Source organism: Niallia sp. 01092 (assembly GCF_052318935.1).
Taxonomy (GTDB): Bacteria; Bacillota; Bacilli; order Bacillales; family Cytobacillaceae; genus Niallia.
Genome location: NZ_JBQRKO010000007.1, coordinates 57,672 through 115,342 on the forward strand (window position 1 = coordinate 57,672; position 57,671 = coordinate 115,342).

Consider the following 57,671-nt stretch of genomic DNA (forward strand, 5'->3'; position numbering starts at 1 on the left):
TGCAAGAGAAATTAAAATCTATATGCGGCGTTGTAGAAACCTCTTTATTTACAAAAGAAGTCACAAAAGTACTGATAGCAAAAGAAACTGGTTTTCAAGTAATCTCCAAAAATAATGATGGGGTGATAGCATGACAAAATTGAATTGGGCTATTTTAGGACCTGGAACGATTGCAGCAGAATTTGCACAGGCGATTAATGAACTGAACAGCAGCGTTTATGCAGTTGGATCACGAACGTTGGAAAAAGCAGAACAATTTGCGAAAACATATCAAGTACAAAAAGCTTACGGCGACTACAAAGAAATGCTCCAAGATGAAAAAATAGATGTTGTCTATATTTCTACTCCTCACTCGAACCACTATGAATATATTATACAAAGCTTAAAAAATAATAAACACGTACTTTGTGAAAAAGCGATTACAGTAAACAGCCAGCAGCTGGACGAAATTGTACGATTAGCGGATGAAAAACAGTTAATTGTAGCAGAAGCGATGACTATCTATCATATGCCATTATTTAAAAAGCTGCGAGAAGTAGTGCAATCAGGAAAAATTGGCCACTTAAAGATGGTTACTGTTTCATTCGGCAGCTGTAAAGAAAACGATGCAACAAACCGATTTTTTAATAAGAATTTAGCAGGTGGGGCACTTTTAGATATTGGTACATACGCACTTTCTTTCACAAGATTTTTCCTTTCGAGCCAACCTGATGAGATTATCACAACGGTAAAAGAATTTGAAACAGGCGTAGATGAACAATCGGGTATTGTATTAAAAAATGGAGATAATGAAATGGCTGTCATAACATTAACGATGCGAGCAAAAATGCCAAAACTAGGCGTAGTTGCAGGTGATGAAGGCTATATAACTGTTGAGAATTTCCCTAGAGCAGCAAAAGCAACCATTACTTATCTTGACGGTTCACAAGAAATCATAGAAGCTGGCGATACTGCAAAAGCATTGCAGTATGAAATCGAAGATATGGAACAATATATCATAAACAAAAGCAGCAAAGAAACATTGGAATTATCTTTAGATGTGATGGATATCATGACAGAAGTAAGAAATCAATGGGGCATTAAGTATCCGTTTGAATAAACAATTACTCTATTTAGATGGTGAAAAAACGCTTGTCTTTCTAGAAAATAATTCCATCAAGATAATAATAGCAAGCGTTTTCAACCATCCCCCTTTTTAAAAAACCGCATAAAATTTTGATAAATTCTCCTCCTCCACAAAACCACTAATTTTTACTTGTATTTGCAATAAATGTATGTTAAATTATTATATTAGTCTTAAACTATTAATCTATTATTCTATTGTCATCTTTGTCCTAATTAAACTACGCAGCATGACCCCTGGCTTTAGGGAGGTAAAAATCAAATGAAAAAGAATATTCTTACTCGACTACGTGAATACCCTATTGCATTTGCTTGCATTATTGCCATTTCCTTATTATTAATCTGGTTCCTTGTGTATTCTACAAATGGAGCTAGCAATGTTTATGTGCATTTATTTTATTTTTCGATTATTTTAACTGCTTATGGTTTCGGAAGATTTGGTGGTTTATTTGTTGGGATTTTAGCTGGGCTATTAATGGGACCATACATGCCCTTTGATGTGATAAAAAACATTCAGCAAGCTGCTTCCAATTGGGAGATCCGCCTATTATTTTTTGCTTCTATTGGTTTTCTAGCAGGATTATTATTCGAACGCTTTCAGAAACAAAAAGAATATTTAGATGAGGTTGGTACTTCTATTATTTCTTCATTGGCAAATACAGTAGAAGCGAGAGATAAATATACGAATGGACATTGTATCAATGTAATGACGCTGGCTGTTGCCCTTAGTAGAGAACTAAAGCTGTCTCGTACAGAAGAAACTAATATTAAATGGGCAAGCTTGATACATGATATTGGAAAAATAGCCATTCCCGAAGATATATTAAATAAACCTGGAAAATTAACAAAAGAAGAATTTGAAATTATACAAAAACATCCTGAAATTGGAGCGAAGATTATCGAGCCGCTTGAAAACTTGTCTGTTTTACTTCCTGGGATAAAGCATCATCATGAATCACTTGATGGGACCGGCTACCCTGATGGCTTAAAAGGAGATGAAATACCGCTGCAGGCAAAAATCATTGCAGTTGCTGATGTATGGGATGCACTGACATCTGATCGTCCTTACCGAAAAGGAATGCCCGCAGATAAAGCAGCTCAAATTTTAATGGACATGGCAGGAAAGAAATTAGATCCAAACCTCGTTTCTATCTTTTTGAAAAAGGTAGTCAAAATAGAAGCAACTTAATTTTTGCTGTTTTTAATTTTAAATTATTTAATGGAAAAAAGTGTTATATAGACTTCTCTTGTAACACTTTTTTAGTATATACCGATTAGGAAATAACTTTAATGCTTCCCTCTTCAACGATCACTTTTTCATTTGCTCGTAAATTGGTAAATACAACAGATGTAATAATGGAAGGTACTTTCGTTTTGATTAAATCAAAATCAATTTCCATTAGCTTTTGTCCTCGTTTTATTTTTTCGCCCTCTTTAACGAATGCCTTAAAGCCTTCTCCTTTTAAATTAACTGTGTCCATGCCAACATAAATCAGTAATTCTTTTCCATTTTGTCCTGATAAACAAATCGCATGCTTTGTTGGCAACACACTCATCACTACCCCATCAATCGGAGCAACTAACGTCCCATTTATAGGATCAACCGCAAATCCTTCCCCCATCTTTTTTTGTGAAAATATCGAATCTGGAACTTCTTCAATAGCTAGCAATTTTCCTTTCAAAGGCTGTATAATTTCTAACTTGTTTTCAGCTTTTCTTTTAAAAAAGTTTTTAAACATGGTCAGAACCTCCAGTCGTTTATTTTCTATTGTAATTTCGTTCTATCCGTATGGCTTTTTTCCTCCTTATAAAAGAAAAAACTCTTCTTTTACCTATATAGGATAAAATCGCTTTATTTGTGATAGCCCCTTCCATCTTTATGCTTAATACAGGCTTTTGAAGCCTGACTTAAATCCATTTTTCCATAAAAATTAATTCATCCTTTTTAAATCCCTGTTTTTTATAAAATTCTTGTACTTTCTCATTCTCCAATTCAATTAAAAGGTTAAGCTTTTCACAACCAATTTGCTTAAAACGAGATTCTAGCTCCTTCATTATTTGATGACCTATATTTTTCCCTTGATAATCTGGATCAACGGCTAAATGATTAATCCAGCCTCTCCTGCCATCATAGCTGCCCATTACTGCACCAACGACTTTATTATCATTCTCTACTACAAAAAATAATTCTGAATCTCTTTTTAATTTTTTCTTCATTCCTTCATATGTATCTGAACGAGATAAGGTTAAGCCAGCTTTTAACCACAATTCAATGACAGAATCAAAATCATTTAATGTAAATTCACGAAAATTCATATCATTCTCCTTTAAAAAATAATCCCATCAACGCAGTTTCACACTATAATACCGCATTGCTCGTGGCACCCCTTGAATGGCTAACGCTCCATCTATTATTAACTGTCTCAGTCTATATTCCAAGTACATATCACCAATATCTTGATTTAAATGCCCTATTACATCGCCGATAACTCTAGCAGACTTTATAAAATCGTTATTGCCCCGTTTATTATGCAGTTTTTTTACTGTTTCCATTATATAGTCATCATAATAATCTTCCGCAACGCTTTGAATATGACCGTTGTTCCATATTCTTAGTACTTCTTTTGATTGAGATAGCTTTTCCCATTCAGTCTCCAGCTTTTTACGTTCCTCTTGTGTTATAGGTGCAGCCGTTTTATTTTTTGTATAAATGATTTTTAAGTTATCGTAACCAATTGCTCCGGTACATATAGGAGATTCTGTATTTTTTGATTGGGGAATTTGTGTTTTAAAACAGGAAGTAGCATTAATAATCTGAATATCATTTCGTTTATCTTTTAATAAGTATAAAACAAATCGTAAACCAGTTTGTTCATGGGCATTATCTCCCGTCCAAATCACGATCGGAATATTACTCGGAATATCCTTTAATTTCAAAATTTCATTTTTATAAAACGTTTCATAAATATCGATGTCTTCCTCATAATTAAGATGATTCACCATCCAGTTGCTTCTGTCTATTATGCCAGCTTCCTCATTCAAGCTAGAAATTGGACCAATAGAAAATGTATCTGAAAAAGAGACAACTTGTTCCTCTTCGTTTAAATTCAACTCTTTTAATGTTATTTTTAAACTGCCGGCAGGAGAATCACCGAACACAATATGAATCTTTTTACCATACTCACTTATTTCATTCTTTTTTTGCTTGATTTTATACTGTAGAAAATCTGTATACATCTTTTTCAAATCATTCGTAAACTTTTCTTCAGGATACTCATTGTCCTCTAACATTTTAATGCGAAAAAAGAAAAAATATAATAGTGATTTTGCTTCTTCTTCACTTGTATCTTGAACGAATTTCTTTAACTCTTCTAACGATGAAATCAATATAGAAATCCCCCTTATCGATTCTTCCAAAATGCGCTCGATTGGATGCGAAGACTCTAACTTACAACTTCTTCAATAATGGAATTTCCTTCTGTCTCTTCATCATCCATCCATTTCCAGCTTTCATGCAGCCTAATGCGACCATCTGGCAAGATTTCAGGAGTTGAGATACATTTGCCGCCCCTGATTTCATTTTTATTATTCACGTGATTATAGCGAAACTCTAGACAGCCATCTTCTTTTACAATTCCAATCAGTGTTCCTTGGATAATTTCACCTCCACTGTATGTTGCAGATAGAATATTCCCCGTTTGTTTGTATATAAAAAATGTTTTGGAAGAAACTTCTCCATTCGCAGTATTTTCAATGGAAACAAATTTCCGGCCATCATAATGTATCATTTTTGCTGCCCCCTTTTTCTACTTATTACCATACTCAGCAAATTCTTTTTCACTTCCGTAAAATACATTTAAATCGATAAACTTTTCTTTCCCGCTATATCCATTTAATCGCCCTCTGTCGGCATACTGCCAAAACGTCCAGTCCCTATCATCTGGCAAAGAAGGCTTCGTATAAACGTTTCGTATCCAAAGGTCGCAAGTATTAAAATGATCTTTTATATACAAATTATAAGCTTTTTGTGTAGCGTAAAGAATAACATGTTTGTCATAATGCTCTTCCAACATTTTTACCATTATAGTAAGCTCTTTTTCTACTTTCCTACGATCGGGAGGATTTTTATCTTTATCCCCGTAAAACTCGACATCAATTACTGGAGGCAATGCATCGTTTTCTGCGGGAACCGTTTTTATATAATTCTCCGCTTGTGTCTTGCCTTTGCTGTCATAGCTGAAAAAGTGGTAGGCTCCTATCCGTAAATTAGTCTTATTTACATTTTTCCAATTAGTTAAGAAATGATTATCAACAAAAGCGCTCCCCTCCGTAGCTTTTATAAAGGCAAAACGTACATCTTGTTCCTCTAATTTTGACCAATTCACTTCTCCTTGATAAGCTGCAACATCTACCCCTTTTACGGAATAGTGTTTTGCATTCGTACTATTAAGTAAAATGATTCCTTGATTCCACAATAAGAACGTTACGAATAGTACAATTAAAATAGGAGTAATAATAAAAAGCATTAATTTAGTTTTTTTCTTTTTTGAGTTCATTTTATCATGCTCCACCTATATACCATTATCATCCATAACCTAATTTTACCATACTATTAAACAATGAACATCATTTCCTCTTTGCACGCTCTTTGATCCCTCATCACACAACAGTTGCCACAAGCTATTATAATCCCAGTACCGTTCTTGGGCCCATAAAAGTCATCTTAAATAACATTAAGGCAATTTCTTCTGGAGTTTGCTTCATCCCACTGAGCAGCCATTGTTGTATCACGCCGATATGTGCTGACATGATATAAGCAGAAAAAATTTCTACTGGCACCATCATATCTTCTTCCTTTGCTTTATCAAAAATATGAAGCAGCAGATTGTTTTTCATTAACTCTTTTAATTTTTCCTGAAAAGAAGGATCTCCTTTTGGTCCTAGTACAACTTTCATAAATGCTGCGTTTTCTTGTAAATATTCAAATACTTTCACTACAAATGGAAGTGGTTTATTTTTAGCGTGAAACGCATATATATCCTCTATACTCAGCTCTTTCATTTGACTTTGTTTCTGTTTTAATACTTGTAATATTTCTTCTTCGCTTTGCTCCAGCAAATCGTATTTATCGCGGTAATGTAAATAAAAGGTACCACGGTTAATATCGGCTTTTTCCGTTAAATCACGTACGGTAATGCCATCGAAACCTTTTTGCTCCATTAGCTCCGTTAAAGCATCTCTAATCATTCGTTTCGTCCGGAGAACTCTTCTATCAATTGATGGTTCTGACAATGTATTTATCTCCTTTTCTTTATTCTTTTGGCTGTTTTCTCAAGGTTTGTTGTTTTTCACGTAAAAAAATGGGAGAAGAAGTACTCAGCAGACTGAATACACGTAGACTCCTGTGGGAATGCGAGAAAGACGAGACCCCACAGGAGCGTATGCGACGAGGAGGCTCGACGCTCGCTAAACGAACGAAGTGTATTCAGGCTGCACGTTTAAAAGCAACAATCTATACGAAAACAGCCTTTCTTTTTATAATTAATCAACAAAATAATAAGAATTGTTGAATATTAAACAACGCACTAATTATTGTTCATTGTGTTTCTATCTAAACTAATTATAATTAACATTGTGATGATTAATCAACAACTTGTTCATTTTTGAAAGGAGGAAATCATTTTGAAAATTTTCAAACAAAAAATAATTGCCTTTTCACCAATTCTTGTTCTTGTAGTTACATTCTTATTTAGTCTTACTTTTGTTCCATCCATTCATCCCACTCCAAAAAATTTGCCGATAGCTATTGTTAATGCTGATAAAGGAGTTGTTCTTCCAAATCAAACGAAGTTAAAAATGGGAGAAACAATCATGAACAATATAAAAAATAACAGCAACGCAAAGTCAAATGAGGAACCAGCGATACATTGGATTGAAGTAGCAAATGAAAAGCTTGTAGAATCAGGACTTGATAATCAGGAATATTATGCAGCGTTTATCATTCCAAGTGATTTCAGTCAAAAACAAGCAACATTGCAAACGAATCATCCTTCTTCCCCTACTATTGAAATAATGTTGAATCAAGGGATGAATTATACAGCAGCAAATCTTGCTGGACAAATGCTTAATGGAGTAGCAGAAAATATTAATCAAAATGTTCGTGATGAAGTGTTAAGAGGATACGAAAAAGCAGGTATTTCGCTTACACCACAACAAGTATCCAGCTTGATTACACCAATAAAAACAAAAGTAATCAACGTTAATAAAACAGGTACTCACAGTGCAAATGGTAATGCTCCAGTGTCCTTGTTTCAACCTGTATGGATGGCTAGTTTAATTGGGGCGGTTTTAATCTTTACAGCTTGGAATAAAACCTCATTTTCAAACCGCAAAGAGAAGTTTTATGCAAGAATAATGCAAGTTATAATTGGAATCTTGCTTTCGATTATTGTTGGATTTGGATTAACATGGTTTGCAGATGGAATGCTGGGACTTGATATTCCACTAAAAACAGATACAGCTTTATTTATAACGATCACGTATTTTAGCTTTTTCTGTATGATTTCTGCCCTTCTAGCTTGGATCGGTTTTGCTGGTGTACCAATCACTGCCTTGACTCTTTTCTTTGGTGCTCCACTGTTAGCAATGGCTCCAGAATTTATGCCAGCCTTTTATAAAGATTGGATTTATCCATGGATTCCAATGAGATTTATGGTAGATGGCCTCCGTGAATTATTCTTCTTCGATAAAGGATTAAATTGGAATCACGCAGTAGCAGTATTAACGGGAATTGGATCTGTTAGTTTAATTGTTATGTTAGCATCCGTAATAAAACCTACCCGTAAGAAAAAAGAAGAAAAAGTTAGCGTGGCAGATGTGGAAATGACTTAATGTTCATCTGTACGCAAGGAGAAGAAAAAACGCTTATTCATTTGCTGAATAAGCGTTTTTTATACTTCATTTAGACTTCATCACTGTCCCCTGGTGAAAAAACATTTGCCATCTTCCGTCTATCCATTTCCAAATGGAGCTTCTTAACGTATGATGATTTCTCGTGTCGTCTTTCACCTTATATGTCACGAGTACAGCCTCCTCTGATAAAGGATGGATTTCAAAATCATAAAGGGACATTTTCCTTGCACCAACGCCACCCTCTCCTAAACAATCTTCCCTATACCATACATTTCCCGAACTGCCGAATTCAAAAAAATCGTTTGCGAGCAGCTTCTCTAGTTCAGATGGTTGCAATCGAATTTCAGGTTTTAACAAGCTTTCTTCTAACCTACACAAATGTTCTTTTAAAGATAATTGGCTGTTTGAACGATTCATTAGAACTAACCACCTTGACTATTTTTTCATAGCTTAACCTAGAGAAAGAGGCAAAGGCATAATATTTTCAATCAAAGTCATTACTCTTCATTATTTTCGTATGTACCTCAAGCTCCTCTTTAATAAAACAAGCAATCATCGTGCGATATACTTCCTCGATTAGATCTGGGCTTACATTTTTTTTCTCTGCTAAATTTCGGACTTTTTCAATAACCGCTTCCACTCTTTTTGGTGCTTTTACATCGTCTGTGTCTTTTTTAAAGCGAGCAGCTTGAGCAACAAAGTCACTTCTTTCCTTAATTAATCCGACAATTTGGCTGTCTAAACGATCAATATTCTCTCTCACTTCTTCTAAGCTGTGGACATTGTTTATATGAACAATGTACTCATAAAATATGTCATCAATTGCAACTTTCGGAAAAGACTCAGGCAACTCTTCAGCAGCTATTCGTTTAAAGCCATTTTTTTCATAAAAGCGCTGAGCAGCTTTAAAGTTAGATGTTGTTCCTAAATGAATCGTTTTAATTGACTTGTCCTTTGCCCATTTGATGGCATTATTCAACAATAACTTTGCCGTTTTATATGCAGATCCACGGTATTCTTTCTGAACAAACATTCTCCTTAATGCTGCTTGGTTATTGCCAATATCAAACAGACTGATCGTTCCGATTACTTTATCATCATGAAGAGCCACCCAAAAGTTCCCTATTCCAGTTTGATAGAAATATTCGATGGCGGATAAATCTGGCTGTCTTTGAACCGTAATGGAAATATTATATTCCTGCTGTTGGATCGAAAGGATCAAGTCAACAACCTGACTCTGATATTCACTGCTATATTCTTTTACAATAATATTTTTGTTCATAATGGACTCCTCAATCATGTTATTTTCACCTATATCCCTTTAAAACTTATTTAATTCTTCTTGTAAAAATTCGATAAATGCACTTGCTTCCTTTGTTTTTATTTTTGTCAACAAATAAGTAAAGGAAGTCGGAAGCGAAATTTTATCCGCTTTTAATTGGACCAATTTATTCCTTGCCAACTCTTCCTGCACCATCGTCCATGGCAAAAAGGAAATGCCTAGTCCAGATTCGATAAAGCGTTTTGTCACTTCCATTTGATTCACTTTCAAGAATCGGGCAGTTGGATAATACCTTTTAATTTCGTTTAGAAGACTGTCCCAATAAGCGGGATGATTATGGGTAATTAATCTGTATGTTTGCAGAACACTCTTTTCATCATACTTGCATTCTTTCTCTTTAGCAGGTCCTACTAATATAACAGGATCTTGATGAATAATCTGGCAATCCAAATTTATTTGTAAAGGTTCGACTCTTGTTAACCCGATATCTGCCCTGCCTGCATCTATTTCCTCTCCTATTTCAAATGAACTCAAGACATTGACTAAAACTTCTATATCTGAATTTTCATCTATAAAACTTCTTAATATAGACGGTAAAATAGAAGAAGCAATTTGCGGGGCAGCTGCAATAATTAATTTACGTTTATAGCCTTGTTTCCACGATTCAAAATCGTCTAGTCCTTGCTCATATTTTTTGACAATTTCCTTTGCATATGGAAGAAATCTATAGCCAGCTTCTGTAAGAAGAATTGTTTTTCCGGTTCTTTCAAACAGAGGAACATTCAAATTTTCTTCCAGCTTTTGTATATGTTTTGTAATTGCTGGCTGCGTTAAAAAAAGCTCATCAGAAGTTCTGCGGAAGTTTTCATATTTAGCTGCAACAATAAACGTTTTTAATAATTTAATATCCACATTAAGCACCTTGTAATAACCATTCGTTATTAATTTCCACTTTTTTTGTTAATGTTCATTATGTATTTCTTCTATTATAATCGAATTAGAAAAAATATACAGCTTAAAAGAAAAGCGAAGGCGTCAATTGTCTTTCATTCGTGCTATGAAGGACAAAATCGGTTCAAAATCGAAAAAAATGTCTTTCATTCGTGCTATGAAGGACAAAATCAATTCAAAATCGAAAAAAATGTCTTTCATTCGTGCTATGAAAGACAAAATCGGTTCAAAATCGAAAAAAATGTCTTTCATTCGTACTATGAAAGACAAAATCGGTTCAAAATCGAAAAAAATGTCTTTCATCCGTGCTATGAAAGACAAAATCGGTTCAAAATCGAAAAAAATGTCTTTCATTCGTGCTATGAAAGACAAAATCGGTTCAAAATCGAAAAAAATGTCTTTCATTCGTGCTATGAAGGACAAAATCGGTTCAAAATCGAAAAAAATGTTTTTCATTCGTGCTATGAAAGACAAAATCGGTTCAAAATCGAAAAAAATGTTTTTCATTCGTGCTATGAAGGACAAAATCGACTTAAAGGATTATCTTTCACAGGGGATAGGCGCTGGCCTGCTAAATACGCAAAAGAGGAAAATCGACTAAGTACGCCACGTCCTTATTTCTTCGTCGATTGATTCGCATCCTGCGAGCCTGTGGCAACGCCGGCACTTGTACGTCCTGTACGCCTACGCTAGACACTCGTCTAAGTTGAAACAAATTTTAAAATTAAATAAAAGGAGAATTATCATGGGAGAAATCAAAAGTAATCAAGATAATTGGAATGCAAATTTATACGATTCAAACCATCGTTTTGTTTCAAAATATGGAAATGATGTCGTAGAATTATTAGCTCCAAAAAAAGGGGAAAGAATACTTGACCTTGGCTGTGGAACAGGAGATTTAGCCAAAAAATTAGCTGATTTCGATGTGGATATTGTCGGAGTAGATAAATCGGAGAGTATGATTTCACAGGCTATCAGCAAATATCCAACTATTCCTTTCTTTGTTCAAGATGCAACTGAGCTGGAATATGACCATGAATTTGATGCAGTATTTTCAAATGCTGCCCTTCATTGGATGAAAAAACCTCAAGAAGTACTTGCTTGCATCTATAAAAGCTTAAAAAAAGGTGGACGATTTGTTGCAGAGTTCGGCGGCAAAGGGAATGTTCAATCAATAACAGATGGAACGATGCAATCTATGAAAAAAGCTGGATTACAATTAACACCAGATCAATTCCCTTGGTACTTTCCAAGCATTGGAGAATATACGACTCTTATGGAAAAGGAAGGATTTAGAGTGACGTATGCCCACCATTTTGATCGTCCAACCAAATTAGATGGAGAAGATGGTTTAAAGACTTGGATCAGGATGTTTGGACATGATTTTTTTAGTGGAGTGGAGGAAGATTTGCAGCAACGTATTATAGCAACGACTGTCCATGATTTAAAAGATACTTTATATAAAGACGGCAATTGGATTGCAGATTATAAAAGAATTAGGGTTATTGGGGTGAAAGAGTAACAATTTCCGGTTCATTTTGATTTGAATGGTTGAGTTTTATTTTGTCTATCCATTTTCTCCCTCTTTCACTATCTATGATAATATGGAAGAAAAAACGTTTAAAAAGGAGAAAAGAATGTCTGATACACTTCGAGAGGAAATTAAACAAAAGCTGATAAATGGAGATTTTCATTGTGAAAAAGAACTAACATTGTCTATTATCAGTGGGAAATGGAAAGTGGTTATTTTATGGCATTTAGGGGTGGAAGGAACTCATCGATTCAGTGATTTACAAAGACTTTTCCCTAAAATATCTCATAAAGTATTAACAAATCAACTGCGGGAATTAATGGAAGATGGCATTATTCATCGGGAAGTAATACCCGAGATTCCTCCAAAAGTAGAATATTCGATGACTGAATTAGGGATGAGCATATTGCCGATTGTCGAAATGATGTTTGAATGGGGAAAAAGGAGAATTCAACAAATACAGAAGGAATTAAATTAGTAGAACCCGACAGCCATTCATTAGTAACCTGTTAGTAACCTTCTTACAAAAAAGTGCATTCTTCACAGGCTATTTTGTTGATTATAAAATAGATATTGTAAAGAAATGATAATTTTTATAGGGGGAACTACAAATGAGTAAAAAAGCATTACTAATCATACCACCAGAACGGTTTAATGAAGTGGAATTATTTGCACCAAAAGCAGAGTTAGAAAATAACGGAATTGATGTAACAATTGCTAGCACAAAAACTGGTATCATCACCGGTGACTATAATGGAAAAGTTGAAGCAGCTGCTGTATTCTCTGACGTTTCTGCAAGCGACTATGATGTGATTGCAGTTATTGGCGGTTCCGGAACGATTGACCACTTATGGGGAGACAACACCTTACTTACCTATTTAAAAGATGCCTATGCACAAAAAATTCTTATTGCAGGCATATGTGCAGGCTCTGTATCTGTCGTAAAAACAGGTTTACTTTCTGGCCGAAAAGCAACTTGCTATCCAGTTGATGTAATGATAAATGAATTAAAAGCAAATACAGTTGATTATGTTGCCGAACATGTAGTAGTACATAAAGATATCATTACAAGCAATGGTCCAGATGGTGCGGAACAATTTGGAAAAAGTTTAGTTGCTGCATTTAGTTTATAACTTTAGCTGAATACTTACAAAAATTGATCTTTAAATTTCATTTTTTAAACACAAAAAGATTGTCTCCTAACTTTTCCCTTCCAACTAATTTGGGAGGATGATGGAGACAATCTTTTTCCTTTATATAGTTAAAGATTAAACATCTTCTGTTCTAAAATTGCCTTTTTCCACTATATCCGTCTTATTCATTCGCTGTTTTTTCGATTTTCTAAAATAAAGCAGCTCATAAATTACTGGAATAATGATTAATGTTAAGATTGTTGCGACTGCCAACCCGCCGATAACGACGATTGCTAAGCTGCTTGAAACTAAATTCATGCTTTCCGCTTGTTTAAACAGCAACGGAAGCATCGCAGAAATTGTTGCGATAGCCGTCATTAAAATCGGTCTCATTCTAACAAGCACTGCTTCTACAACCGCATCTCTTATCGTCATTGTCTGTTCATTATGTTTCACACGGTCTAAAAGTACAATCGCGTTCGTTACAACGATTCCGATAAGCATTAATGCTCCAAGTAATGCTGTTACATCTACAGAAATTCTGCTGATGATAATTCCAGCTATTGCTCCGATTGCAGCGAGCGGCAAGGATGCTAGTATCGCAATTGGTGCTTTTATCGATTTAAAGGTAATGACCATAATGATAAACACAATTCCAATCGAAACAAGCATTGTCATAAATAAATCATTAAAGTCACTTGACTGGTCTGCACTTGCTCCTCCAATCAATACTTTTACATCAGATGGTATTTTTAACCCTTTGCTTTTACCATCTCCATTTATTTTTTTGTTAATTTCATCTGAGATAACCGATACTTTTTCTGGATCAATGACCGCTGTTAAGCGTATATAAGGATCGCCGTCTTTATGATAAAGCTTAACAGGTTCCTCTTGTTTACTAATATCAACTAAATCAGATAAAGTTTTCGGACCAGCTTCTGTTGTAATCGGAAGCTTCTTTAAGTCTTCTTCTGAATTAATTTTATACATTGGCTCGAGTTGAACAGCTGTTGATTCACCATCAATGTTAACCGCTCCAATTGGTGTGCTGTTGATTAACATAGATGTTGACTTTGCAATTTGATCGACTTTTCCTAGTCCAGGTTTTACTTCAAATGAGTAAACTTGTTTCTTATCTTCCTGATTGCTTGTAAGCTTTTCAATTCCACTAATATCCGCTATTTCTTTTTCTACCATTTCTGCCGTATCTTCTCGTTTTTTGCTGTCTTCACCAACGATGTCAATCGTGATGCTTGTTTGGCTTCCTCCCATTAAAGTCGACTCGCTGGCTTCTAGGCTTGCATTAGGATAGTTTTTCTTCTGCTTTTGCATATCTTTTACAAATTTGCTAATATCCTTTTCATCTTTAAATGTTACTAACAGCTGAGACTGTGTAGAGGAATTAACCTGGCCAAATTGTGCTGCATCTTCTGCATTTCCAAGCTGTAAATAAACATCTTTTATACCTTCTTGCTCTAGAATATATTTTTCTAATTTTATTGATTCAGATTTTACTGTTTCTATCGGTGTTTCATTTGAATAGGTCAATAATACAGATGCAAATTCTGGTTTTGAATTATCCACTGTTCCTTTCGGCAGAAGCATATAAGAAGCAACACTTCCTCCAAATACAACAAACGCTGTAATTAACACGATTGCTTTGTGATTTAAGGACCAGTTTACAATTTTCTCTAACCGTTTAGACGGTTTATGTTCATGCAGCTTCGCATTTTTTAATAAGCTTGCACTCATTAACGGTACGACCGTTAATGCAACGATAAGGGATGCTAATAGTGAATAAGTAATCGTCAAGGCAAATGGCAAAATAAAATCTTGTAAGCTTCCTCCTAATAATCCCATTGGCAAAAATACTGCAACCGTCGTTAAGGTAGAGGATGTAATAGCTGCGCCTACTTCTTTTGTAGCCTCTATTACCATCGAGACAGAAAATTTTTCTTGCTGCATTTTTCTAAAAATATTTTCAATGACAACGATGCTATCGTCAACAAGCCTTCCGACTGCTACCGCTACACCGCCTAATGTTAATATATTTAAAGTAACACCAGACATTTTTAATAAAAATAAGGTGATTGCTAGTGACAACGGAATGGAGACAATCGTTATTAAAGTAGAGCGGATGTTTCTTAAAAATAGCATAATAACAATGGTCGCAAATGCTGCACCTAATAATACTTCCCTCATCATGCTGTTAACAGAGGATTTTACTGTATCTGCAAAAGTGATCATCACCCTTGCATCCACATCATTATATTTTTTACTGATTGATTTTGCTGTTTTTTCAGCATTATCGCTGACCGCTACTGCATTGGAATTTCCGTCTTTTGAGATGACTAAAAGAAGCGAGTCTTTCCCATTTACTCTTGTTAAAATATTTTCTTGCTTTTTTAATTGAATGTTTGCAATGTCAGCAAATGAAGTGGATTCATTTATTTTTACATCTTTTAGTTTTTCTAAACTGTCAACTGTACCGACTATTTTCATATTGATCGATTTATTATCAATTACTTTTTCTCCAATCGAATAAGAAGCATTTTGCCCTTGAAGAATAGAGATGACTTGTTCAAATGAAACGTGGTTTTTCATTAATTTTGTCTGATCTAATTGAACAGATACATGAGAAGGTACTGTCCCATATGTTTGCACACTAGATACACCGTCTATATCTTTAAATTCTGGAATAATTTTCTCTTTTGCAAATTCTATATTCTTTTGTGTTACTTCGTTATCGAAGCTGACAGACACATAAGATACTGGAATCATCGATGTGTTTAAAAGAACAACATGTGGTTTTGAAACTGTATTTGGCAGTGTTAAAGCTGCTAATGCCTCTTCTATTTCTCTTTTTGCTTCTTTTTTATCTTTTTTCGAATCTAAGTGAATTTCCGTACTTGAATAACCATCACCCGTAGTTGAAAAAATATTGACTTTTCCATCAATCGAATCCAAAGCATTTTCAACAGGTTTGGTTACCTGGTCTTCCATACTTTTTGTATCCATCCCTTCTCCTAGCACAACAACAGATAAAAATGGCTGATCAGCAGAAGGCAATAATTCCATCGGCAATCTAAAATAGCTTACTGCACCGGTAATTAAAAGAATTATTGCAATTAATCCGACAGCAGCTTTATTTCCAAAAGCCCACCTTGTAAACCAAGACAATGTTCATTTCCCCTTTACATTTTAAATTTTTATAGCTTTTGCTTTACCTCATTTATTGTAGTTATTATTTGGAAAACAATGGACTGTCTGACGCTGTATTTAGGTCTAGGTCTCTAGACTGAATTTATAAGGGTTAGAATGAGGCTAGAAGTTTATAGCCACAAAAAAAGCACTGAGAGACAATTTTTTCAGTGCATTATGTGTGTTAATTTAGTCAATACTACTGCAGTTTTACTGATGTACAATTTCTACCGAAGTTTTCTTCAGATTTTTTCGCTGTTGCACTCACCACCATCATTTTCCGTCATCAATCCTTCATAAACCGTCATACACTTCATCACTATTCGTTGCTAGCATCTTATATTCTTCTTAATTACTTGCAATCCTATTGGACTGTTTAACTTTCATAAATTTTTAACATTTACTTTACATGAATTTTGATTTTAAAAATTAAAAGCATTCATTAAAAGCTTCTTTTAATAAATGTTTTTTCTAATCGATTTACAGATGCCTCTATTAAAAGCATTTGTTTCACCTGTTTAGATCCCTTCTTTATTTTGGACTACTAACCAAACAAAGTCAGAAGCAAAAGCCATAAGTTTTTATGTCCGTCTAATAAACAAAAAAAATTCTCCATCTAATTTTTGTATTACTTATTTCCCTGCATTAACTTGACTGTTTCGTCCACCCCAACTGCATATTCAGCAAATTTTCCGTTTTTCACGTGAATCATCGTTGGTGTTCCTGTTATCTCTATTACATCTGCATTGGCTGGGGTTTTATTTCCGTACGGTGTGTTATGCCTTGCGATCATTTTCTTATCTTTTGTTGCTTCAAAACTCCAGGAAACGTCCTTACTATTTTTATAATCATCTATATTTACCCCTGCATTTAACACTTCTTTTCCGGCTTCTATTTTTCCAATCACTTTATCGTACTTTTTATGATGCGCTTCCCAGTCATACCATCTGCTTGTATTCAATGAATCTTGCATATCCACTATATAAATAGGGATCTTTGCATTATTGCTGAAGCGAAGCACGTCTTTTTCGATTTGTTTACAATACGAACAAGTTGCTTGCCAATAGTACACGATATACTCGTCCTCTTTTTGTGCAAATGTATTTTGCACACTTATCTTTTTTATATCATCAATCGAAGTATTTTCTCTATTAAACGTCAAAAACTTTATGCCAATAAAACAAACAATAAGGATAAAAACTAGTAAAATGATTACAACACGCCGAATATTTTTCATGCTTCGCCTCCTCGTTTTCATACTGTAATTGTACCGATAAAAACCAATTATTTTTTTGTGCATTTTTTGGATTTTTTATCAAGAAAGTGACTTTTTGCATAATTGCAAACGAGAAATATAATTGTATTTCATGGTAAAATTTACTTAGTTTAAAAAAGGAGGCAAAAATGATGCAGAGCAGTATAATGGACCGATTTATTTCCTACGCAGCTGTGGATACACAATCAAATGCAGATTCACAAACTTGTCCATCTACATCTGGCCAGCTTACATTGGCCAACATGTTAGTGGAAGAATTAAAAGAAATTGGGATGAAGGAAGTAACCATCGATGAAAATGGTTATGTAATGGCTACACTCCCTGCAAATACCGATAAAAATGTACCAACCATTGGATTTCTTGCCCATTTAGATACTGCTACCGACTTCACAGGAAAAAATGTCCGCCCGCAAATAGTAGAAAACTATACTGGCGGCGAGATTATGTTAAATAAAGCGTTATCGATTATTTTATCACCAAAGGAATTTCCAGAGCTAAAAAACTATGTCGGACATACTTTACTTACTACTGACGGAACTACACTTCTTGGTGCAGATAATAAAGCAGGAATTGCCGAGATTATGGCGGCTCTTATTTATTTAATGGATCATCCTGAAATAAAACATGGAAAAATCCGCGTCGCTTTCACACCAGATGAAGAAATAGGAAGGGGACCTCATAAATTCGATGTAGATGCCTTTTCTGCTGATTTTGCCTATACAGTAGATGGCGGTCCACTTGGCGAGCTGCAATACGAAAGCTTTAATGCAGCTGGAGCAAAAATTACCGTAAATGGTACAAATGTTCATCCAGGTACTGCCAAAGGAAAAATGGTAAATTCCATTAAAATCGCCATGGAATTGCAAGCTAGCTTGCCAAGCCTAGAAGCTCCTGAGTTTACAGAAGGATATGAAGGTTTTTACCATCTATTATCGTTTGAGGGAGATGTGGAACAAACAAAGCTTTATTATATTATCCGAGATTTTGACCGCTCTGAATTTGAAAAGAAGAAAAGCTTCTTGGAGCAAATCGTCAATGAACTAAATAAAAAGTATGGCGAAAATACCGTTATACTTGCCCTTGAAGATCAATACTTTAATATGCGGGAAAAAATTGAACCTGTAAAAGAAATTGTGGATGTTGCGTATGAAGCGATGAAAAATTTAGGAATTGAACCAATTGTTCAGCCAATTCGCGGAGGTACAGACGGATCACAGCTTTCTTATATGGGATTGCCAACCCCAAATATATTTACTGGAGGAGAAAATTTTCACGGTAAATTTGAATATATTTCGGTTGAAAATATGCAGAAGTCTGTTGAGGTAATCGTAGAAATTGTCCGGTTATTTGAACAAAAAGCAGTTTAAGAACAAAAGCGGAAGCGCCTTGCTCATCGCCGTACGGACTGAAGTGGCTTGACTTATCTTAGGGAGAAGACCTGAAGTACGATAGGCGATAGACACTGCAGCTGGACGCAGACTAATCCCCTTTAGTTATCAACAACCAAGTTTCGTTTATAAATTCCTAGAGAACACGAAAGTCATTAATCTATTCACAGCACTACATATTTCTCTAATGGAGCTGTCTTAAAGCGGCAGTTCCACACTTTTCCGCCTATTCTTCTTCCATTTTTATACAAGGTTTTGTACTTTTGCTAGTTTAGTATATAATAGTTTTCGTGCAAATATCCAGATCGATGTAGATCATGCAGCTTAAAATACGTGTTCAAAAAGGCAACAAATTAGAAGCAAGCCAACGAAAAGATTAGCCGCTTGAGTTTGGTGACTTTTTGAACATCCTCTTAAAGATAAAGGAGTTAAAAAATGAACACAATTTACAAAACAAAAGAAGACGTTGTCCAAAACAGAGAACTTCATCATTTTATTTTTAATATGTTTGGACTTCACTCAAAAAAGAAAAGGGTTCAAAAGAAACTTTTCAAACAAGTTTTAGAACAAGAAACATTATTAAACAAAGTAGTAGAAGAATTCCACCAAAACGAAGAAAATGCGCAGGCGGAAGTTTCATCTTCCACTATTAACTTCTCAACACTTCCGGTTACCACTTTACTAAAAGTCGGAAAAGAGTTTTTTAAAGAAGAAGAGTCCGTACGATTTTATTACAATAAAAATAAACCGGAGCAATATAAAAACAAAGAGCTTTTAATACAATGTATTTCTTCTAACTTTCAATCTTGTTCCGCAGAAACGAAACAAAAAGTGGAACGCTTTATATAAAAATTTTCTCCCCGTCTTCGTTCAGCTTAGAAGAAGGGAAGGCTGCCTGTTCTTCCCTTCTATCATTTGATATAATTTTAGGTACAAGATTTTCACCTGAATAACATAATAGGAAATAACCACAAAAACAGAATTAATACATATAATTGGAGGTATTTTTTATGATTAAAATTGCACCCTCTATTCTATCTGCAAACTTTGCCGCTTTAGGTGAAGATATAAAAGATGTCGAACGAGGCGGAGCGGATTATATCCATGTTGATGTCATGGATGGTCATTTTGTTCCTAATATTACGATTGGACCGCTAGTTGTCGAAGCAATTCGCCCTATTACAAAATTGCCGTTGGATGTTCACTTAATGATTGAAAATCCTGATCACTATATTCCTGCTTTTGCAAAAGCAGGTGCTGATATTATTACGGTACATGTAGAGGCATGCCGCCATCTGCATCGCACTATTCAATTAATTAAAGAACAAGGAATCAAAGCTGGTGTCGTCTTAAACCCAAGCACTCCTGTTGATACGATTCAGCATATAATAGAAGATATTGATATGGTTTTATTGATGACTGTTAACCCTGGCTTTGGCGGTCAAAAATTTATTTCTAATGTTGTACCAAAAATTTCAGCAGTACGTCAACTTGCTGATCACTTTAATCCTGAATTGGAAATTGAAGTGGATGGCGGTATTAATGCAGAGACAGCAAAAATTTGCGTCGAAGCAGGTGCCAATGTTTTAGTGGCAGGTTCGTTTATTTATGGAAATTCAAACCGCGAAGAGGCTATTAATGCTATAAGAGGATAATTATCCTCTTATTGATTAAATATATAAAAACCAATTTGTTTATTATCCACACACTTAAAGCTTTTCTCTTTAGAAAAGCTTTTTTTATTTTTAGGCTATTAATTAAGACTATTAATATCCAAAAAATTATGAACGTGCATTCTATAATAATTACAAGAATGTATGTTATTAGTCGATTTGAATGAAGGTGTTCAATATTATTCGTATAACCTCAAAACAAAATCATACTGAATAAAGGTTTATGGTAATATTTGTAGAATCAATAATAAAAGAGAAAACATATAATCTGTCCGTTATTGAACATAAAGGGCAAAATAGAAAGGGGATTGAAAATGGAACGAAATATAATTGCCATTTCAGGTGGGGGTTTTTCTGAAGAAGTAGATGCTTATATTGATGAATATATAATAAAACAAATCAGTGATTCTTCTTCGATAAATATTTGTTTTATTTCAACAGCAAGTAATGATGCAGAAGAATATATACATAAGTTTCATCATTCTTTTTCTAAATATAATACAACTCATATCACAATTAAGGATATGCTGAATCCAAACATACAAGAGATAATTAATTCTCAACATATTTTGTATGTTGGAGGTGGAAATACACAATACATGCTTTATAAATGGAACGAAACGAACTTTAACGGTGTTTTAAAAAAAGCATACAATAACGGCATAATACTTGCGGGAATAAGTGCAGGAGCAATGTGTTGGTTTGAAAAATGTTATAGTGAACGAGATAATGATACATATGAAGAATTTGATGGTTTAGGTATTTTAAAAGGCACATTATGTCCGCATTATAATGACACTATTCGAAAGAAAGCATTTGATTCATGGGCGTCAAAGCAAAATTATTTTCGTATTTATAAGTTAGAAGATAATCAAAACCTGCACTTTAGAAATGAAGAGTTAATTGCACGAATTGATACATAAAGCGAAGCGTTTTTTTAACATTCGACTCTCGAATATCACAAGAAAAATAGAGTTGATATTACACGTTTCGTAGAGCTATAACTCTATTTATTTATATTAAATCAACAATGAAATTTAACATTTCCTATTTTAATATTGGGAATAGATTCTATTTCTTTCTCATAATGATTACCATATATGCAATAAAAATATATGGTGGTGGAACAAATGAGAACTCATCATGCACAATCCCCCTCTTTTTCAGATCCTGCATGGTTAAAACAGCAAATAGAAGCAATTCTTCGTTTTTATTATCCGCGATGTATAGATACAAAAAATGGCGGATATTATCAATGTTTTCTTGATGATGGAACGATTTGTGATTTTCAGACGAAAAGTTTAATTGGAACAGCTCGCTTTATTTATATATTCAGCACTGGAGCGATGATAGGTCATGCTTCTTGGTGTATACCTGTAATTGAACATGGATTAGCTTTTTTGCAAAAATATCATTTAGACAAAGAGTATGGCGGCTTTTTTTGGTTATTAAACGGCAAAAAAGCAAGTGATCCATCCAAGCGTACATATGGTCATGCATTTGCCCTTTTAGCGGCTGCAAAGGCGTATCAAGCAGGAGTGAAATCTGCTTATCCTCTTTTGGATTTTATTTATGATGTCGCAGAAACATATTTTTTGAACCTAAATATCAGTTGTATTTAGATGAATTTGACAGAGACTGGAGCAATCCTTCCCCATACAGAGGGCAAAATGCCAATATGCATATGTGTGAAGCAATGATTGCTGCATATGAAGCAACTTCTGAAGAAAAGTATTTAAAAAAGGCTTATATACTCGCTAAAAACGTAACTCGATTAACTTCGCAGTCTAGCGGCATGATCTGGGAGCATTATGATTCAACATGGACTATTGATTGGTCCTACAACGAAACAAATCCTTCTTTAAAAGAATTTCGCCCAGAAGGTTTCATATTCGGCCACTCGATTGAATGGAGCAAGTTGCTTTTAATGTTGGAAAGACATCATTCCGAACAATGGATGGTAACAAAATCAGTTGAATTATATAATCTAGCATTCAAAAAAGGGTCTGATCCATTGTATGGCGGCATCTATTACTCTCTATCAATAGATGGAAAAATTCTTGATGCTGATAAACATTACTGGGTGATGGCAGAAAGTTTTGGAGCGTCTGCTCTCTTGGCAAAAAAATTACAATCCCCAGATTACCAGCATAATTACGACACTCTTTTTTCTTATGCCTGGATGCATTTTGTCGATAAAAAGCATGGCGGCTGGTTTCAGTTATTAAATCGGGAAAATCAAAAATACAGCAATATAAAAAGCCCTGTTAATAAAACAGATTATCATCCGATTGCGAATTATTATGAAGCAATGCGGACATTTATTTAAGTTTAATGCCTAGGTGCAAACAATATAACAGAAGCGCCAATGATACAAATCACTGCTCCAATCCAGTCATACAAATCTGGTGTTTTTTTGTCAATTCCCCAGCCCCACAAAACGGATAATACAATAAACACGCCTCCGTATGCAGCGTAGACTCTACCAAACGAAGGGAATGATTGGAAGGTAGCAATAATTCCATACAATACTAATATCATTCCGCCGATTACACCAAAAAAGCCTGATTTTCCTTCACGCAGCCATAACCAAATTAAATAGCCTCCCCCGATTTCAGCTAATCCTGCCAGTAAAAATAAAATAAAAGTCATCATAATGAACCTTTCTTTCTCGTTCAAGGAAAAACACTCGGCTTTTATTCATGACATCACCAAGTGTTTTCCTCTTGTTTTTATTATTGATAGTGTTGTTCCTTTTAATAGCACTGATTTTTCTTTTAACTCTTTTCGTATAGATTGTTGTTGTTTAACCCGCAGCCTGAATACACTTCGCTTTCCGTGGACGAGCGCCGAGCCTCCTCGTCGCTATGCTCCTGTGGGGTCTCGTCTTTCTCGCTTTTCCCGCAGGAGTCTACGTGTATTCAGGCTGCTCCGTGCTTCAACCATGTTTATTGTTTTATTCAAAAACAACAAACTTTTAGAAAACAGCCTTCTTTTTACCTTGTGAATTATATCATATCTTACCCTATACAGCGTTTGCTAGTAGTAACAAGCTTTCCCAAATAATATATACTTCTAATGCCAAAAATGAATGCTGCTATACTATATCGGCATGTGAGAGGTGAGCAGCATGTTGACTTGCTGTCAGCTTGCTGATAATCGTTGCCAACATGAACGTTCTTTCCACAAACGTATCTAAATCAAGATATTCTTCCTTACTGTGGGCAAAACCGCCTACTGGTCCTAATCCATCCATTGTTGGAATACCTAATGCACTTGTGAAGGCACCATCTGATCCCCCTCCAGTGTATGTATCTTTTATATTAATCCCTGCTTCAGCACCCGCTTCTTGAACAATTTTTAATAGTTTAATAGAACCTTTCGTTTTTTCCATTGGCGGACGGTTGATTTTACCTTTTACTTCAATTTCTGTTCCTTCTATATCTGAAACAGAACAAATCTCCCGAATTTTTTTATCAAGAAGAGGAGCTTGTTCCATCTTCGCTATTCTAACATCTACTCCTGCAATCGCTGTTGACGCTACGGTGTTAACGGATGTTCCACCTTCTATCATACCAACATTTACAGTGATTCCTTCTTGATATTTTGTCAATTCATGCAACTTTATTGTTTTATATGCTAGTTCCGCAATAGCACTTCTTCCTTTTTCGTGTTCTACCCCTGCATGAGCAGCTACTCCTTTCACTTTTAACGTATATCTTCCACCTCCCTTACGTGCCGAAACAATCGAGCCATCTCTTCTTCCAGGTTCAACTATAAGGGAATATTCCTTATTGTTTGCAGTCTGTTCAATTAATTTTCTAGAAGAAGTAGAACCAATTTCTTCATCACTGTTTAAAATGATTTCTACGTTTTTATACCCTTCATTTCCAGCATGATGCAATGCTTTTATCGCATAAAGGACCGACACAAGACTCCCTTTCATATCAACTACTCCAGGTCCATATGCAAAATGGCCCTCCATGCGGAACGGTCTGCTTTTTACTGTCCCTTTTGGAAAAACAGTATCCATATGAGCAACTATCATAATCTTTGGATTATCAGCTTCTTGATGACGAAGAATAATGTGATTGCCTCTTTCTTGTTCTTCGATAATTTCTGTTCGAAATCCTAATTCTTTGTATTCAGAAACTAGCATCTTTCCAATCTTATCAATCCCTTTTTTTACATAACTTCCGCTATCAATATTGACAAGAGTCTCTAGTAAATCTATCATTTCTTTTTCTTTGCTTTTAATATAGTGTTCCATCCCCTCAAAACCCCTTTTTATATTATTATGAAAAGAAACACAGACGGCTAAGCCGAGCCAATAACTCTACTTTCCCCATTATTCTTTCTAACTAATCAGAATATACTGACTATTAAAGGTATATATATACCCAACCCACTATTATTCATAAGTATAGGGACCCGAAATATTATTGTCAATTAGCAAAACAGGGATTAAAAAATGTTTATTGCTGCCGTCGCTTGTTTTTCTGCTGTTGCACTAAAATGTTTTGCTTAGTTATCAGCCTCTCTGAAAAAAAATAAAAAAACTCCCAAAGGAAGTTTTCTACTCGAACTTATTTAAAGAATGTTTCCCTTTCTATACAAGCGAAACATGATATAAACCTTTGGTTTTTTCATCCTTCTCCATCGTTTTTCTTAATACTTTTAATGCACGATGCTGTGTAATTTTCACTTTGCTTTCCGTCCACCCTAAATAGGCTGCTGTTTCTACAATTGACATTTCATACAGATAACGGTTAATAATAACCATTCGTTGATCAACTGTACAAACTTGAAGACAATCGTTAATCCAGTTGAATACTTCTTTTTGGAGAGTAACGTCTTCTGGCAGTACGCTATCATCTTTCATTTCCGTAAAAAAAGAGATATTCGCATAAAAGTTATGTAAATTAATTCCTTTTTGTTTTCGAAAATGGTCAAAAGCAATATTCCTTGCAATTGTATATAACCATGTTTTTTCACTACTGTTCCCTTTAAAACCACTTTTCGTTTTTAGAACTCGCATAAATACTTCCTGGACTAAATCTTCTGCTTGTTCTTGATTTACACCCATATACACTAAAAAATGAAAAACATCGTGGTTATATTTTACAAATAACTCTTCTATAGAAGACACTCTCTCCACCCCTATAAAAAATCTAGCCATTTTCGAAACAAACTTTTAGCCGCTTCTCTATTTCTTAAATACAAAAGATATGTCATTAACTTGAATTATATACCATATTTTCCTATTATAGAATAAAAGGATACTACAATTAATTTTCGGAAATATCCATATTATTTAAAGCCGTTTCATTTTTTACTGTATGAAACTCATATAAGGAACCGTTTTCTTTTATAATAGATATTTCTTGTAACACAAAGATAATTAAATAAAAAAGCATACTTGCAAACAACAAAAACATTAACATAGTGGAGATAACACTGCGATTTACATTGGATTCCATCTGCAATTCCCCCTCAATCAAGTTATTCATTACAATCATAAAACGCTTTTTCGTAAAAAACAGTTACATAAAAGTAATATTTTCTTATTATTTTTGTAATCTTATTGTAACATAAATAAAAGGAAAAAATATACTTTCTTTGTGTTTTTTTTCAAATTTTTCTGCTTATTTAAATAAAGAATCTGTTAAACTTGCCTGTTGATTTCCGCTCCAGGCGTTCGCTTTCCGCGGGCGGTCCGGGAGCCTCCTCGGCGCTGTGCGCCTGTGGGGTCTCCCTCTGACTCGCTTTTCCCGCAGGAGTCTCACGCCTTCCACTCCAATCAACATAGTGCCTAAATCAACAATGAGCTTTAACATAGCCTAAATAAAAAAGGTATAACTTCCTTCATTTAAGAAGGTGTTATACCTTTTTCCGTATAATAATAGTGTGAACAAACCATTTTTTTGGAAAATGAGCACTATTTAACATACTAAGCCTGTTTACCTTTTTAAACCAGCTTGGAGACGATTCACTTCGGCAATCACTTTCTCTTCATCTATCGTTAAGCATTGGCGATCTTTTACAATCAGCTTGCCATCAATGTATACATCGCATACGTCACGTCCATTTGCTGCATAAAGCAAATGCGAATATGCCTCGCTTATCGGCTGCAGATGCTCTTTGTCATACGGATAGATGGTAATGAAATCAGCTTTTTTCCCTTTTTCTAAAGAGCCTGTAAAGCCCATGCCAATAGCTTCTGCTCCTACTCTTGTAGCTAAAGATAATGCAGTTTCAGCAGGAAGCTTCGTTGCATCCTTATACATTCCTTTTTGCAGCAGTGCTGCGGTTCTCATTTCTTCAAACATATCAAAATTATTATTAGAAGCTACTCCATCTGTTGCTATTCCTACTTTTATCCCCTTATCTAAAAGACGAACAACATCTGCTACTCCTGAACCCAGTTTCAAATTACTGATTGGATTATGAGCAACTCGTACATCATATTGCTTTAATATTTCCCGTTCTTCATCGTTCAGCACCACACCATGGGCCATCACAGTTGGCCGATCAAATATGCCTAAACGACGAAGATATTCAACAGGACGATTTCCGTATCGCTTTTGGATGTCTTCAATTTCATAATCCGTCTCAGAAACATGCATATGCATCATTAAATCATTTTCCTTTGCAATCCTTATACTTTCAATAAGGGCTTCCGTTGTACAAGCATATGGACTATGTGGTGCTACCATCGTTGTTAAACGGCCATCTGCAGCAGTCTTATAATTCTTGGCAAAACACTCGGCCCCTTTTAAGTTTTCCTGCTGCTCTTTCTCTGTCCCTAAGCTGAAAATAGTATACGAAAAGGCTCCCCGAATCCCGGTTTCACCAATTTTTTGCATAACAGCATCAACATCAATGCCGTTGGGATTAAACATATCTGAAAATGTAGTTGTTCCAGATTTCAACATCTCTAAAATACCAAGCTCTGTACTAACTGTCGCAATTTCCGTCGTAAATTGCGATTCTAGTGGCCATATTTTCGTTTCCAGCCAGGGCTTTAATAACATATCATCTCCAATGCCGCGCAAAAGCGTCATAACGATATGTGAATGTGCATTTACCAACCCTGGCAGCAACCATTTTCCGCCTAAGTCTACAACCTCATCTGCCTCTTCCATCTTTTCCTTACAAGGAGAACCAATATAGGTAATTGATTGATTCTCCACCAACATCATGCCATTTTTAAAAATTTGATTTTCCTTATCCATCGTAAAAAAAGTAGCGTTCACATAAGCTGTATTCAAACCTATCCCCTCCAAAATCAATTTGTATCATTTTTTTAATGGACGATATGCTCGTCTAAGTTAAACGATTTTATTCTTTTGTCAGCATTATAAAACCTTTTATCAGAAATACTTCAACAGCATCCTTCCTCAGAGGTCTGACAACTAAAATTTGTCTTATTATATCATTTATTGAACAAATTTGTGTATATTCATCTTATTTCATTTTCTTTTTTAACAGATAATGCATCTTGATCAGCAATTATCGTTACATTTGGATGTGTTTTCAGAATGGAGGCGGGAAGCTGTTCATTTACCTCTTCTGTTAATAGCTTATAAAGAATGTCTGCTTTTTTTATGCCTGATACTAATAATAAAATTTGTTTGCTTTTCATAATGGTCGATATTCCCATGGAAATTGCGTGAGTAGGCACTTCTTCTAGACTAGTAAAATAACGTGCATTCGCTGCTCTTGTAGATGCTGTTAGTTCTACCACTCTTGTTTTAGAAGAAAAAGAAGTGCCCGGCTCGTTAAATCCGATATGGCCATTTTCTCCAATCCCTAACACTTGCAGATCAATGCCGCCGAGTGATGCGATTAATTGGTCGTATTTATCTCCTGGTAAACTAGCTGAAGGGAAAAATGTTTGTTCTTTTTCTATATTAATAGGATCAAATAAATGCATGTCCATATAATACGCATAACTTTGGCGACTATCTATCGGTATGCCGATATATTCATCTAAATTTACCGTATGAACTTTTTGATAGGAAGTTTGATTTTTTTTATAATCTTCCACTAACAATCGATACATTCCAGTTGGAGTCCCACCCGTTGCAAGCCCCAATACGGCATCTGGCTTTTTGTTCACTTGTTCAATTACGGCTTCAGCTGCTTTTTTGCTCATTGTTTCATAATTTGCTACTTCGATTAGTTTCAAATCCATCTCCTCCCTTAACTATTAATATGATTTCCTTGTTATTGATTATTATCATTATAAAACAAAGATATTAAAGCTTGAATTTTGTACAAATTATTTATTCATTTTTTTATGTCAACAAAAAAGAAAGCGCTTTCATTAATAAGCACAAAGAATCATTTAAAAAAATATTCGAAACTCTTGACTAATCGTAAGAAGGGGCTGTCTACATGGATCATTCCATCCATAATAAACACCCCCAGAAGCTTCATCCCTTTTTAACTGCTCATTCTTTTCGTATTATTTATAAATTCAAGTATCGTTTTTTTATCAGGAATTGATGAAATCGCACCTTTTCCTGTTGTTGTTAATGCACCGCTTGCATTCGCATACGCTAAAATTTCTTCATGATGCGTCAACAGAATATTTTCTACATTTACCTGATCGGCCTTCTTTTCTAAAAGTTGAAATAAAAAACCACCAATAAAAGCATCTCCTGCACCTGTTGTATCTTGTACTGTTACAGTATATCCGTTTGAATGAAACTTGTTCCCTTTCACATAAAGATCCGCTCCATCAGCACCTTTTGTGTAAATAACAGCTTTTACTTCCCCAACAAAAAGAGACTGTATCGCTTGCTCTTCATCAGTAATTCCAGTAATAAATGCCAATTCTTCATCAGAAATTTTTACAACATGACTTTCTGGTATAAATTGCAATATTGTTTGTCGACAATCTTCTGGATTATTCCATAATGGCAGACGAACATTTGGATCAAAACTGATTAAAGCACCGTTTGCTTTCGCTGCTTTAATTGCAGCAATATGCGCTTTTTTCATTGGGCTTTCCACAAGATCAACGGAACAATAATGGAGAATGTCTCCTTCTTCAAACCAGTTTTCATCAATTTCATCCGCGGACAGCAACAAATCGGCAGATGGATTTCGATAAAAGGAAAAATCCCTTTCGCCGTCATGACGAAGTGAAACAAATGCTAATCCTGTATTTGCTTGTGATGTTCTCGTGATTTTATCGGTATGAACACCCGCTTCTGCCAGCTTTTCTATTAAAAAATCACCGAACGGATCATTTCCTAATTTTGTAATCATTGATGCGTCCGCTCCATATTTTGCTGCTGCAGCAGCAACATTTGCTGGTGCCCCACCGGGAGCGCGCTCAAATGAAACCACATCTTTTAAAGCTTTTCCTTTTTCTAAAGGAATAAAATCAACTAATACTTCCCCGATTGAATATAAATGAGGCATTATTTACACTCCTTACTCCCTTATACTTGCCATATCGTTGCTTTAAGAGCCACACTTCCTTCTTCTGCAAAAAAGAGAATATCTTCGCTTGTTTCTTTCGGAAATATTCTGCTTGTAAACACTTCTTCTCCATCATTGATAAAGATTTCAACAGAAGAAACATCGACAAAAAGGTGGAATTTAATCGCTTCTGCTTCAAGGTTGCATTTTCTTGTCGTTCCATAATCCTTAGCCACTTCTTTACCAGAAGCTGTTCGATCTAAGATCACTTTTTTTTCTTTTCTATTATACATAATAATCGTTTCTTCTGTTACCCCTGCACGAAATTTAATGCCGAATTTATCTGCATCAACAGATTGAAATTCTGCCATCAATTCATATGTTGTGCCTTTAAATCCAGGATAGGATTTCTCTTCGTTTTGAACAATATCATTTGCTGAGCATTCACTTTTACGCAATAAATGCAGCTCTTCAGCTGGCTGCTGAATTAATTTATTATTTTTTACAGACAATACTCTTGGCAATGTTAAACAGTGGGCCCAACCATTTGCATCTGTTGGGTAGTCTATATCCGGCAATCCCATCCAGCCGACTAAAAGGCGGCGTTCTTTTTCATCCAGCGTTGTTTGCGGAGCATAAAAATCAAAGCCGCGATCTAGTTCGATAAAACCGTTATGCTTTAATTCTTTTGTTTGCAAATCTAACGGATCTCCTAAACAATAGCCTGATTGATAAATATTTTGATAGTTATCTCCTTCAGCTGCAAGACCTTGTGGAGAGAAAATCAGCACCCCCTGTCCTTGTAATGAAAAATAATCTGGACACTCCCACATATAGCCAAAATCAGGCAAGTTTGTTTTTAATTCCCCTAAAAAACTCCAATCTAATAAATCAGGAGAACGATATAAGACAATCGCTCCTGTTTGGTCGCTTCTTTGAATACCGATTACTGCATAAAACATATCATTTTCTTTCCAAACCTTAGGGTCGCGAAAATGGTCGGTATAGCCATTTGGCACTTCTGATATAACCGGTTTTTCTGCTTTTTTTATCGATCCGTCTTTATCCATTACAGCGATGCATTGATATGGATGTCTCACCCACTCTTCATCTCTTGTATTCCCCGTATAAAATAAATACAGTTTATCATGATGGACAATGCCGCTTCCCGAAAAGGCACCGTGGCTTTCATAAGGTGTATCTGGTTTTATCCCAATACCGGCATCTTCCCAATGAACTAGATCCGTCGATTTTACATGGTACCAATATTTTAGTCCATGAACTGGGCCGAGAGGAAACCATTGATAAAACAAATGGTATTCCCCATTAAAAAAAGCAAATCCGTTCGGATCGTTTAAAAGTCCTGTATTTGGCTGAATATGATATTTTTGTCGCCATGAACAGTTATTAACCGTTTCTGTTAATACTGCCATCTCTTTTTCGCTTGCATCTTCCAAGCTGCGGTAGCGTTGTTCTTTTGTCCACTCCATCTGTTGCCCTCCTTCTTGCCAAAACGTTTACTTTATTCGTCACCCTCCTTGTTCGGATGCCCATGATCCGATAAAGGAGAATGAACGAATAATTTTGCATTAATGAAAATCGACTAAAATTCCCACTTCCTTATGTTTTCGTCGATTTCCTCATATCCTGTGAACCTATTGCTGTTTGTTTTATGCTACATTTCCATTAACACCTTTTGCTGCTTTTTTAGCATCTCTTTTTGCTAAAATAATTGTTGTTGCATATGCAACGGTAAATGAAATTACCATACCAATAATGTAAAAAATGATAGAGTCAGGTTTAATAGAAATAATTCCAGGCACTCCGGCAGCACCTAACGCAATCGCTTTCACTTTAAACATAGAGATAAATAAACATCCTGCTGCTGAACCAATAATTGCGCCAATAAATGGATAACGAAGCTTTAAGTTAACTCCAAACATTGCCGGTTCTGTAATCCCTAATAGTGCAGAAATGCCGGCAGCAGATGCCACCCCTTTTACTTTTGCATCTTTTGTTAGCAGCAATACCGCAAGTGTCGCTGCTCCTTGTGCAACATTAGACATTGCTGCAGTTGGAAAAATAAAAGAACCGCCCGTTTTCGCAATATCCGCTAATAATTGTGTTTCCACTGCAATAAAACTATGATGCATTCCTGTAATAACGATTGGTGCGTAAAATAATCCAAAAATAGCACCGCCAATAAATCCAGTAGAATCATAGAGCCATACTAAACCATCTGTTAACAAATTACCTGCAGATCGAGTAATTGGTCCAATCGCTGTAAAGGTTAAAACACCTGTAATAAATAAAGCAAATAATGGCGTTAATAAATTATCTAATGATGATGGCGTTATTTTCCGTATATTTGTTTCTAATTTTGCTAAAATATAAGATGATACTAAAACAGGAAGGACTGTTCCTTGATAACCAACTTTTTCTATTTCAAAACCCAATATATTCCAAACAGGGACTTCACCTTTAAGAACTGCTGCTCCGTAGTTGTAGCCATTTAATAAATCCGGATGCACCAACAACATTCCTAATGCAGCTCCTAAATACGGATTGCCTCCAAATCTTTTAGTAGCAGAAAATCCTATTAATATAGGTAAAAACACGAATGCTGCATTTGCAAATGTATTAATAAGTGCTGCTAAATCTGCTAAGCCAGGATTTGCATCTACTAATGATTTGCCTTCTATAAATAAATCCTGTGCAGTAAGAACATTATTTAATCCCATTAATAAACCGCCTGCAACAATGGCAGGAATAATCGGTACAAAGATATCTGACAGCATTTTTACAAATCGTTGAATTGGATTTAGCTTTTTGCTGCTGGCGCTTTTTACATCACTTGTGGACATTTCCGAAATCCCAGTAAGCTTCGTTAATTCTTTATAGACCTCATTAACAATTCCAGCTCCTAATATAATCTGAAATTGTCCTCCAGTAGAAAAAGTTCCTTTTACTGCAGCGATACTCTCTAATTTTTGTTGATCTACTTTACTTTCATCCTCTAACACTAACCGCAATCTTGTAGAACAATGTGCTGCAGCAGAAACATTTTCTTTTTCCCCAATACTTTGTAAAATCTGCTTTGCAATTTCTTGATAACTCATAACAATCCTCCTCAATGAAATGTATATTTGGAACCGGTTACATTAAAGTTTAAAAATATTTGAAACCGGTTCCAAATCATTTTAACAAATTAAAGGAACCGCTTTCAAAATGAATTATAAAATAATCACCCCTTATTGTCAACGCTTTCTCGAAAAATAATTCGAAAATTCGAAACTGTTAATTTAGGAATTGATTCCCCTCTTACTAGCTGGATCATATTCTTTGCTGCTAATTGGCCAGCCTCTTGATAAAAAAACTTTGCCGTTGTTAAGCCAGGATGAATCATCCCTGTGATGTCATATCCGCCAAACCCGGTGATGGATATATCTTTCGGGATGGATAATCCTTTCATGTATGCTGCCTTCATGACACCAATGGCAATGTTATCCGTTGCACACACAAAAATAGATGGTTGAAAAGAATCTATTATTTCCGGTACTATTTTAATCGTATCATTTGTCAAAAAGCTTGTTTCATAGTATCTTGCTTCTATATCAGAAGCAGTAAAAATACTATCTTTAAATCCTTTTTTTCTATTTATTCCAACCGCAATATCCTTTTCCGTTACACCTAAATAGGCAATTTTTTTATGCCCTTTTTCCAGCACAAACTTCCCTATTTGAAATGCAGCATCGTAGTCATTATGTATAAGACTATAAACCTTAGGATGCTGTTGCCCTACTAGCAGCACAGGGATATTTATTTTTTGAAAAGCGTCTAAATGCATTGATGTAATTTCTGCAGCAAGCAAAATAATGCCGGCAACCTTTTGATGTGCCAATGTATAGATATTTTCTATTTCTCTTTCTAAATTTTGATTAGAATTAGAGACTAGCATTTGATAGTGATGCTCTTTTAATCGTTCATCAATGCCGATCAGCGTTCTTGAAGTTGCATAAGAGTCAAGCCTAGGAACAATAGTGCCGATGATATTTGTATTTTTCGCTTTTAAGCTTTGAGCAAATGCATTAGGAGAGTAGCCTGTTTGTTTCATAATATATTCAATTTTTCTTTTTGTTTCATCGCTTACAGAGCCGTTATTAAGATAACGGGAAACTGTACTCTTGGATACTCCTGCAAGTTTTGCAATATCAGCAATTGTTTTCATATTTACCACCTCAACCGTAATACAGAATATTGTTTTCCTACTTATAGAGGATGTTCAAAAAGGCACCCTCTTCGTTGGCTTGCTTCTAATTTGTTACTTTTTGAGCTTACACTTATACTATATTTTATAACATAAAGAATGTATACCTTTTCATATAATGATAAATAATGGATGAATAGAAGTTGTTCAAAAAGTATGGGAATATAAGCTTGCGAATCTCTATATACCTTCCATGCCTCGACCTTATCCGCTGTGATTGTCCTCCTTTTTGAACAAGCATTCATACTATTAATTTTTTCAAGAAAGGAAGGATGCACGATGAAAATGATTCCTTTTCCAACATTTCGAAGTAAAGAACCCATAAATGATTACGATTATAACCTAATAAAACATCCTGTTCCTTCTAAAAAACCGGCCGTTACCGTGATAACACCCATCTATAATAATGAAAAAACGATTCGCAACTGTATCGATTCCGTTTTGACGCAAACTCTCGGCCATGAAAATATCGAGTATATTCTTGTAGATGATGGCTCTATCGACAACTCGCGCAGCATTTTATTAGAATATGCCAATAAGCATCCTATGATCATGCTCGCTTTTTTAAAAAGAAATAGTGGTACACCTGCTTCACCAAGAAATTTAGGCATCCAGCTTGCCACTGCACCTTATATCACTTTTCTAGATGCAGATGACTGGCTCGAAAAAACCGGATTAGAAAAATTATATACCGTATTAGAGGAAACTGGCGATGATTATGTCGTAGGAAAAACGATTCAAAAGGGTTCCAAGCTTACAAAAATTATTGGTGAACATGAATCTTGTATGGAACGAAGAAGTGTTTCTCCTGCTAGCATCCCCCATATTTTTCAACATTTAGGTCCGAGGGCAAGAATGATGAAAACAAAGATTATAAAAGAAAATAACCTTCGTTTCCCGGCAATGAAATTTGCTGAAGACAAGCAGTTTTTTATGGATTATTTATTAGCCTCAAAAAAAATATCAACCATAAAAGATACGGTTTATTATGTGAATCGTCTCGATGATAATAATAAATCATTGACTAAACAAACGAATGTGCTAAAAAAGATGAAGTGCAACCTGCAAGTAATTGATTATTTTCAACAGAAGGAATTGGATGAAACTTTGCAAAAAATGCTGTTAAATCGGTTATATGAATTCGATTGTTTTATCCGATTTATCAACAAATACCATACACTTCGCAGAGAAAACCGTTCTTCTTTAAAAACTAAAACGACTGATTTTATGAAAAGACAATCCTATATTTGGACGTTCAAAAAAGTATTAAAAACAACCAAAAAGCTAGATTATGATATTACGGACCATTTTTTCCAGCCAATTAACAAAGTATGCTACGAGCTTTTTAAAAATAAACAATATAAACAATTGGAAGAGCTTTTTAAATGGCATACGACAGAAAAAGTCAAACAACATATAGTAAAAGACAATCAGCCGTATATGGTTTCTCCCTTGCAAGATCCATACAAATATATAGAGATTCCTATGTACGCTGAAATAATAAAAAGCTATGTTGATAAAGATCACTATGTTCTCGAATTTAAAGTTTCCGGCAAGGATTTAGCCGATATAACAGATATTCTTTTCCGAGACAGAGCAAATATCAATAATGAGTTTTCTGTAAAGACAGTGGTCGATAGAAACGGTTTCGGAAAGTTGGAGCTGCCTGTTTTATGGTTTGCTTCCTTGCCAAAGACTGTTTACAATATTTTCTTGCGTTATCAAGATTATAATAAAATTTATTTTACGATCCCAGATTCTAAAGTACGTGTTTCTATCAATGATTCAAACGCATCTCATTTTTATACAACAAAGCATCAGCACCTAGCGCTGAAAATTCAATAAAGCTAGAAAAGTACAAACGCCTTGCTCAGCCCTGAAGATACATTTGACTAAGATCAAGTGCTTTTGGCAAAGTTTTTTTTACAGAGGCTAGATACTCATCTAAGATAAAACATTTGATGATTTTTTATCTTTTAATAAAGGCTCTGTTACATTTCAATGTTGATGTATAACGGCAGGAAATTCATTCGCTTTCCGCGGGGCAAGCCTCCTCGCTCGTCCGCGGAAAACGTAATAAATTCGACAAATTTTTACTACCTTACAATTTCTTTGTAAGGTCTTTTTTTGTTCTATTATGGTAGGTATTTCTATTTTTTATCATAAATGTTTTTTTGGGACATATTTTAAATCAAAGTTGTTTTTTAATTTTTATGCCACAATAAATATTTTGTGCTTTTTTACAAATACTAAAATAAATGAAATTAAATACTTAACTTTAGGAGAGAAAAAAATAAAGAAAATTAAAATTTTTAGTATTGGACTAGCTATTTGTTTGTTAGCATTAAGTGTTTATAATCTTTCAGCTAAAGCTCAATATTCTAATACGCATGAAGCGAAGAAATCCAATGAAGCCACCGACTATTTTTTATTAAGTTTATTTAGTAATGAAATACGTCACTCTGTAGCAGAGCATTATAAAACAGATAACGTAAGTTTCGGCAGTTCTGATTCAATTTTTATTAAATATGGTCATGATAGTAAGGATATTCCTGTAGTTGAAATGGTGCAAAGTGGGAAAGGGCATGAATTACCAAATTCATATTTAGTAAAAATTAATGTTACACCACAGAAAAAAGGAATATTAGGAAGAGACACTATCACTTTTGGAGTAGAACCAAACAAAAATGAAAAAGGGAATATTGAAATAAGAATGTTAGATTATAAACATACTGCTCCATCAGAGAAATAAGAAATAAAAAAATTTCATATTAAAAGGGTGTCATAATACGACACCCTTCATTGTATTTATCAATCAATTCCTTCAGCATATATATAGTCATCAGTATATGCTTGGTAAACTCTCACATAAAATTCAGCTTCGTTATTGTCTCCATCTACCCAGCCACTTATATTTTCAGCTAATAATCCATTTTTAAAATTATCTATTCTTACTGGATCACCGCATTTTCCATCGTAAACTTGGTTCCTATAAGACCAATTTTTTCCAAGCTCAATTCTTGTGCTTTTAAATATGTTTCTTCTACCATGCTTATCATAGGAACTTGGACTTTTTGTTGAATTTGTTCAAAAACAATATGTGGTGTGTTTCCAGTAAACACCACAAAATCAGCCCCAACACTTTCTAATTTTTGAACATCATCTGTTAAGTAATTAATTAACTCTTGTGTCTGTCCATTCATAAGCAAATGAAACATCTTGTACATATTAATGCTGTTTATAAAAAGTTCTGGCAAGTCTTCTTTGCTTCCAACCTTTTCTTGAAATTTAGAAATGATTGATTGATAATACTCTACTGTTGATTCTGGTCCCGTACCTCCAATAATTCCAACCTTTTTCATCTTATCAGTCCCTTATTAGATATTTTTATATTTTATTTATCAAAAGTCGCAATAACCTCTATCTTAACTATTTGATAATTTTTTATTATCATTAACTCAAACTTCGCACCTTCAAATTCGTTTGCAAATCTTGATAGGACTTGGTTTAGAACAATAAAAAGGAAGGCTTGTTTTTTATTGTTGAGGTTGCTTTCCACTACGGGTTGCTTCGCTTTCCGCGGGGTGGGAGCTGAGCCTCCTCGGCTTTGCCTTGCGGGGTCTCAGCCTTCCCACATTTCCCGCAGGAGTCTTCGCACCCTCCGTTACAAGCAACTTGTTTTAAAATAAGTTCTTGTTTTCGAATTTCATTACAGGGTATTATTGCTAAACAATAGTAGCGTTGATTTTTTTCATGTTATTATTCAACGGTGTTCTACCAAAAAGTGTCGCTTGAGTCTATTTCTATAAGGTGGGTGTTTTTACCAGTTCAGCGACAGCAACTAATTGATAAAACGGCTTGATTGAAGTGGAAGGTGCGAGACTCCTGTGGGATTAGCGGGTTAGATGAGACCCCGCAGGCGCAAGCGCCGAGGAGGCTCATCGCACGCCCCACGGAAAGCGAGCATCCTGAAACGGAAAGCAAGCCCCTATTTGTAAGGAATAATGTTTGCAAAAAAAACACCCTAAAAGACTATTCAATCACTCTTTTCTAATTGCTCTAAACCAAGTTATGGCAATACATGAAGAGGAATTTATAACTGCGAAGTTTGAGTCATTAATATTCAATCGTAATTTAATTTTTAAAATTTCTATATTAGATATCTTTAAAAAAGCTATAGGAATAATCTATAGCTCCAGGCTGCCCGCAAAAAGATCATGACTCGATAGACAAACGTTTTCAAAACAGAAAACAGCATTCTTAAAATTTAAACATATAGTTCTGCTATAGAATATAAAGCAGCCTTTCCGCTTAATTTTGTACGTGGTCCTTCATAATCACAATTTAGGACTCCTCCACGAGGTGATGCCTGATAAGCAACAAGTGATTTTTTATTTAACCGGTCTGCCCAGAACGGAATGATATGACAGTGTCCACTGCCGCATACAGGATCTTCAGGTACATTGCATTTTGGTGCAAATGACCTTGATACACAGTTATAATCTTTTCCTTCAGCTGTAACATGCAATAAAAGTCCATCCAGTTTATTCACCTTATCTTGGTCAGGATTTACGTTGCGGACTTGTTCTTCTGTTTCCAGAATACAGACTAGGTCTCTGCCCATATATGCCTCTAGCGGTCGTATACCAATGGCCTCTGCCATTTCATCGGTAACTTCTACCTTTTTCAAATCATATGATGGAAAGTTCATTTCAAATAGATCATCTTTTTTTAACACAACAAGCTCCCCGCTCATTGTCTGAAACGTGATTCTCTCTACATTTTCTTCATAATAGTTAGCAATAACATAAGCTGTTGCCAATGTTGCATGGCCACAAAGGTCAATTTCCCCACCCGGTGTAAACCATCTGAGTCGGTAACTATCTCCTTCTTTCACTGTAAAAGCTGTTTCGGAAAGATTATTTTCAGCAGTGATATTCAGCATCAACTCGTCTGGAAGCCATTCATCCATAACACATACCGCGGCTGGATTGCCTCCAAACACTTTATCTGTAAACGCATCTACTACATATTGTTTCATTTGTTATCCACCCTTTCTATTCGTTTAGAGATTTTTATTTTCCCAACATATTATTTCTATCATTCTCCTAAATAGGCATCAGCTTCTACCTCACACAATATGCCAAGAGGAAAGGATTTCACGGCCAAACAAGTTCTTGCCGATTTTTCAGTAAAATACTTTTCATAAACCGCTATACTTGTTTCTAGTCAACTCAAGTATAATAGAATGGATGATATCGTGCATTTTTTATTTCTTAGAATTGTGTTTTAACCCCAGCATTTATTATAGAACCAAATTAAATAGCCAAGCAGTGTACAAAATGCAAAAAAAGCAACCACCCACAGGTGATTGCCTCCATAATTTAACCAACTTGCCCTTCTTTTTGCTTTTGTTCCTCAACCATTTCAACAAATAACTGAAGAAAACGGGTATCAGCGGTTAACTCTGGATGAAAAGCACAAGCAAGAACATTTCCTTCTCTCGCTGCAACAATTTTCCCATCATATTTTGCTAACACCTCTACATTTTCACCGGCACTTTCAATATAAGGTGCCCGGATAAAAACAGCTTTAAAAGGATCATCAAGTCCAGCTATATCAAGATCTGCTTCAAAGCTGGCAATTTGCCGGCCAAACGCATTTCGTTTTACGGTAACATCTATAATTTGTAGATGAGAATCCTCTGAACCAACAAGCCCCTTAGCGACTAACACCATGCCAGCACAAGTTCCAAAAATGGGTTTTTCAGCCGTGTAAAATTCTTTTAATGGGCCGAAGAAATCGTAACGGTCGATGAGGTTTCTCATCGCTGTGCTCTCACCGCTAGGGAGAATTAAACCATCAATTTGTTCGAGCTGCTCCGGTTTCTTGACGACAATAGCCTCTAATCCCATGGCTTCAATTTGTTTTACGTGCTCAAAAACGGCACCTTGCAGTCCTAAAACTCCAATTGTTGTCATCTTACCAGCCACGCTCCTGCATTCTTTCTTCAAGAGACAATTTGGAAATGTCGATTCCTTTCATAGCAGCGCCAAGCTCTTTAGAAAGCTTGCTAATTAAATCGTAATCAGTGTAATAAGTTGTAGCTTGAACAATCGCACTTGCAAATTTTTCAGGATTTTCGGATTTAAAGATACCTGAACCAACAAACACTCCATCAGCACCAAGCTCCATCATTAATGCAGCATCAGCAGGTGTAGCAATACCGCCGGCAGCAAAGTTGACAACTGGAAGCTTGCCTAGTTCTTTGATTTGCTTTAAAACTTCAAAAGGTGCACCAAGAACTTTTGCTTCAGTCATTAATTCATCATCTGACATCATAGAAACTTTGCGAACTTGTGCATTTACTTTACGCATATGGCGGACTGCTTCCACAATGTTACCTGTACCAGGCTCACCTTTGGTACGCAGCATTGCAGCACCTTCGCCGATACGGCGTGCAGCTTCTCCAAGATCACGACAGCCACATACAAACGGTACAGTGAAATCGCTCTTCAATAAATGGAACTCTTCATCAGCAGGTGTTAACACTTCACTTTCGTCAATGTAGTCAACACCCATTGCTTCCAATACTCTTGCTTCCACAATATGACCAATACGGGCTTTAGCCATTACTGGGATGGATACTGCATTCATTACCTCTTCAACAATACGAGGGTCTGCCATTCTTGCAACCCCGCCGGCAGCACGGATATCAGAAGGAACTCTTTCTAATGCCATTACGGCAACAGCACCTGCTGCTTCCGCTACTCTTGCTTGCTCTGCATTGATAACATCCATAATGACGCCGCCTTTTTGCATTTGAGCCATTCCTCTTTTTACAGTTTCAGTTCCTAATAATTTTTCCACTTTATACACTCCGCTTCTTTAACTATTGTATTTTACGAATCTATTGATTAGTATAAAAAGCAATTGACTGCATTGAAAGTGTCAGTTTTTTTAAAAATAATAGGGTCAGTTATAAGGAGATTATAAAAAATGGAAATGTTATCATGTCATTTAAATAGAACAAGTGATATACCATTATATGAACAATTATATTTATATATTAAAAAAGAAATAACAGAAGGGCGTATACAATACGGATCAAAGCTGCCATCTAAGCGGAAATTAGCTGATTTTCTAAAAATCAGTCAAAACACGGTTGAAACAGCCTATGAGCAATTGACCGCAGAAGGATATGTCGAGGCTTACCCGCGTAGGGGATATTTTGTCATGGCATATGAAGATTTAGAATATGTGCAAACAAACCATCACTTACAGGAAAATACAAAAATAACTCAGGAAGACATAAAATACAATTTCCATCCAAGCGCAATTGACACTGCGAATTTTCCATTTTCCAGGTGGCGTAAATATGCCAAAAATACGATCGATAAAGAGAATCATTCCTTGTTACTGCTCGGAGATTCACAAGGGGAGATAGAATTGCGGCAAGAAATCGCCCATTATTTGTATCATGCCAGGGGGGTACAATGTTCACCTGATCAAATTATTGTTGGGGCCGGAATTGAAATTTTATTACAACAGCTCTTGCTATTATTTGATAAAAAAACGGTTTATGGTGTAGAAGACCCAGGATACCATTTGATTTTACGGATTCTCAAGAATTTTCCAAATGAAGTGCATCATCTTGAAGTAGATGAAGAAGGGGTAAAGGTAGAAGCCATTAATCATAAAAATATCAATGTCGTTTATGTAGCACCTTCCCATCAATTTCCATATGGAACCGTACTATCGGTAAACCGTCGAACTAAGCTGTTAAAATGGGCGTCAACGGAGAAGAACCGCTATATTATTGAAGATGACTATGATAGTGAATTTCGCTATAGTGGAAAAACAATTCCTTCCTTGCAAAGCATGGACCTTGTTGAAAAAGTGATTTATTTAGGTACATTTTCAAAATCATTAATGCCATCAATTAGGATTAGCTATATGGTGCTGCCAAAGCTTCTCTTGCAGCAATATAAAGAAAAATTGTCGTTCTATCATTCCTCTTCTGTCTCAAGAATTGACCAGCATATTCTGGCTCAATTCTTGAAGGAAGGGGATTTCGAAAGACATTTAAACAGAATGCGAAAGATTTATCGTCGCAAGCTCGAAAAAGTTGTAGAATTGTTAAAACCATATCAAGATAAGCTCTTTATCATTGGAGAACACTCTGGACTTCATATCGTTCTTGTTGTTAATAATGGCATGGATGAGGGAGAGCTGGTTCATGTTTGCGGCATATAATAAAGGATGCCTGGATCAAATCTTCCGCCTCCGCCTGAACAGCTTTCAAATAAAATATGAGGGAAGCTAGATGTAAGCTCCTCCATTACTTTATAAAGGCCAAGCATATAGCGGTGTGCCGTTTCTCTTTGCTGATCCTCCGGCAATGCTGCTGAGCCTATTTCGGTCATATGACGATTCATATCCCATTTTACATAAGAAATTGGCACACTCGATAAAATCACATATATTCTTTTCGTAATCTCTTCGCAAACATCTTCTCTAGAAAAATCAAGCACTAATTGGTTTCTGCTTTCCGATCTTGACCGATTTGGCACATGTAAACACCAGTCAGGATGTGCTCTATATAAATCACTATCAACGGACACCATTTCCGGTTCAAACCAAAGCCCAAACTTCATTTGACGGCTTTCCACTCGAGAAGCTAAATCTTTTAGTCCATTCGGCAATTTTTTTGTATTAACAAACCAGTCCCCAAGTGAAGTCGTATCATCATTGCGATTGCCAAACCAGCCGTCATCAAGTACAAATAGCTCCATTCCTAATTCTTGGCCTACATTTGCGATTTCTTCGATTTTTTCTGCATCAAAATCAAAATAAGTCGCTTCCCAGTTATTGATTAAAATTGGACGTTCTTTGTCACGGTAAGCACCTCTGCATAAACAATTTCTGTATAAATCATGAAACGTTCTCGACATATCCCCTAGTCCCTGGTATGAATAGACCATAACGACTTCTGGAGTTTGGAACGTTTCCTTTGGGCGAAGTTTCCAACTAAAATCAAATGGATTCATTCCCATCGTAACTCTTGTTGTCTGAAATTGATCTACTTCTGCTTGTGCAAGGAAGTTTCCGCTATACACGAGATTAAATGCAAATACTTCTCCAACATCTTCTGTTGCATCCTTCCCTACTAATGCAATAAATGGATTGTGCTGATGACTGCTTGCCCCCCTTGCACTTTCAATCCCTTGAATTCCCGGGCGCAAAGGCTGTCTTTTTATATGACGTTCCTTGCCCCATGCACCATGTAAATGAAGGAAATCATACTTATCTTCTTGAAAGTCAACACAAATACTTAAAGCTCGCAACAGTTTTAAGTTTTTTGTACCAACATTTCTTATTTTTACTGATCGAGTAATAACATTATAATCAGTAAAAACCGTATAACTTAGCAGTACTTCTAATCCTGCAACTTTGTCTTCTAAGGTAATTTCCAATGTTTCTGCTTCTTGTTTTTCCTCTACATATGTGGCAGGTAATCCATCCAATTTTTCTTTTCCGGCTTTTATTATATGTGATTTATAGCGTAGGTCCGTAACTGTAGAGCCATTTTCCAGCTGAATTTGGTATGCTGGTTTTCGAAAATCTGTATTTCCGTATTGTGGATATTCTTGTGGGAATGTATCTAATGAAAAATTTTTGTCCTGCTTATCAGGGTTGCCTGAAAATGCACGACCAATAAATGGAAGTGGTTTACTATTTGAAAAATTCTGTATTTTTCTACCCCAATATAGATGAGCTAAATAATTGTCTTTTATGACTTGCATCACATAACTTGTATTCTTCGCATTTAAGTGAAATATCTTGTTCTTCTCATCAAAGTGAACGGCCATCGTTTCTCCTTCCTTTCACTGATTATTTGATTTTTCTTTTACCATTACATTATATATAAAAATAAGACCAATTCATTATCTATGTAAGTTTTTTTTGAAAACAATTCCAATACCATATTTTTTCCTTTAAAATGATAAGAAACAGGAAAACTTTTCTTTTTATAGTCCATACAAAGGAGACTTATCTATGTCAAATAATTCCTTCTACTTAGGCGTTGATATCGGAACAACTAGTACAAAAGCTGTCCTTTTTGGCGATGCTGGTAAAGTAATTAGTATGCATCATGTGGAATATCCATTATATAGTCCTGCCCCAAGCATTGCCGAACAAGATCCAGAGGAAATCTTTCAGGCGGTTCGTGAAACAATAAAGACTGCCTTAATTAAAAGCAACCTCAATACAGAAGAACTAAAGCTTGTTTCCTTTAGCTCTGCCATGCATAGCGTCATTGCTTTAGATTCAAAAGGAATCCCGTTAACTCGCTGCATTACATGGGCAGACAGCCGTTCGGCTGAGTGGGCAAATAAAATAAAAAAAGAATTAAGCGGCATGGAAATTTATCGTAGATCGGGTACACCGATTCACCCGATGGCACCACTTTCAAAAATAGCATGGCTTCGAACCGATTTTCCTGATATTTTCGCAAAAGCTGCAAAATTTATCGGCATTAAAGAGTACGTTTTCTATAAATTATTTGGCAAATATATTGTGGACCATTCAATTGCATCTGCAACGGGAATGTTTAATCTATCAGAGCTTGCATGGGATAAGGAAGCTCTTGAAATCGCTGGTATTTCTGAAAATCAGCTTTCTGAACCAGTATCAACTACATATTATCTTAAAGGCTTACAAACAAATTATGCAGAAGAATTAGGGATATCTAATAAAACTCCCTTTATTGTTGGTGCCAGTGATGGTGTACTTTCCAATCTTGGAGTTAATGCGATTGATCCAGGTGTAGTTGCTGTCACCATTGGCACTAGCGGAGCAATTCGAACAGTAACAGACAAACCGGTTACCGATCCAAAAGGAAGAATTTTCTGTTACGCCTTAACAGAAAAACATTGGGTAGTTGGCGGACCTGTTAACAATGGAGGCATGACATTCAGATGGGTGCGTGATGAGCTCGCTTCTTCAGAAGTAGAAACAGCAAAACGTCTTGGCATAGATCCTTATCAAGTGTTGACAAAAATTGCTTCACGTGTTTCTCCTGGAGCAAATGGACTTATCTTTCATCCCTATTTAGCTGGTGAAAGAGCGCCATTATGGAATGCGAATGCTAGAGGATCTTTTTTTGGACTTGGGCTGCATCATAAAAAAGAACATATGATTCGCGCCGTTCTAGAAGGGGTTATTTTAAACCTATATACCGTGATGCTTGCATTACAAGAAGTAATTGGGGAGCCAAAACAAATTCAGGCAACAGGTGGTTTCGCCCGCTCTGAATTATGGCGACAAATGATGGCAGATATTTTTAATCAAGAAGTTACCGTTCCTGAAAGCTTTGAAAGCTCATGCTTAGGAGCCATTGTGTTAGGTATGTATGCTTTAGGCGACATTAAAGATTTCTCTATCATGAAAGATTTAGTAGGCAGTACGCATTCTCATAAACCAATAAAAGAAAATGTCGAGATTTATCAAGACTTAACTTCGATTTACATACGAGTATCGCGCCTTCTCGAAAAAGAATATGATCATATAGCTGATTTTCAAAGAAAATGGGTAGAATAAAGAAAAGCGCAGGCGCCTTTCACAGGAGCTTGCTGCTTGATTTAACTGCATCTTTTTTGGGGATTTTTTTCGTAAAATAAACTTTTTGAAATCGCAAAAATATTTGCAAAGTTACTTATTTATACTATAAAAACAAAGGCTGTTTTCTCAAAGTTAGTTGTTTTTCACGTGAAAAAATGGGAGAAGCAGTACTCAGCAGACTGAATACACGTAGACTCCTGTGGGAATGCGAGAAAGACGAGACCCCACAGGAGCGTATGCGACGAGGAGGCTCGACGCTCGCCCACGGAAAGCGAAGTGTATTCAGGCTGTGCGTTTAAAAGCAACAATCTATACGAAAACAGCCAAAAGAAAAATCCAAGAAGAATACGATTCTATCTTGGATTTTTAAGGTAAGAAAGTACAAAATTTTTGATTACTTACTTTCCACCCCATGACCGCCAAACTCATTTCTTAATGAGGCGACGACTTTGCCGGCAAATGTATCCTGCTCTAAGGAACGATAGCGCATCATTAAAGATAATGCAGTTACCGGCATGCATGCTTGCAAGTCTAATGCTGTCTCCACTGTCCATTTCCCCTCGCCAGATGAATGCATGACCCCTTTTATCCCTTCTAATTTTGGATCCTTTGAAAAGGCATTTTCTGTTAATTCCATTAGCCAAGAACGTATCACAGAACCATTATTCCAAACTTTCGCCACACCCTCATTATCATATTCATACTCGCTCTTTTCCAATAATTCAAACCCCTCTGCGATCGCTTGCATCATTCCATACTCTACGCCGTTATGAACCATTTTTAAAAAGTGTCCGCTTCCGCTTTCCCCTGCATACATATATCCTTTATCTACACATAAATCGTTAAAAAGCATTTCCATCGATAAAAAGATTTCTCTGTTACCTCCAACCATCATACAAGCACCATTTCTTGCTCCGCTTGTTCCTCCACTTGTGCCAACGTCTAAAAAGTGAATGCCTGCTTCTCCTAATTCCTGCGCTCTTCGTTTCGAATCTTTATAGTGTGAATTTCCGCCATCAATAATAATGTCTCCTGCTGACAGCAAATCTTTCAATTCATTGATAACCGATTCGGTAATTTCTCCTGCTGGAACCATTACCCAAACAACTTTTGGACTTGGCAGCGCATCTACAAGTTCCACTATCGAGTATGCACCACCGACATCTTCTTTTTTTATTTCATCTACAACGCTTTTATTCACATCAAAAGCTGTTAAAATATACTTATGTGCTACTAAATTCATTCCTAAGTTATATCCCATTTTTCCAAGGCCAATTAAACCAATATGCATCGATTCATTCACTCCTTTTGAAAAATAATTTCACTCCTTACTAATATTATACGAATTTTTTTTCATATATGAAACTTTTATAAAAAATATTTTTTCATATTAATATATGCTATACTACTCTTACATTCAATCGGAAAGGAACGAACATGATGGCACAGAATTGTATTGGAAAAATACGATCTTATTATGCAAGATTAAGTGAAAAAGAGAAAAAAATTGCCGACTATATTTTGCAAAATCCTGAACAAATTATTCATTGTACGATCAATGAATTAGCGGAAGATTTGAATGTTGCAGATGCTACTGTTTTCCGTTTTTGCAAGCGGATCGGATTTAAAGGATTTCAAGCAATGAAAATTGCGCTAGCATCAGAAGTAATTGAACCTATTCAACAAATCCATGAAGAAATAACTGAACAAGACAATGTGAAAACGGTGACCGAAAAAGTTTTTCAATCAAATATTCGTACGTTAGAAAATACGCTGCAAATATTAAACGAGCGTTCTATTCAACAAGCGGTGGATCTTCTAAGCAAGGCGAAGCGAGTAGAATTTTATGGAACTGGCGGTTCTGCAGTAATTGCGATGGATGCTTTTCATAAATTTGTACGAACAGGTATTAAAGCGTTTTCATTTATAGATTCACACTTTCAGTTAATGTCCGCTTCTCAATTATCAAAAAATGATATTGCTGTGATTATTTCACACTCAGGAACGAACAAAGATACATTAAATATATTAAAAACCGCAAAAAAGAATGGCGCAACCACCATTAGCATCACAGGGTATCCGAAATCACCAATTGCTCAAAATGCGGATGTTGCCCTCTTTACAAGCTCAGAGGAAACGGAATATCGTTCGGAGGCGCTTTCTTCCAGAATTGCTCAGTTAAGTTTAATTGATGCTTTATATGTAAATATGATGATATTAAATAAAGAGACTGCCAATAAATCTCTTGATAAAATAAGAACGGCTATTTCGGATACAAGAATGTAGGTGTACCATTAAATGGCACACCTTCTTTTTCTATAAAAACAAATCAATTAACAACGCGCCACCAAAAGCAATAAATGATAAGATTGTTTCTAAAACAGTCCATGTTTTGAAGGTTTCTTCTACCGTCAATCCTAAATATTCTTTCACCATCCAGAAACCAGCATCGTTGACATGGGAGAACATAAGGGATCCTGCACCTGTTGCGATTACCAGCAATTCCAGATTAACGCCAGCCATATTTGCAATAATTGGTGAAACAATTCCGGCAGCTGTTGTGAGAGCAACCGTTGCAGAACCTGTCGCTATCCGGATTAACCCTGCAATTAAAAACGCAAGTAATATTGGAGATAATGATAAACTTTCCGACATATGGCCAATCGTTGTTCCCACACCACTATCAATCAACACTTGCTTAAATGCTCCTCCAGCTCCAATAATTAATACTATAGAACCAACAGGCAAAATACATTCTTCGGTAAATTTTTTCAGTTTATCTTTATCCATCCCTTGACGGAAACCAAGGAAATAATAGGCTGAAAAACAAGCAATCAATAAAGAAATAAGCGGACTGCCTATAAAAGCTAACGCGCCTTTAAATGATATCGGCAAAAAATCTAAATAAGGTGCAGCAGTTCCTATTACCATTAAAATAACCGGCAGCAAAATCGATAAGAAAGAAATTCCGACACTCGGTAAAGCCGATTTATCCTTTTCTTCCATACGAATTAAACTTGGTTCTCCTTTTGGAACAATACGTTTATTCATCCATTTAGCAAACAATGGACCTCCGATGATTCCAGCCGGAAGCGCTATTATTAAGGAATACAATAGTACAGTTCCTAAATTAGCTCCATAAATACCAATTGCAGCAATTGCACCAGGGTGTGGAGGTACAAGTCCATGAACGATTGATAATCCGGCAATTGCAGGAAGCGCAATTAATAATATATTTTTCTTTGTCGCTTTATGAATCGAGATAACTAATGGCAATAAAATTAATATTCCTACTTCAAAAAAAACGGGTATACCGATAATAAATCCTGAAAAAAACATAGCCCAAGGCAGTTTTTTTTCTCCGAAAACCCTTACAAAATAATGAGCAATCTGCAACCCGGCTCCCGATTCTGAAAGCAGTTTTCCAAGAATGGTACCAAGTGCAAGAATTCCAACTAAATGGCCTAAAACACCACCTACTCCTGTTTCATAAGCGCCTACAATTTTATCCCAAGATAAACCGGATAAGATAGCTAAAAACATACTTGCTACTGTTAAACTAATAAATGCATGCCACTTAAACCATGAAACACCTAATATAACAATAACAATGGAAATAAACGTAACAATCAATAAATACGCATCCATGAAACTACCACCCTTGTAAGTTAGTAAATTACAACACACGATTTGAAAACGTTTTATTTCTTTATCATTATTATATGAAAAAACTTTCTTAAGTTAATACAGTTTGAAGAAAAAATTTTTATTTTCCTTCTTTTCTACTATTTCTACTATATATGAATTAGCAAAAAAAACCAACTATAAGAGTTCCTTCTCTCTACAGTTGGTTTTTTTTGCTAAAATATTAATCACTTTAGTGGTTTTTTTCGAATATACATTCAATTAGAATCATATCGGAGGAACGAGTGGATTAATATTTGCACTAAAAAGTAAAAGCTACTCTGACTTGCTGCTTCGCTGTCAGCCATCTCCTTCATTAAAATTCAATCCCTAACACAGCTGGAATTCCTTCATCATAATAATGCTTTACTGCCTTCATTTCCGTTACTAAATCAGCACAATCAATTAATTCTTCTTTTGCTGAACGCCCTGTTACAATCAAATGCATGTGTTCTGGACGATTATGAATTAAATGTAATACCTCTTCTAAAGGAAGGACATCCTCAATCGGGAATTTTGTAATTGCCAGCGCATTGTTAAGCTCATCTAGAATCACAACATCATATTGATTGGACAATACTTTTGCCTTTGTAAACGCCCATGCAGCCTTCAACGCCTCCCGATGCTCTTCTGGAGTCTTCGTCCAAGTAAAACCAATTCCTTTTTGATGGATTTCTATGCCTAGTTTCTCAAACGTAATTTTTTCTCCATATGTTCTTTGCGGCGATTTAATGAATTGAATCATTAATACTCGTTTTCCACGTCCAGCTGCACGCACTGCAAGACCGAGGGCTGCTGTCGTTTTCCCTTTTCCATCACCTGTATACAATAGCATTAGTCCGCGCTTTTTTCTTTTTTCTGCTGCTGTTTCCATACTATTAGCCCTCGTTTACATCCAGACTGTTTTTTCTTCAAAAGATGTTCTTGCTGGTGTCTTCATCTTTTTTAATGACTCGTCATTCGGATAGCCGATAAATACAGTTCCGATAATTTTTTTATTTTCAGGTGAACCGATAAACTCATACATACGTTCATCGTGAACGAGTCCAACACCTCTTGTACGCCATACGAATCCTAACCCTAATTCTTCAGCAGCAAGCCACATAGAGTGAATAGCACAACATACTGCGTATTCATTATCCTGAGAAGCTTCTTTATCTCCTGGGACTATATCCGCTGTTACTACAATGTGAGCAGGCGTATTTCTCATCACTTTTAAAGAGCTCTCCACTAAATTTGGCTTCGTTGGAAATCGCTCCTGTAAGTAAACAGTTGCTATCTCTTCGTAACGCTTTTTTGCCTCACCCTTTATGACATAAAAGCTCCACGGTTCTCTCATTCGATCGTTCGGCGCCCATGTAGCAGCTTCCAGAAGTACTTTAATTTTTTCGTCCTCTACCTCGCAGGCAGTATAATCACGAATAGCTCTTCTTTTTTTTAGCTCTGTTATAATTGACATATTGATCACTCCCTATAATGATTGTGCTTCCAATTCTTCAAACCATTTAATTTTATTACGTAATTGAACGACTTCACCGACAAGAACGATCGCAGGATGTGTAATTTGTGCATCTGCTGCCACCTTTTCAATAGTAGTTAAATCACCAGTTACCGTCTTCTGTTTTTCTGTTGTCCCCCACTGAATAAGCGCAACTGGAGTATGAGGATTCTTTCCATGCTCAATCAATCGACTGCATATATTGCTTAAATTGCCAACACCCATGTAAAAAGCAATCGTATCGATGCCTTGCGCAAGCGCAGACCAGTTAATATGATCTTCATCTTTTTCAGCACGGCCATGACCCGTTACAATCGCGAAGGAAGAAGCGTAATCGCGATGTGTCACCGGAATACCAGCATAAGCAGGTGCCGCAATTCCTGATGTGATGCCTGGTACGATTTCATACGGAATACCATGCTCTGCTAATACTTCCGCTTCTTCGCCGACACGACCGAACACACAAGGGTCCCCGCCTTTTAGACGGACTACTGTCTTTCCTTTAGATGCTTTTTCAACTAAAAGCTCATGAATCTGTTCTTGAATTAATTGATGCTTCCCTGGAAGTTTCCCACAAAAAATAAGCTCGACTTCAGCCTTTGCATACTGTAAGAGAGCTTCATTAGCTAAGCGATCATATAAAATAACGTCAGCCTTTTGGATACACTCCATCCCATGCACTGTAATAAGTTTAGGATCTCCAGGTCCCGCGCCAACTAAATATACTTTTCCTTTTGCCACAACCAACCCACTTCTTTCTTTATGTTTATACAATTATTTTTTAATAGGTAAAACCTTCAATCCATCAAGTTAAGCATTTTATTATATTTGCGGGATTCCTTCTCCATATCACGGAATTATCAAATTTATCGCGGGATTCCCTCTTCTTACCGCGGAATTATTAAAATTATCGCGGGATTCCTTCTCCCTACCGCGGAATTATCAAATTTATCGCGGGATTCTTCTTCGTACCGCGGAATTATCAAAATTATCACGGGATTCCTTCTCCCTACCACGGAATTATCAAAATTATCGCAGGATTCTTTCTCACTATCGCGGAATTATCCATTTTTTCATTAGATTGATAGCTTTTGGGTCACAATCCACCTGATTTCCTGTTATTTCAGCTTGCTGAAACGAGTTCACTCATTATTTGAGATGCCTGCTGAATGAAAAGTTGCCATTTCCCGTACCATTAAAGCTGCTGACTGTACAATTGGAAAAGCAATGGCTGCTCCGCTTCCTTCTCCTAAACGCAGCCCTAAATCGAGAATAGGCTTCTTTCCTAATAGCTCAATTGCGATATTATGCCCCATTTCAACAGAACGATGCCCGACAATCATATATTCACTTGCTAAGCTGCAAATCTCTTTTGTAAGCAATGCTGCAACTGTACAAATAAATCCGTCAACGAGAATGGGAATGCGGTGTGCAGCTCCTGCCAACATCGCACCAGTCATCGCTGCAATCTCTAATCCGCCAACCTTCGCCAATACATCAATTGGATCATTGCGATCAGGCATTCGCGCTGCTATTGCACGAGAAATAACCGTTTGTTTATGCTGCACTTTCTCAGCTGCTATTCCTGTTCCTTGACCAACTAGTTTATCTATATTTTTACCGCTTAGAACAGCTAAAATGGCGCTGCTTGCCGTTGTATTTCCAATGCCCATTTCACCAAGAATTAAGCATTTTACACCTTGTTTAATCATCGCTTCAGCGCGTTCGCATCCGACTGCTATCGCTTTCTCTGCTTCTTCTCTTGTCATGGCATCCTGCTCACAAAAGTTTTCTGTACCATAACGTACTTTACGCTGGATCACACCATCAGCATCAATGTTTGCTGCAACCCCTACATCAACGATTTCAAACGCAGCACCTATTTGCTTGCTGAATACATTAATTGCGGCACCCCCTTGTAAAAAGTTCAGCACCATTTGCGCCGTTACTTCCTGTGGAAAAGCGGATACACCTTCCTTCACAACACCATGGTCGGCTGCAAACACGATAACCCCAGGCGGTGTAACAACTGGAAACGCCTCAGACGTTATTTCAGCAAGCTGAACGGCCATTTCCTCCAGCCTTCCAAGACTTCCAGGAGGCTTTGTTAATGTATCAATATATCGTTGTACTTGCTTTCCCATCTCTTTATCAACAGGCTGAATCTGCTCTAATATACGAATCACGGTTTAATCCCCTTTTTCTGAAATTCTTCCATTTTTTGCTCGATGAAATCCATTTTGACATGCTGTCTCACATGATCAGCTAAGCGGTCGAATGCGCCTTCACGCAATTGATTAAAGGAAACACGATTGTTTATCGGATTTAACCCTTTCTTTTCTCGAATAGCATTCAATATTGTTTCCCGGAAAACATCGTTATGAAAAATCCCATGAAAATACGTCCCAATTATTTGCTCATCCTTACTTTTACATCCATCTTTCCGATTGGCTGCTTCAATAAGCGCATCATACTCTCCATCCAAATGGGTTTCCCCCATATGAATCTCATAACCTTTCACATCAAATGTTTGCCCGTGAAACGTTAATTGGCCTTCTGACAATTCTGTTGTTTTCTCTTTCGTAATAGTCGTATGCAGCGGGAGAAAACGTAGTCCTTTCATATGTTCAAGAGGAGATTCGATAGAAAATGGATCGCTAATATCACACCCAAGCATTTGATATCCACCGCAAATTCCAAAAATAAGCGACTGATTATTATCATGTAATTTCTGCAGCTTCTCCCCAATGCCACTTTCCTTTACAAACATTAAATCCTCTATCGTATTTTTACTTCCAGGCAAAATAACAAGATCTGGCTCTTGTAATTGATCCGCTCTCGTAATAAAACGGACATGACAATCAGGTTCTACAAAAAAAGGATCCACATCTGTAAAATTAGAAATCTTAGGATATTGAATAACTGCAATATCTAATTCTTTTTCACTATTTTTCACAGCTGTATATTGATTTAATATGACGGAGTCTTCTGCATCAATATTTAAATGTGGCATATATGGAATGACTCCTAGTACAGGTTTTCCTGTATACTCCTCAAACCACTTTAATCCTGGTTCCAGCAAACCTACATCACCGCGAAACTTATTTATGATGACACCAATGACGCGGTCCCTGTCCTCAGGATCCAGCAGCTGAAGGGTTCCTACTAAGCTGGCAAATACGCCTCCCTTTTCAATATCACCAATAAGAACAACGGGAGCGTCTGCCATCCTAGCAACACGCATATTCACTAGTTCACGGTCATTTAAATTAATTTCTGCTGGACTGCCAGCTCCTTCAATGACAATACGTTCACTTGTATTAGAAAGAAACGCTAAGGACTCTTCAATTAATTGCAGGCCTGTATCGAAAAATTCCTTTCTATATGCACTTGCTTCCATATTTTTGTACGGTTTTCCATGCACGACAATTTGTGATTCATTGTGACGGGTTGGTTTGATTAAAATAGGATTCATATTTGTTGTTGCACTAATGCCAGCTGCCTCCGCTTGAACCCCCTGTGCTCTTCCAATTTCCTTCCCGTCGACTGTGATATAGGAATTTAACGCCATGTTTTGTGATTTGAATGGAACTGTTTTGAATCCATCTTGAGTAAACATACGGCAAAATGCCGTAACAATCACACTTTTACCTGCGTCAGAGTGCGTCCCTTGAAACATAATAGGAAGAGCTTTAGCCATATGCTTTAATCTCCTTACATTGATTCATCCAATTCTTCACCATCTCTTGACAGGAACCAAAATGGAAATGAGTATATCCAGCTACAAGATTTCCTTTCATATACCCCTCTTGCTTGATGCCACGCATCCCTTTTGTTTGATATGCATAGGGAACCTCACCTTTTGGATGGAAGGTAGAATAGTGGAATTCATGTCCTTTCGCTTTTACATTTCCATGAAACAAAAAGTTTCCTTCTTCCCCTGTTACCTCACGATACCCCAATGCAGCGAGCTTCGTTTGCATTTTCACTTCTCCAGGAATGACACCGACCATTTCATACTTTTCTCCGTCTGTCGTTTCAATTGCATCTGTTAAAAACATAAATCCACCGCATTCCGCTAAAGTCGGCAGACCATTTTCAATTGCTGTTTGAATCGATTGTTTGACTGCAATTTGCTGAGACAATTCCTTCGCGAATTCCTCAGGGAAGCCGCCGCCAATGTATAATCCAGCAACATCATTTGGAAGGATTTCACCTTTCAATGGAGAAAACTCCACTAACTCTGCTCCGTGTGCCTTTAGCAGGTCAAGATTCTCTTGATAATAAAAGTTAAAAGCTGCATCTCTAGCAACAGCGATACGAACAGTTTGGTTTTCTTTATTCTTAAACTGTGATTCTACTATTTCAAGTTCTGGAGCTTGTGCCAGCTCATATAATTGCTCTACGTCTATCGTTTCAAGAACCAATTCGCCAAGCTGAACAAAAAATGAATCGAGTTCACCACGTTCTACTGATGGAACTAATCCTAAATGACGCTCTGGAATAGCAACATCTTGATTTCGTTTCAAATAACCGATAACAGGGATGTTGCACTCCTGTTCTATCGCTGTTTTTACAATCTTAAAATGACCTTCGCTGCCAATACGATTCGCAATGACACCAACTATATTCGCTTCCTCTAGAAAAGCTTGAAATCCCTTTACAATTGCAGCGGCACTGCGGGCCATGCTGGCACAATTTACGACAAGCACAACAGGGCTCTTTGTAATGATGCTAATTTCTGCTGTTGTCCCATCATTATTGGTTGGATTTTTCCCGTCAAAAAACCCCATAACCCCTTCAATAATAGAAATATCAGCTCCTTTACTGCCTAAACATGCAATTTCTTTGACCATATCATGGTTTAACATCCAGCTATCCAAATTTCGTGACGTTCTTCCTGTAACAGCAGTATGATAAGTGGGATCAATATAATCTGGTCCACATTTAAATCCTTGCACAGTATATCCCTTTTTTTGCAATGCCGACATAATTCCGATTGTGAGTGTCGTTTTCCCGACACCGCTTCCCGTACCTGCAATAACTAGTCTGCGGCTTGACATCTTTTTTCCTCCCTCCACAATTTAGTTAATACGGTATTACTGCTACCGAAATCGTTACATTTCCGGATTTTTTCTTAACTAGCTCCAATGATTCGGCTCCACTGTATAATAATGCAGCTGGCTCACTTACGCCATAAGCGCCTGTATATTTATAAACCGTTTCAGATGGACTCTCTATGTTGATTGTATTTAACTCGTCAGGAGTATAATAGACAAACTCCCAGCCATTTTTTTGGACTACTTCAAGCAAGCCTTCTTCATCCTTTTTTAAATCAATGGTACACAGTGCTTTTACACTTTTGGATGAAAAATGGAGCTCCTTTAATGTTTCATGGATGACAGCCTCAATCTCCTCAGCAGACGTGCCTCGGTTGCAGCCCATGCCAAGTACAATCACTTTAGGACGGTATAAAACACCATTATGTAAAATCTCAGTTTCTTCTTCTGTTAAGTTTCGATGCGTGACAACGAGCGCAGCAGAATAAGCAGCTTCCAGCGCTTCTGAAACAGAGCTATACACTTTAATATTTTCGGGAATAGGACGATTGTAATGCCACCATTCCTTTTCTCCAGACTCCTGCACGACGGCAATTTGCTCTTCGTTCACAACTGCTGCACTGACAGGAGTCAACTTTTCGGCTGACTCCCATGTCCAGCCGAACCGCTTTCCAAACAAGTCGACAGGAATGGTTTGTTGAACATCTGAAGCAGTTGTGATAACTGGACGAGCGCCCAATGCAGCAGCTACTTCTTTTGTCAGTTCATTCGCTCCGCCGAGATGCCCAGACAATACACTAATGACATGCTCTCCTTTATCATCAATGACAACAACGGCTGGATCTGTTTTCTTATCCTTTAATATAGGGGCAATCATTCGGACAACTGCACCAAGTGAAATGATAATAATAAGCCCTTGGTAAGATTGGAAAAGAGCAGGAAGCAGCAAACGGACGCTACCTGTAAACATTTGAATGCCTCTCGTCTGCTCGTCTCCTTTTTCAAATTTGCTCATATAATACACATCGCTGTTTTGAAACGAACGTCCGAGATTTCTCGCGATATCGACCCCGTGCTTCGTAATGGCAACAACTGCATAATCCCCCTTCTGGATAACCGGAGGGATTTGTCCTTCCTGCAATGCTATACTCACTCTTTCACCCCCCGGCGGAATCCGTGAGTAAATGTTTTATCATAAAGCTTTGAACGATAATCTTTATCATGTATTTTTTCATCAAGTGCCCAGCCTGCCAAAATCATCGCTTGCTTGCGAATGCCATTTTTCCGCATATCTTCATCTAAATGTTCAAGCGTAGACCGGACAATTTTTTGATCAGGCCACGATGCTTTATAAACTACAACAACAGGCGTATCGTTGCTCCATCCCGCACTTATAAGCTCCTTCACAACCTTTTTCGTTAATGTGGCACTTAGAAAAAGGGCAATGGTACAATGGTGTTTCGCTAAATCCTGCAGTTTTTCAAATTCTGGAACCGGCGTTCTTCCCTCAGCCCTTGTCAAAATAACTGTTTGTGTTAAATCAGGAATGGTAAGTTCTGCCTGCGCTGCTGCCGCTGATGCAAATACAGAGCTGACGCCCGGCACGATCTCCACGCCAATTCCTTCCTTTTTC

53 protein-coding genes and 2 pseudogenes (2 of these 55 cut by a window edge) are annotated in these 57,671 nt (G+C 36.4%); 18 read left to right on the plus strand and 37 right to left on the minus strand.

What is annotated here, in order from left to right; all coding sequences use genetic code 11:
* The 3 genes from rpiA to ACTXGU_RS08290 form a co-directional block, all read left to right on the plus strand.
* Positions 1-134: the 3' portion of a ribose 5-phosphate isomerase A gene (gene rpiA / locus ACTXGU_RS08280; RefSeq protein ID WP_443481038.1), read on the plus strand. The gene continues 562 nt to the left of window position 1, outside the view; only the last 134 of its 696 coding nucleotides appear in the window; the start codon falls outside the window, past its left edge; the stop codon is at positions 132-134.
* A complete protein-coding gene (locus tag ACTXGU_RS08285) occupies positions 131-1,099 on the plus strand; it encodes a Gfo/Idh/MocA family protein (RefSeq protein WP_443481039.1) in 969 nt (322 codons plus the stop codon). Before rpiA ends, ACTXGU_RS08285 begins: the two co-directional genes overlap by 4 nt.
* 285 nt (positions 1,100-1,384) lie before the next feature.
* Positions 1,385-2,311, plus strand: a complete 927-nt coding sequence (locus ACTXGU_RS08290) for an HD domain-containing phosphohydrolase (RefSeq protein ID WP_443481040.1) — start codon at positions 1,385-1,387, stop codon at positions 2,309-2,311.
* 85 nt (positions 2,312-2,396) lie between these two features.
* Here the strand turns inward: ACTXGU_RS08290 and ACTXGU_RS08295 are convergent, their stop codons facing one another.
* From ACTXGU_RS08295 to ACTXGU_RS08320, 6 genes are all read right to left on the minus strand, one after another.
* Entirely contained in the window at positions 2,397-2,861 is a 465-nt protein-coding gene (locus tag ACTXGU_RS08295) for a PTS sugar transporter subunit IIA (RefSeq protein WP_443481041.1), read from the minus strand.
* Between the two features lie 169 nt (positions 2,862-3,030).
* Positions 3,031-3,438, minus strand: coding sequence for a GNAT family acetyltransferase (locus ACTXGU_RS08300; protein ID WP_443481042.1), 408 nt, complete (start codon positions 3,436-3,438; stop codon positions 3,031-3,033).
* Between the two features lie 27 nt (positions 3,439-3,465).
* Positions 3,466-4,509: a DUF1835 domain-containing protein gene (locus ACTXGU_RS08305; protein ID WP_443481043.1), complete on the minus strand. Its 1,044-nt coding sequence runs from the start codon at positions 4,507-4,509 to the stop codon at positions 3,466-3,468.
* Positions 4,510-4,565: 56 nt separating this feature from the next.
* A complete protein-coding gene (locus ACTXGU_RS08310) occupies positions 4,566-4,910 on the minus strand; it encodes a n-acetylglutamate synthase (RefSeq protein WP_443481044.1) in 345 nt (114 codons plus the stop codon).
* An 18-nt stretch (positions 4,911-4,928) separates the two neighbouring features.
* Entirely contained in the window at positions 4,929-5,678 is a 750-nt protein-coding gene (locus ACTXGU_RS08315; protein WP_443481045.1) for a glycoside hydrolase family 25 protein, read from the minus strand.
* Between the two features lie 127 nt (positions 5,679-5,805).
* Positions 5,806-6,369, minus strand: a complete 564-nt coding sequence (locus ACTXGU_RS08320; protein WP_443481158.1) for a TetR/AcrR family transcriptional regulator — start codon at positions 6,367-6,369, stop codon at positions 5,806-5,808.
* A 441-nt stretch (positions 6,370-6,810) separates the two neighbouring features.
* On the opposite strand from ACTXGU_RS08320, the gene ACTXGU_RS08325 reads away from it, so the two are divergent.
* Positions 6,811-8,013, plus strand: a complete 1,203-nt coding sequence (locus ACTXGU_RS08325) for a YhgE/Pip domain-containing protein (RefSeq protein WP_443481159.1) — start codon at positions 6,811-6,813, stop codon at positions 8,011-8,013.
* A gap of 66 nt (positions 8,014-8,079) precedes the next feature.
* Here ACTXGU_RS08325 and ACTXGU_RS08330 read toward each other — a convergent pair whose 3' ends face one another.
* The 4 genes and pseudogenes from ACTXGU_RS08330 to ACTXGU_RS08345 form a co-directional block, all read right to left on the minus strand.
* Positions 8,080-8,451, minus strand: coding sequence for a nuclear transport factor 2 family protein (locus ACTXGU_RS08330; protein WP_443481046.1), 372 nt, complete (start codon positions 8,449-8,451; stop codon positions 8,080-8,082).
* A gap of 67 nt (positions 8,452-8,518) precedes the next feature.
* A complete protein-coding gene (locus tag ACTXGU_RS08335) occupies positions 8,519-8,797 on the minus strand; it encodes a chorismate mutase (RefSeq protein WP_443481160.1) in 279 nt (92 codons plus the stop codon).
* 30 nt (positions 8,798-8,827) lie between these two features.
* A pseudogene (locus ACTXGU_RS08340) lies at positions 8,828-9,316 on the minus strand (GNAT family N-acetyltransferase); the annotation flags it as partial.
* 39 nt (positions 9,317-9,355) lie between these two features.
* Positions 9,356-10,228, minus strand: coding sequence for a LysR family transcriptional regulator (locus ACTXGU_RS08345; RefSeq protein ID WP_443481047.1), 873 nt, complete (start codon positions 10,226-10,228; stop codon positions 9,356-9,358).
* A gap of 127 nt (positions 10,229-10,355) precedes the next feature.
* On the opposite strand from ACTXGU_RS08345, the gene ACTXGU_RS08350 reads away from it, so the two are divergent.
* The 4 genes from ACTXGU_RS08350 to ACTXGU_RS08365 all read left to right on the plus strand — a co-directional run bounded on the left by ACTXGU_RS08350 (position 10,356) and on the right by ACTXGU_RS08365 (position 12,931).
* A complete protein-coding gene (locus tag ACTXGU_RS08350) occupies positions 10,356-10,868 on the plus strand; it encodes a hypothetical protein (protein WP_443481048.1) in 513 nt (170 codons plus the stop codon).
* A 144-nt stretch (positions 10,869-11,012) separates the two neighbouring features.
* Positions 11,013-11,789, plus strand: coding sequence for a class I SAM-dependent methyltransferase (locus ACTXGU_RS08355; protein WP_443481049.1), 777 nt, complete (start codon positions 11,013-11,015; stop codon positions 11,787-11,789).
* A 115-nt stretch (positions 11,790-11,904) separates the two neighbouring features.
* Positions 11,905-12,276 (plus strand): winged helix-turn-helix transcriptional regulator, encoded by a 372-nt coding sequence (locus ACTXGU_RS08360; protein WP_443481050.1) that lies wholly within the window; start codon positions 11,905-11,907, stop codon positions 12,274-12,276.
* A 133-nt stretch (positions 12,277-12,409) separates the two neighbouring features.
* Positions 12,410-12,931, plus strand: a complete 522-nt coding sequence (locus tag ACTXGU_RS08365; protein WP_443481051.1) for a DJ-1/PfpI family protein — start codon at positions 12,410-12,412, stop codon at positions 12,929-12,931.
* A 135-nt stretch (positions 12,932-13,066) separates the two neighbouring features.
* Here the strand turns inward: ACTXGU_RS08365 and ACTXGU_RS08370 are convergent, their stop codons facing one another.
* Entirely contained in the window at positions 13,067-16,111 is a 3,045-nt protein-coding gene (locus ACTXGU_RS08370) for an efflux RND transporter permease subunit (protein WP_443481052.1), read from the minus strand.
* Between the two features lie 649 nt (positions 16,112-16,760).
* Positions 16,761-17,369: a hypothetical protein gene (locus tag ACTXGU_RS08375; protein WP_443481053.1), complete on the minus strand. Its 609-nt coding sequence runs from the start codon at positions 17,367-17,369 to the stop codon at positions 16,761-16,763.
* A 170-nt stretch (positions 17,370-17,539) separates the two neighbouring features.
* On the opposite strand from ACTXGU_RS08375, the gene pepT reads away from it, so the two are divergent.
* From pepT to ACTXGU_RS08400, 5 genes and pseudogenes are all read left to right on the plus strand, one after another.
* Complete coding sequence (pepT, locus tag ACTXGU_RS08380) at positions 17,540-18,775, plus strand: peptidase T (RefSeq protein ID WP_443481161.1); 1,236 nt, start codon at positions 17,540-17,542, stop codon at positions 18,773-18,775.
* A gap of 456 nt (positions 18,776-19,231) precedes the next feature.
* Positions 19,232-19,645 carry a hypothetical protein gene (locus tag ACTXGU_RS08385; protein ID WP_443481054.1) on the plus strand — a complete coding sequence of 138 codons (414 nt, stop codon included), beginning with the start codon at positions 19,232-19,234 and terminating at the stop codon, positions 19,643-19,645.
* A gap of 161 nt (positions 19,646-19,806) precedes the next feature.
* Positions 19,807-20,451: a ribulose-phosphate 3-epimerase gene (rpe, locus tag ACTXGU_RS08390; protein WP_443481055.1), complete on the plus strand. Its 645-nt coding sequence runs from the start codon at positions 19,807-19,809 to the stop codon at positions 20,449-20,451.
* Positions 20,452-20,783: 332 nt separating this feature from the next.
* Positions 20,784-21,392, plus strand: coding sequence for a Type 1 glutamine amidotransferase-like domain-containing protein (locus ACTXGU_RS08395; RefSeq protein ID WP_443481056.1), 609 nt, complete (start codon positions 20,784-20,786; stop codon positions 21,390-21,392).
* Positions 21,393-21,599: 207 nt separating this feature from the next.
* Positions 21,600-22,798 (plus strand): annotated as a pseudogene (locus tag ACTXGU_RS08400) (AGE family epimerase/isomerase).
* 2 nt (positions 22,799-22,800) lie between these two features.
* On the opposite strand, the gene ACTXGU_RS08405 reads toward ACTXGU_RS08400, so the two are convergent.
* The 10 genes from ACTXGU_RS08405 to ACTXGU_RS08450 form a co-directional block, all read right to left on the minus strand.
* The gene (locus ACTXGU_RS08405) at positions 22,801-23,124 is read right to left on the minus strand and encodes a YnfA family protein (protein ID WP_443481057.1); all 324 of its coding nucleotides are present in this window, start codon (positions 23,122-23,124) and stop codon (positions 22,801-22,803) included.
* A 442-nt stretch (positions 23,125-23,566) separates the two neighbouring features.
* A complete protein-coding gene (locus tag ACTXGU_RS08410; RefSeq protein ID WP_443481058.1) occupies positions 23,567-24,739 on the minus strand; it encodes a M20 family metallopeptidase in 1,173 nt (390 codons plus the stop codon).
* Between the two features lie 339 nt (positions 24,740-25,078).
* On the minus strand, positions 25,079-25,618 hold the full coding sequence (locus ACTXGU_RS08415) for a sigma-70 family RNA polymerase sigma factor (protein ID WP_443481059.1): 540 nt from the start codon (positions 25,616-25,618) through the stop codon (positions 25,079-25,081).
* A 139-nt stretch (positions 25,619-25,757) separates the two neighbouring features.
* The gene (locus ACTXGU_RS08420) at positions 25,758-25,949 is read right to left on the minus strand and encodes a hypothetical protein (protein WP_443481060.1); all 192 of its coding nucleotides are present in this window, start codon (positions 25,947-25,949) and stop codon (positions 25,758-25,760) included.
* 480 nt (positions 25,950-26,429) lie between these two features.
* Positions 26,430-27,704 (minus strand): amidohydrolase family protein, encoded by a 1,275-nt coding sequence (locus tag ACTXGU_RS08425; RefSeq protein ID WP_443481162.1) that lies wholly within the window; start codon positions 27,702-27,704, stop codon positions 26,430-26,432.
* Positions 27,705-27,931: 227 nt separating this feature from the next.
* Positions 27,932-28,660, minus strand: coding sequence for a glucosamine-6-phosphate deaminase (nagB, locus tag ACTXGU_RS08430; RefSeq protein WP_443481061.1), 729 nt, complete (start codon positions 28,658-28,660; stop codon positions 27,932-27,934).
* A 257-nt stretch (positions 28,661-28,917) separates the two neighbouring features.
* Positions 28,918-29,904, minus strand: coding sequence for a carbohydrate kinase family protein (locus ACTXGU_RS08435; protein WP_443481062.1), 987 nt, complete (start codon positions 29,902-29,904; stop codon positions 28,918-28,920).
* A 20-nt stretch (positions 29,905-29,924) separates the two neighbouring features.
* Positions 29,925-31,394 (minus strand): glycoside hydrolase family 32 protein, encoded by a 1,470-nt coding sequence (locus ACTXGU_RS08440; RefSeq protein ID WP_443481063.1) that lies wholly within the window; start codon positions 31,392-31,394, stop codon positions 29,925-29,927.
* Positions 31,395-31,574: 180 nt separating this feature from the next.
* A complete protein-coding gene (locus ACTXGU_RS08445; protein ID WP_443481064.1) occupies positions 31,575-33,023 on the minus strand; it encodes a sucrose-specific PTS transporter subunit IIBC in 1,449 nt (482 codons plus the stop codon).
* Between the two features lie 125 nt (positions 33,024-33,148).
* Complete coding sequence (locus ACTXGU_RS08450; RefSeq protein WP_443481065.1) at positions 33,149-34,132, minus strand: LacI family DNA-binding transcriptional regulator; 984 nt, start codon at positions 34,130-34,132, stop codon at positions 33,149-33,151.
* A 318-nt stretch (positions 34,133-34,450) separates the two neighbouring features.
* Between ACTXGU_RS08450 and ACTXGU_RS08455 the strand changes: the two genes are divergently transcribed.
* Both ACTXGU_RS08455 and ACTXGU_RS08460 read left to right on the plus strand, forming a co-directional pair.
* Entirely contained in the window at positions 34,451-36,016 is a 1,566-nt protein-coding gene (locus ACTXGU_RS08455; protein ID WP_443481066.1) for a glycosyltransferase family 2 protein, read from the plus strand.
* A gap of 292 nt (positions 36,017-36,308) precedes the next feature.
* Positions 36,309-36,923 (plus strand): hypothetical protein, encoded by a 615-nt coding sequence (locus tag ACTXGU_RS08460; RefSeq protein ID WP_443481067.1) that lies wholly within the window; start codon positions 36,309-36,311, stop codon positions 36,921-36,923.
* 199 nt (positions 36,924-37,122) lie between these two features.
* Here ACTXGU_RS08460 and ACTXGU_RS08465 read toward each other — a convergent pair whose 3' ends face one another.
* From ACTXGU_RS08465 to pdxS, 4 genes are all read right to left on the minus strand, one after another.
* Positions 37,123-37,533, minus strand: coding sequence for an aspartate/glutamate racemase family protein (locus ACTXGU_RS08465; protein ID WP_443481068.1), 411 nt, complete (start codon positions 37,531-37,533; stop codon positions 37,123-37,125).
* 905 nt (positions 37,534-38,438) lie between these two features.
* Positions 38,439-39,212 (minus strand): PhzF family phenazine biosynthesis protein, encoded by a 774-nt coding sequence (locus tag ACTXGU_RS08470; RefSeq protein WP_443481069.1) that lies wholly within the window; start codon positions 39,210-39,212, stop codon positions 38,439-38,441.
* Positions 39,213-39,555: 343 nt separating this feature from the next.
* Entirely contained in the window at positions 39,556-40,152 is a 597-nt protein-coding gene (gene pdxT / locus ACTXGU_RS08475; protein ID WP_443481070.1) for a pyridoxal 5'-phosphate synthase glutaminase subunit PdxT, read from the minus strand.
* Position 40,153: 1 nt separating this feature from the next.
* Positions 40,154-41,041, minus strand: coding sequence for a pyridoxal 5'-phosphate synthase lyase subunit PdxS (gene pdxS / locus ACTXGU_RS08480; protein ID WP_443481071.1), 888 nt, complete (start codon positions 41,039-41,041; stop codon positions 40,154-40,156).
* 129 nt (positions 41,042-41,170) lie between these two features.
* Between pdxS and pdxR the strand changes: the two genes are divergently transcribed.
* Positions 41,171-42,427 (plus strand): MocR-like pyridoxine biosynthesis transcription factor PdxR, encoded by a 1,257-nt coding sequence (gene pdxR, locus ACTXGU_RS08485; protein ID WP_443481072.1) that lies wholly within the window; start codon positions 41,171-41,173, stop codon positions 42,425-42,427.
* Here the strand turns inward: pdxR and ACTXGU_RS08490 are convergent.
* A complete protein-coding gene (locus ACTXGU_RS08490; protein ID WP_443481073.1) occupies positions 42,409-44,043 on the minus strand; it encodes an alpha-galactosidase in 1,635 nt (544 codons plus the stop codon). The genes pdxR and ACTXGU_RS08490 overlap by 19 nt on opposite strands.
* A 187-nt stretch (positions 44,044-44,230) precedes the next feature.
* Here ACTXGU_RS08490 and gntK point away from each other — a divergent pair, with 187 nt between their 5' ends.
* Positions 44,231-45,775: a gluconokinase gene (gene gntK / locus ACTXGU_RS08495; protein WP_443481074.1), complete on the plus strand. Its 1,545-nt coding sequence runs from the start codon at positions 44,231-44,233 to the stop codon at positions 45,773-45,775.
* 415 nt (positions 45,776-46,190) lie between these two features.
* Here the strand turns inward: gntK and gnd are convergent, their stop codons facing one another.
* Positions 46,191-47,087, minus strand: a complete 897-nt coding sequence (gnd, locus tag ACTXGU_RS08500) for a phosphogluconate dehydrogenase (NAD(+)-dependent, decarboxylating) (protein ID WP_443481075.1) — start codon at positions 47,085-47,087, stop codon at positions 46,191-46,193.
* Positions 47,088-47,236: 149 nt separating this feature from the next.
* Here gnd and ACTXGU_RS08505 point away from each other — a divergent pair, with 149 nt between their 5' ends.
* Positions 47,237-48,082 carry a MurR/RpiR family transcriptional regulator gene (locus ACTXGU_RS08505; protein WP_443481163.1) on the plus strand — a complete coding sequence of 282 codons (846 nt, stop codon included), beginning with the start codon at positions 47,237-47,239 and terminating at the stop codon, positions 48,080-48,082.
* A 30-nt stretch (positions 48,083-48,112) separates the two neighbouring features.
* Here ACTXGU_RS08505 and ACTXGU_RS08510 read toward each other — a convergent pair whose 3' ends face one another.
* The 9 genes from ACTXGU_RS08510 to cobM form a co-directional block, all read right to left on the minus strand.
* Complete coding sequence (locus tag ACTXGU_RS08510; RefSeq protein WP_443481076.1) at positions 48,113-49,444, minus strand: GntT/GntP/DsdX family permease; 1,332 nt, start codon at positions 49,442-49,444, stop codon at positions 48,113-48,115.
* A 352-nt stretch (positions 49,445-49,796) separates the two neighbouring features.
* Positions 49,797-50,354, minus strand: a complete 558-nt coding sequence (gene cobO / locus ACTXGU_RS08515) for a cob(I)yrinic acid a,c-diamide adenosyltransferase (RefSeq protein WP_443481077.1) — start codon at positions 50,352-50,354, stop codon at positions 49,797-49,799.
* A 15-nt stretch (positions 50,355-50,369) separates the two neighbouring features.
* Positions 50,370-50,939, minus strand: coding sequence for a nitroreductase family protein (locus ACTXGU_RS08520; RefSeq protein ID WP_443481078.1), 570 nt, complete (start codon positions 50,937-50,939; stop codon positions 50,370-50,372).
* 12 nt (positions 50,940-50,951) lie between these two features.
* The gene (gene cobA, locus ACTXGU_RS08525) at positions 50,952-51,719 is read right to left on the minus strand and encodes a uroporphyrinogen-III C-methyltransferase (protein WP_443481079.1); all 768 of its coding nucleotides are present in this window, start codon (positions 51,717-51,719) and stop codon (positions 50,952-50,954) included.
* A gap of 401 nt (positions 51,720-52,120) precedes the next feature.
* A complete protein-coding gene (gene cobT, locus ACTXGU_RS08530; RefSeq protein ID WP_443481164.1) occupies positions 52,121-53,155 on the minus strand; it encodes a nicotinate-nucleotide--dimethylbenzimidazole phosphoribosyltransferase in 1,035 nt (344 codons plus the stop codon).
* 5 nt (positions 53,156-53,160) lie between these two features.
* Positions 53,161-54,678: a cobyric acid synthase gene (locus ACTXGU_RS08535; protein ID WP_443481080.1), complete on the minus strand. Its 1,518-nt coding sequence runs from the start codon at positions 54,676-54,678 to the stop codon at positions 53,161-53,163.
* Positions 54,671-56,041, minus strand: coding sequence for a cobyrinate a,c-diamide synthase (locus ACTXGU_RS08540; protein WP_443481081.1), 1,371 nt, complete (start codon positions 56,039-56,041; stop codon positions 54,671-54,673). Before ACTXGU_RS08540 ends, ACTXGU_RS08535 begins: the two co-directional genes overlap by 8 nt.
* A gap of 25 nt (positions 56,042-56,066) precedes the next feature.
* On the minus strand, positions 56,067-57,191 hold the full coding sequence (locus ACTXGU_RS08545; RefSeq protein WP_443481082.1) for a cobalt-precorrin 5A hydrolase: 1,125 nt from the start codon (positions 57,189-57,191) through the stop codon (positions 56,067-56,069).
* A protein-coding gene (cobM, locus tag ACTXGU_RS08550) for a precorrin-4 C(11)-methyltransferase (RefSeq protein WP_443481083.1) crosses the window boundary here: on the minus strand, positions 57,188-57,671 show its 3' portion. Its footprint extends 290 nt past the window's final position; the window shows 484 of its 774 coding nt (coding positions 291-774); its start codon lies beyond the right edge, outside the window; it ends in the stop codon at positions 57,188-57,190. Before cobM ends, ACTXGU_RS08545 begins: the two co-directional genes overlap by 4 nt.

Coding starts and splice junctions, on each gene's coding strand:
- ACTXGU_RS08285 (WP_443481039.1), top strand. CDS start 131: ATGACAAAATTGAATTGGGCTATTTTAGGACCTGGAACGATTGCAGCA.
- ACTXGU_RS08290 (WP_443481040.1), top strand. CDS start 1,385: ATGAAAAAGAATATTCTTACTCGACTACGTGAATACCCTATTGCATTT.
- ACTXGU_RS08295 (WP_443481041.1), bottom strand. CDS start 2,861: ATGTTTAAAAACTTTTTTAAAAGAAAAGCTGAAAACAAGTTAGAAATT.
- ACTXGU_RS08300 (WP_443481042.1), bottom strand. CDS start 3,438: ATGAATTTTCGTGAATTTACATTAAATGATTTTGATTCTGTCATTGAA.
- ACTXGU_RS08310 (WP_443481044.1), bottom strand. CDS start 4,910: ATGATACATTATGATGGCCGGAAATTTGTTTCCATTGAAAATACTGCG.
- ACTXGU_RS08315 (WP_443481045.1), bottom strand. CDS start 5,678: ATGAACTCAAAAAAGAAAAAAACTAAATTAATGCTTTTTATTATTACT.
- ACTXGU_RS08320 (WP_443481158.1), bottom strand. CDS start 6,369: ATGATTAGAGATGCTTTAACGGAGCTAATGGAGCAAAAAGGTTTCGAT.
- ACTXGU_RS08330 (WP_443481046.1), bottom strand. CDS start 8,451: ATGAATCGTTCAAACAGCCAATTATCTTTAAAAGAACATTTGTGTAGG.
- ACTXGU_RS08355 (WP_443481049.1), top strand. CDS start 11,013: ATGGGAGAAATCAAAAGTAATCAAGATAATTGGAATGCAAATTTATAC.
- ACTXGU_RS08360 (WP_443481050.1), top strand. CDS start 11,905: ATGTCTGATACACTTCGAGAGGAAATTAAACAAAAGCTGATAAATGGA.
- ACTXGU_RS08365 (WP_443481051.1), top strand. CDS start 12,410: ATGAGTAAAAAAGCATTACTAATCATACCACCAGAACGGTTTAATGAA.
- ACTXGU_RS08375 (WP_443481053.1), bottom strand. CDS start 17,369: ATGAAAAATATTCGGCGTGTTGTAATCATTTTACTAGTTTTTATCCTT.
- pepT (WP_443481161.1), top strand. CDS start 17,540: ATGCAGAGCAGTATAATGGACCGATTTATTTCCTACGCAGCTGTGGAT.
- ACTXGU_RS08385 (WP_443481054.1), top strand. CDS start 19,232: ATGAACACAATTTACAAAACAAAAGAAGACGTTGTCCAAAACAGAGAA.
- rpe (WP_443481055.1), top strand. CDS start 19,807: ATGATTAAAATTGCACCCTCTATTCTATCTGCAAACTTTGCCGCTTTA.
- ACTXGU_RS08395 (WP_443481056.1), top strand. CDS start 20,784: ATGGAACGAAATATAATTGCCATTTCAGGTGGGGGTTTTTCTGAAGAA.
- ACTXGU_RS08405 (WP_443481057.1), bottom strand. CDS start 23,124: ATGATGACTTTTATTTTATTTTTACTGGCAGGATTAGCTGAAATCGGG.
- ACTXGU_RS08410 (WP_443481058.1), bottom strand. CDS start 24,739: ATGGAACACTATATTAAAAGCAAAGAAAAAGAAATGATAGATTTACTA.
- ACTXGU_RS08420 (WP_443481060.1), bottom strand. CDS start 25,949: ATGGAATCCAATGTAAATCGCAGTGTTATCTCCACTATGTTAATGTTT.
- ACTXGU_RS08425 (WP_443481162.1), bottom strand. CDS start 27,704: ATGGATAAGGAAAATCAAATTTTTAAAAATGGCATGATGTTGGTGGAG.
- ACTXGU_RS08435 (WP_443481062.1), bottom strand. CDS start 29,904: ATGCCTCATTTATATTCAATCGGGGAAGTATTAGTTGATTTTATTCCT.
- ACTXGU_RS08440 (WP_443481063.1), bottom strand. CDS start 31,394: ATGGAGTGGACAAAAGAACAACGCTACCGCAGCTTGGAAGATGCAAGC.
- ACTXGU_RS08445 (WP_443481064.1), bottom strand. CDS start 33,023: ATGAGTTATCAAGAAATTGCAAAGCAGATTTTACAAAGTATTGGGGAA.
- ACTXGU_RS08450 (WP_443481065.1), bottom strand. CDS start 34,132: ATGAAAACAATTGCTGATATTGCAAAACTTGCAGGAGTATCCAAGAGT.
- ACTXGU_RS08455 (WP_443481066.1), top strand. CDS start 34,451: ATGAAAATGATTCCTTTTCCAACATTTCGAAGTAAAGAACCCATAAAT.
- ACTXGU_RS08460 (WP_443481067.1), top strand. CDS start 36,309: ATGGTAGGTATTTCTATTTTTTATCATAAATGTTTTTTTGGGACATAT.
- ACTXGU_RS08465 (WP_443481068.1), bottom strand. CDS start 37,533: ATGAAAAAGGTTGGAATTATTGGAGGTACGGGACCAGAATCAACAGTA.
- ACTXGU_RS08470 (WP_443481069.1), bottom strand. CDS start 39,212: ATGAAACAATATGTAGTAGATGCGTTTACAGATAAAGTGTTTGGAGGC.
- pdxT (WP_443481070.1), bottom strand. CDS start 40,152: ATGACAACAATTGGAGTTTTAGGACTGCAAGGTGCCGTTTTTGAGCAC.
- pdxR (WP_443481072.1), top strand. CDS start 41,171: ATGGAAATGTTATCATGTCATTTAAATAGAACAAGTGATATACCATTA.
- ACTXGU_RS08490 (WP_443481073.1), bottom strand. CDS start 44,043: ATGGCCGTTCACTTTGATGAGAAGAACAAGATATTTCACTTAAATGCG.
- gntK (WP_443481074.1), top strand. CDS start 44,231: ATGTCAAATAATTCCTTCTACTTAGGCGTTGATATCGGAACAACTAGT.
- gnd (WP_443481075.1), bottom strand. CDS start 47,087: ATGCATATTGGTTTAATTGGCCTTGGAAAAATGGGATATAACTTAGGA.
- ACTXGU_RS08505 (WP_443481163.1), top strand. CDS start 47,237: ATGGCACAGAATTGTATTGGAAAAATACGATCTTATTATGCAAGATTA.
- ACTXGU_RS08510 (WP_443481076.1), bottom strand. CDS start 49,444: ATGGATGCGTATTTATTGATTGTTACGTTTATTTCCATTGTTATTGTT.
- cobO (WP_443481077.1), bottom strand. CDS start 50,354: ATGGAAACAGCAGCAGAAAAAAGAAAAAAGCGCGGACTAATGCTATTG.
- ACTXGU_RS08520 (WP_443481078.1), bottom strand. CDS start 50,939: ATGTCAATTATAACAGAGCTAAAAAAAAGAAGAGCTATTCGTGATTAT.
- ACTXGU_RS08535 (WP_443481080.1), bottom strand. CDS start 54,678: ATGGCTAAAGCTCTTCCTATTATGTTTCAAGGGACGCACTCTGACGCA.
- ACTXGU_RS08540 (WP_443481081.1), bottom strand. CDS start 56,041: ATGTCAAGCCGCAGACTAGTTATTGCAGGTACGGGAAGCGGTGTCGGG.